The following is a 55,892-nucleotide window of genomic DNA, read 5'->3' on the forward strand; positions in this document are numbered from 1 at the left end:
GTGTACGAAGCACTCGCGGCCAGCTACTGCACTGACCTGAGCTTTCGGCATGGCGCCGCTGGTTGCACCCAGGAGGACATCAACGCCGCCTGTGTCCACCTGGCGCTTCCAGTTGGGCTCCTGCGCTTCATTTCTCAGCGTGACGGGCTGGCGCTGAATTTGCGGGATTTCCCGTTGATCGAGGTGGCAAGGAACAACGCCGGCAGCGTCGACCTCACCGCATTGATCACACTCGCCTGCAAACGCGCAGGCAAGGAGCCCGAAGACCATCCCGGGCTACTCGCCCTTTTGCAGGCAGAACTCGCACGCGTCACGGAGAGGGAGCAGTACTGCTCTGGCCACGATCTGGCCAAGGCATTCTCACTCGTCGCAAAATGGCGATGGGCAGTCAAAGCAGGACATGACGTCATCGAACGTTCCGCTAGAGCCGCGTTTAGCCGTCACGCGTTCGAGCAGACGAGCATCTACCATGATTGCATGCGCTGGGCTAGCAGTGAAGGGGTAGCCGTCTGGACGGATGCCTTCACCCTCTCCCGAAACTCGCATACCGAATAGCTGAGGGGGCCGGTCAGAATTCCACGCGGGGTCGTTCGCTGATATCCCGGGTGAGTAGGGTTCGAACATCGAGTTCCGGAAGTCCGGAACGATTGATGAAATCAGCGAATGAGACCCCGGTTGTCTCCATGAGTTCTAGTGCGCGTTGCAAGAGAACGGGAACTTCTGGATTCCCAAGAGGGCCTGGCTCGACTTTCCTCCATCCTCGGACAGACAAAGCTTTCCATGCTTGCGCATAGGTGTGTTCGCTCATAACGCCGAGCGTTTTCGCCCTAACCAGGAGAGCTGCTAGCGAAACTTGCCACTTCGCTTTCAAGCGAAGAAGTGCGGGCCAATCGAGATGTTCCGGAAGTTCGGTTTTAATGTCGTTAGCTGGCATGAGGAACGCAGCAGCGAACTCGTGGGCTTGACTCTCGGTGACTTTATCGCCGATTTTCCCGGTGAGGCCGTGCAAGACCAGGTGCCCTAGCTCATGGGCCGCATCGAAGCGGGAGCGGTCACGCAGTCCCTTGTCGGACCCGAGGGCGACAATAGGCCTGTCAGGGAAGTCGACACAGAATGCATCAACTTTTTCAATGCTGACACGGAAGCGAACGACGACAACGCCGTTGATTTCCATCAGGCGCACGACGTCTTGTACGGGGCCGCGCGGGACATTCCAGTGATCACGGATCTGCGCTGCCGCTTGTTCGATGTCGGCGGATTGAAGAGGCTGCTGTTCGTTGATTGGAATGCGCGGCAGATTAAGGTCGGGAAGCGCGACGTATTTTTCGAGCTCAAGCGTGAGTTCTCGTGCGAGGTGAACGTACGCAAGCGCTTGTTGGCGATCTCGGGGGAAGGTCGATCGAAGGCTGCGGAAGAACCCGTTTACCTGACCCTGAGCAGGAGGGCGGGCTGGGGCTGCGAAGAACGATGGCGGCACCCGCAAGGCGACCGCAAGCCGGCGAAGCGTCGATGTGGCGGGCTTGGTATGCCCGTTCTCGAACTGGCTGATCGAGGCTGCGGTGACGGAGCCCACTTCTCTGGCCAGTTGCACCTGGGTGAGCCCCCGCAATTCACGGGCCATTCGCAGCCGGGCGCGATCGAACAGGGCTGCGATGTCGCCGGGGTCCAGTTGTGGGTCGTTCACGTCGCTCGCCTCCCGGCCAGTCAACGTCCGCTGATCAGCAGACGCTTCTTGATCTTGCATGCTCCGCTCGCATCTTAGGCACACCTTGGTTACTGATCGGTCAAATCGCTGAGCTCCAGCCGGACACGTCCGAGGGAAGTGTGTGTCCAGTCACATCGCCGCCTCGACATGTATTCTACCTAGCGCGCGGAAGATGATGTCCAGATCTGAGGTGACCCGCCACTGGTGGGGGGACGGAGCTGAGGTGCTGAAAGTTCAGGAGTGCGTGCTATCGGATGAGGTGATCACCGCCGACTCGGCGGAGGTCGCCTTGTGGGACGCCATCGTGGTGCCGGAGGGGATCAAGGAGCGGTTGCGCAACCAAACCGTGTTGTCGCTGCTTGTGCGGCCTGACCTGCCATTTGCGGTGACGGCGCTGCACGGCCTGTGCACGCTCTACGGTCCTCCTGGTACCGGCAAGACGACCCTGGCGCGGGGTCTGCCGGCGCAGGTCGCCCGCTACGTCGGTGGAGGCGCGGTCCGGCGGATCGAGATCAACCCGCACGGGCTAATGAGCGCCGAGCACGGGCAGTCGCAGCAGCGGGTCAGCGAGCTGCTCGGCGAGTACGTGCCGGGCCTCGCGTCGGATGGCGTGCCGACCGTGGTGATTCTCGACGAGGTCGAGTCGATGGCGGTGGCCCGCTCGGCGGCGTCGCTGGCCGCCAACCCGGCCGACGTCCACCGCGCCACGGACGCGGTGCTCACTGCCTTGGATCTCAACGCCGCCGAGCACCCGCACCTGTTCTTCGTCGCGACCAGCAACTTCACCACCGCTCTGGACGAGGCGTTCCTCTCCCGCTCCGACGCCGCCATCCTCGTCCCGCTTCCCGAGCCGGAGGCGCTGCGGAAGATCCTGGCCTCCACGCTGCTGATGCTGGCCGACAAGTACCCCGCCTTGGGTGAGCTTGCGCGCTCCTCGGGGATAGAGCGCATCGCCGAGGCAGCTCACGGACTGGACGGCCGCCGTACACGCAAGGTGGTCTTCGAAGCCCTGGCTCAGCGACTAGATACGGTGCTGGACCCCGGCAGCCTCACGGAAGGCGACTTGGCCGCCGCGGTGCACAACGCCGTCGCAGAGACGGGCCAGCCGGAGGTGTCCCGTGCGGCGCGCTAGGCAGGTGGCGGCCTCCCCCGTGCGCAGCGCCAGCGGAACCTGGGCGGTGATTTCGGACCTCGTGGCGGACACCGTGGCGCAGTCCTCCGTGCTGTCCCGTGACGAGGCGGTGCAGGCGATGTCGGCCGCCGAGGCAGTCGGGCGGATGCTGATCGCGGCAGGGCACCTGCAGCAGCACCCGATCACCTTGGTGGCCGGCAAGGTGCATTGCGAGATCACGACGGTGTGCGGCACGGCGGCGCTGACGTTGGAGGAGAACCTCAGCCCCGTACCCGGCGCGGCGGGCGCCGACGATTTCACGATCCACCTGCCATCCCCGGCCCCACTTCAGGACCAGGTGAAGGCAGTTGCCGACAGTCACGCCCGGTTGTCCGATTCTGTCCCGCCTGCTTTGGAGGCAAAGGCTGCCGGCTCGGGTCCGCTGATCGACCGTGAAGCTCTGCGCCGGGCGCTGATCCAGCGATGACCTCTACGTACACCTACAGCTACACGCGGACCCACACCGCTACGCACCTGACGGACGTCATCCTCGGCACCATCACCGACATCCTCGCTGATCTGGGGATCAACATGGATCGGTTCCGTAGCGACTGGGTGCAGAACGAGGACGCGATCAAAGCGTGGATCGAAGAGGGCTCCCTCGACACGGTCGTCCTGGAGTGCCACCAGCCCTCGGGCGCCGTGGCACCGGTGATCGAGTTCCCGGTGTCCTACACCACCGCCGGCGACGGCAATGCCGAGTTCACCGCCTCCCGTGCCCGAGCCGCCCGGTTCCGGGCCAAGTTCGACCAAGTGCCCGCAGGAACCACCTACCGGCTGTTCTGCACCTTCAACGGGCCCCGCAGCCCGCAACCAGGGTGGGGCCCCGGCCAGCGGGCAAGCACCGACGGCCTGCGCGGCATCACCTTCGGCACCCTCGGCTCCGCCCCGCACGCCTCGACCGGCATGCGGTACTACCACAGCTGAGATCACGAGCAGGAAGACACCGCTATGGGTTACATCGATGACGCCTTCACCAAGCTCAAGGGCAACCTGGAGATCACCCAGACGGAGCAGAGCCTGGCAAAGACACGGCACGAGGCCATCCGCGTTTTCGTCCGGTCGCACTGGGACCTCGCCGACGACTTCCTCACCGGCAGCTACCGTCGCGACACCAAGACGAAGAAGCTCAAGGACATCGACATCTTCGTGGTCCTCGACGCCGACGGCTCCCAAGCCGGCTTCCGCGATCAGGCCCCCACCCAAGTGATCAACGCCCTGGAGACCTTGCTTCGTCAGAAGTGGAGCTCCGCCGCCCGCGACGGCATGGCCGTCGTCATCCCCTACGGCCCCGACGACGAGGTCATGTCGATCGACGTAGTCCCCGCCTTCAAACGAGACGAGGGCGGCTACTACATCCCCAACCCCTCGGCGGGCGACTGGATCGCGACCAACCCCAAGCGCCACCACGAGCTGAGCATCGACAAGAATGCCGACTGCGGCGGCAAGTACGTGCCCTTCGTCAAGATGGTCAAGGGCATCAACCGCGAACTCGGCGAGCCCGTGTCGCCCTCCTTCCTGCTGGAAGTTATGGCCCAGTCGCTGGTGAAGCCGCCGATCGGGCGCTACCAGGATGAGATCGTGCTGTTCCTGGCCACTGCCGCCGAACGCATCGGTGACGAGTGGCCCGACCCCGCCGGCCTTGGCGGTGACGTCAACGCCGTCATGAACGCGACCCAGAAACTCGCTGCGGCCAACGTACTCAACCGGGCTCGAACCATCGCAGAGCGGGCGGTCGACCTGGAGGACGAGGGCCAGGAGCGCGCCGCCTACGACGAGTGGAAGCAGCTGTTCGGGAACAGGATGACCAGGCCATGAACCTCTCCACCGAACCCGGCGGCGTCCGCGGGATCCCATCCCGGGCCATCCATGAGCGGCAGCTCGACGACGACATGCTGCTCCTTCAGCGCGCCGCGTCGGCAAGCCACCAACGCGGCCAGTTCCTCGAAGCCGTGCGTGTCACCGCCGCCGTTCTGCTCGCCGCCGCCGGTGTCCTGATCACGCTGGTCGGCCACGGCCGGACAGCCGTCTCGATCGTCGGGTTCTTCTGGTTCGTCGTCTCCGCGTTCCTGCTCAAGGGCCTCGCCGGGAACACTGCCCGCCAGGGCGCCCTGCTCCAAGAGATGTTCGACGTCGCCTTGTTCCACTTGCCGTGGCGCTCCACCGTTGCAGGCGATCCCATCCCCGAACCCGACGTCCGCCGTCTCGCGCGCAAGCTCCCCCGAGGTGGTGCGAAGGACAAGCGCATCACTGACGGTTGGTACGACCCCACCCACGAGGTCCATCACCCCTACGACATTTTCATCGCCCAGGAACAGAACCTTGCCTGGGACGCCCGCCTCCGCCGCCGCTACAGCCACCTCCTCGCCACCCTCGTGATGCTGTGGGCCGCTATCGGCTTCGTCGCCGGGTTGGTGATCGCGGACGCCACGCTGGGCGACACTCTCCTTAGCTTCTTCGTCCCCTCTCTGGCGGCCTACCAGATCGCTTACGAGATCTGGTCCGGCCAACGCAAGGTGGCCGACGAGCGCGACCGACTCACCAAGGTCGTCAACACCGAGCTAGACAACGGACATCCCGGCCCCGTCCCCGACGACGAATGGCACCGCCTTCGGGACGTTGCACGGGATGTGCAGGACGGCGTTCTCCGCACCCGCCTGGACATCACCCGAGTACCCGAGTGGTTCTACAAACGCTTCCGTGACGACGACGAACGCGACTTCGGCGACACCGCAGAACGCCACCGCGTCCGCCTCGCCCAAATCACACCCCCGCCCCCGTAGGGCGCTCGGCGGGATACGCCAAACCCGCCCAGCGACTGCCGCAAACGTGGCACCACCTCACCCCAGCGATCACGCATAGTGAGCGCCCACAGCCATGATTTGCCAACTATCTCTCTCAAGATCTGCCAACCAGAATTCTCCACGCACTCTTGACCTGTGCGTCCCAGACCATGATTCGCCAACTAAAGCTCTCGGTCACACGTCCGAGACTAGGGTCTTTCGTTTGGATCGGGCCGGATCAGGGAGCGGGGTCCGGTGCGTGCGATCGCAAGGCGGAGGAGGGAGTCGGATGGGGCCTCCCCTGCTCTAGCGGAGCCGAGAGCTCGGGGAAGGAGCGTCGGCGACCGACGACAACGCGGCGAGCGTGCGTGCCGGACCCCGCGAGCCCGGCATGATCCAAACGAGAGGCCCTAGACGACTGAGTCGGCCCGTGCGCGGCCGACTTGGCCCGCCAGGGTGCTGCCGGTGGCCTGGAGACCCGGAGGTCAGGGGTCCCCCTTGATCGCGGATTCGGTCGGATCGGTGGAGGTGGGGCGAGGGGTGGGACGGGCGGTGGACTGCAACGTGGAAGACGGTCCGGCCGGTGTCATCCGCCCGGTCCACGCAGTGGGCGTATCGAAGTCACGCCCCCCACGTAACCTCTTTCCTGTGCCAGCCTCCCGCCTGCATCGCGTTGCCGTCCTTGTGCTCGAGGGTGCGAAGCCGCTCGATGTCGGAATTCCCGCGCAGGTTTTCACGACCCGCGCGAGCATGCCGTACGAGGTGCGGGTGTGCGGCGCGGAATCCGGCCTCGTGACCGGCGGCGACGGCCTGTCGTACTACGTCGCCCACGGCCTCCACGCACTTGAGTGGGCCGACATCGTCTTCGTCCCCGGCTACCGGTTCCCGGACCACGACGACCCGCCGCAGGCCGTCGTTGATGCGCTGATCGGCGCCCACGATCGGGGCGCGCGGCTCGCCGCCATCTCGACGGGCGCCTTCGCGCTCGCCGCCACGGGCCTGCTCGACGGCAAGCGCGCCACAACGCACTGGCATTACACGCGGGCGCTCGCGGCGAAGCATCCGCTCGTTCAGGTCGACGAGAACGTGCTGTTCGTCGACGAGGGCAGCGTGCTGACATCGGCCGGCGCCGCCTCGGGCATCGACCTGTGCCTGCACATTCTGCGCGGCGATCTCGGGGTGGCCGCGTCGAACCACGCGGCCAGGCGCCTGGTAGCGGCCCCCTACCGCAGCGGCGGTCAGGCGCAGTACGTGCCGCGCAGCGTGCCGGAGCCGCTCGGCGAGCGGTTCGCCGCCACCCGGGAGTGGGCGCTGCACCGGCTCGGCGAGGCCCTCACCCTTGAGGCGCTCGCCCGGCATGCGGCGGTGTCGCCGCGCACGTTCTCGCGACGCTTCGTCGAGGACACGGGGTACACGCCGATGCAGTGGGTCATGCGCGCCCGCATCGACGTGGCCCGCGAACTGCTCGAGCGTTCGCAGCGGAGCGTCGAGCAGATCGCCGCCGACGTCGGTCTCGGCACCAGTACGAATCTGCGGCTGCACTTCCGTCGCATCCTCGGCACCACGCCGGGCGAGTACCGCCGCACCTTCGCCCAGGGCGAGTAGCCCGCCACCACCACGTGGCGCGATCCTTTCGGACCGTGGCGATCACGCCGCTGTCACCGGCGGACGCTGCACGCGAACCTGAGGGCGAACCCGAAGGGACACCACTCATGACTCGCATCGCCATCAACGGATTCGGCCGCATCGGACGCAATGTGCTGCGCGCGCTGCTCGAACGCGACAGCGACCTTGAGGTCGTCGCCGTCAACGACCTCACGGAGCCCGCCACCCTCGCGCGGCTGCTCGCCTACGACACGACGGCGGGCCGGCTCGGCCGCCCGGTGAATGTCGACGGGGACGCCCTCGTCGTCGACGGCCGTCGCATCACCGTGCTCGCCGAGCGTGAACCGGCGCAGCTGCCATGGGCCGAGCTCGGTGTCGACATCGTGCTTGAGGCGACCGGCCGCTTCACGTCGGCCACGGCCGCCCGCGCCCACATCGACGCGGGCGCGAAAAGGGTACTCATCAGCGCGCCGGCGGACGGCGCCGATGTCACGCTCGCGTTCGGCGTCAACAGCGACGCGTACGACCCGGCGGTGCACACGATTGTCTCGAACGCCTCGTGCACGACCAACGCGCTCGCGCCGCTGGCCGCGGTGCTCGACGATCTTGCCGGCATCGAGCACGGTTTCATGACGACGGTGCACGCCTACACACAGGAGCAGAACCTGCAGGACGGTCCGCACCGCGACGCCCGCCGCGCCCGCGCCGCCGCGGTCAACATCGTGCCGACCACAACGGGCGCCGCCAAGGCGATCGGCCTCGTGCTGCCGAACCTCGACGGCAGGCTGTCGGGCGACTCGATCCGCGTGCCGGTTCCGGTGGGTTCGATCGTCGAACTCAACACGACCGTCGCTCGCGACGTGACGCGCGAGGACGTGCTGGCGGCGTACCACGCCGCGGCGGAGGGGCCGCTCGCCGGCATCCTCGAGTACTCGGACGACCCGCTCGTGTCGTCCGACATCACGGGCAATCCGGCCTCGTCGATCTTCGACTCGGCCCTCACCCGCGTCGACGGCCGCCATGTCAAGGTGGTCGCCTGGTACGACAACGAGTGGGGCTTCTCGAACCGCGTGATCGATACGCTCGATCTCCTCGCCACCAGCTGACCGACGCCGGGGACCTGCCCCACCTCCGGCGACCGCGTCGCCCGGTAGCTCCTGTGAGCTCTCCAGTTGGCCAGTTGGGCCAACTGGAGCACACTCCACCGCGACCGAGCCGCCGAGCCGCCGAGCCGGTCCGCGAGCGCTTGAGCCGGCCCGACCGGACATCGGCAATGGCTCGCATTCGACGGCGTCGGGACGCCGAGCCCCGTGAAGAACGCCGCGTCCGTGATCGTCTCGGGCCCACCGGGCAGCGGAAAGAACACCCTGGTCCGAAGCCCGGCCAGGCGCCTTGCTCTCCCGGTGATCGGCAAGGACGCGATCCCGGAGTCCCCGTACGGCCCGCTCGGGGGCGGTGGCCGCGCCCGGCGCGACAGACCGAGCGAGCGACACCATCAGTTCGCCCGGGCAGCGAGCGCCGGCCGGGCCGTGCTCGACAACCGGTGGCATCGCGACACCGCCCCCGGCCACCCCCGGGGCCTCGCAGGGGCCTCGCGGGGGCCGCCTCCGGGACCTCGCCGGGCTCTTGACCGAGGTCCACCGGGTCCGTGACGCCGCTCTCGCGGCCGAGCGCTTCCCGGCGCGCACCCGGCACCCCGGCCACCCGGCCTTGCGGCTCACCCCCCAGCAGGTCACCGAACGCGTGGCCACCATCCGCGCCGACGGGCTCCGCACCCTGCCCGCGCGTCGGCTCCGGCGGTGTCGATGTCAGGATGGTCCCATGACGAGCAACGTTTACTTCGACATCACCATCGACGACCAGCCCGCCGGGCGGATCACTTTCAAGCTGTTCGACGACGTCGTCCCCAAGACCGCGGAGAACTTCCGCGCGCTGGCGACCGGCGAGCAGGGCTTCGGCTACAAGGGTTCGTCCTTCCACCGGATCATCCCCGACTTCATGCTCCAGGGCGGCGACTTCACCCGCGGCGACGGCACCGGCGGCAAGAGCATCTACGGGGCGAAGTTCCCGGACGAGAACTTCAAGCTCTCGCACACCAAGCCGGGCCTTCTGTCCATGGCCAACAGCGGCCCCAACTCCAACGGCTCCCAGTTCTTCGTCACGACCATCGTGACGTCGTGGCTGGACGGCAAGCACGTGGTGTTCGGCGAGGTCGCCGACCAGGAGAGCATGGACCTGGTCAAGAAGATCGAGGCCCTGGGTTCGCAGAGCGGCCGCCCCTCGGCGAAGATCACCATCGCGGACAGCGGCACCGTCTGAGCCGCAGACCGCATCGCTGCACGAGCGCGCCGCCCGACGGTCTCCGTCGGGCGGCGCGCTCCGTCGTACCGGACGGGCGGAGGGCGGACCGCGACCGGCCGGCCGGGAGCACGGATCCGCTCGATACCGTGCCGGGATGGGGAACGTGTTCAGCGGCGGCGGCCGCAGTCTGTCCATGTCCAACGGGGGCACGGCCGTCTTCGTCGACGTGCTGATGCTCGCCGTCTCGGATCTCGCCGAAAGCGCCCGGGACCACCGGTTCGCCGCACTGCTGGCCTTGCAGGACCAGAACGTCATGGGGCGCGGGGCGGTCGGGTTCGATCTGGAGGACGTCGACTGGGGCCGCACCCCGTACGAAGGGGCCGCGGCGAAGGGCTTCGTCCTGCGGGTGCTCGATCTCGCGCTGCGCAGGCACCGGTGGGACGAGCTGGATTACGGGCCGCCCTTCGCCGAGGAGTATCTGCGGCAGTACCGGGAGATGTTCGAGGCGTTCGCCCCGGCCCCCGACACCGCGCGGCGAGTCGGCGGTCCCTCCTTCCCCGGCCCGGAGGCGGCCGTGACGGCCTCGTGCGTACGGCACCGCGTCCTGTGCGTGCCGGCCCACTGGGAGGGATGCGTCTTCTGTACGGGACTCCGCTGATCCCGCGACGGCCCGACCCCCGCACATCTACTGTCAACCACGGGTTGACGACACGGCACTGTCAACCTACGGTTGACGCATGGCGAATCCTCTAGGCATGACCCATCCCGTACGCCTCGACGACCTGATCGAGGCCATCAAGAAGGTCCACACCGACGCCCTGGACCAGCTCTCCGACGCGGTCATCGCGGCGGACCACCTCGGTGATGTGGCCGATCATCTGATCGGGCACTTCGTGGACCAGGCGCGGCGCTCGGGCGCCTCCTGGTCGGAGATCGGGAAGAGCATGGGGGTGACCAGGCAGGCGGCCCAGAAGCGGTTCGTCGCCAAGAACCCCGGCGACCTCGCGGCCCTCGACCCCAGTCAGGGGTTCAGCCGCTTCACCGAGCGCGCCAGGAACGTGGTGATGGCCGCGCAGAACGAGGCCCGCGCCGCACACAACGACGAAGTACGCACCGAGCACCTGGTGCTGGGGCTGCTCAGCGAGCCGGAGGGGCTGGGCTTCGCGTTCGTCAAGGCCCAGGGCATCACGGCGGAGGCCGTGCGCCGGGCCGCGACGGACGCGCTCCCGGCCGCGGCCGACGAACTGCCGGAGCTCACCCCTTACGACGCGGGGGCGCGCAAGGCGCTGGAGCTGACGTTCCGGGAGGCCCTGCGGATGGGCCACAACTACATCGGCACCGAGCACATCCTGCTCGCCCTGCTGGAGCAGGAGGACGGCTCGGGGGTGCTGACGGACCTCGGCATCGACAAGGCGACCGCCGAGCAGGGCATCGCCGAAGCCCTCACGCTCCTGACCGCCTCTCTGGACGAGAAGGCCTGACCGACCCGGCCGGGACGGACGCGGCGGGGACCCGCGCCGGTCGCCCCCCGTCGAGGCGGGGCCGGTGCCGTTCGCGCGGGCAGGAGGGCGGTGCGAGGGGTGCTCCGCCCCCGGTCCGGCGGCGGTCGTCCGGTGCACGCGGCGGTCGTCCGGTGCACGCGGGACCGGTACCGGCCCGGTGGCCGCCGGCCCCGGACTCGACCGGTGATACTCGGGCGGTGCGCAGCGCACCGACGGCCGGGCGGGCGGCAAGACACGGCGTCCACGGAGATGCGGCGGTCAGCGGGCCCCGGCTTCGAGCCGCAGGCTCCAACGGCCCGGCCCACCGGCGAGCGTGACCGTGGACAGCGGCCGGACGTCGACGTTCCAGTACGTCGACGGCGGGGCCTTGAGCGCGTAGACGAGGGCGGCCCGGACGACCGCCGGTTCGGCGACGGCGACGATGGAACCGTCGCACGGGGGGCGGGTGTCCAGCCAGCCCCCTATCCGCGAGATGAAGGCGAGCAGCGGTTCACCTCCGTGCGGGGCGCTGCGCGGGTCCGCCAGCCAGGCGTCGACGGCCGCGGGTTCGCAGGCCGTGACATCGGCGAGGGTGCAGCCGCGCCAGCGGCCCATGTCGCAGTCGCGCAGGGCGGGCTGGACGAGCGGAGCGTAGCCGAGCGCCTCGCCGGTTGCGCGGCTGCGCGGGGTCGGTGAGCAGTAGCGCAGCTCGGCGGCGCCCAGGGGCACCAGGGTGTGCGCGGCGAGCTGCACCTCGTGCCAGCCCGCGTGGTCGAGCGGCCGGTCGTCGTCGAAGCGCTCGGCGAGCAGGGCGGAGCCGCGCGCCGCGGCGACGAGCGAGACTCGAACAGTCATGGCGGTGATCGTGGATCCGAACGCCACGCGGGTCAAGAGGGCCTCCGCAGGCACTTCCGGCCGGGCAGGACCGGGGGCGTCCGCGGATGCGGGCCCTTCGGCAGCTCGAAGTCGACCCTCTCGTAGTTCCCGCGGGATTCCTCGCTCACGGCGGGAGTTCTCCCGCGGAACCGGTCAGGGTTTCGTCGCAGGCGGTACGCAGGCGGCGGACCCCCTCGGCGATCTCGGCCGCTCCGGCCACCGCGGCGAAGCTCAACCGGATCTGCGGGGACGGGGGTTCGGCACAGAAGTACGGGCGGCCGGGCGCGACGGCCACGCCCGCGCGCAGGGCTGCCGAGACCACCGCGGACTCGTCCGTACCGGCTTCCGACTCGGGCAGGCGCAGCCACAGACTGCCGCCGCCCGTGGGAAGGTCCGGGAGTGCCAGGGCCGGGAGCTCCCGCCGCAGGGCCGTCGTCATGGCGGTGCGCCGGTTCCTCAGCTCGGTCGACACGGAACGCAGATGGTGTCCCCACGCCGGGGAGCCGACCAGTTCGAGCGCGGCCTCCTGGAGCGGCCGGGGTACGAAGAAGCTGTCGACGACCTGGATGGCGCGCAGTCGGCCGAGCACGGGACCGCGGGCGGCGAGCGCGCCCACCCGCAGGCTGGGCGAGGCGACCTTGGTGAGGGAACAGACGTGGACGACCACGCCGTCGGGGTCGTCGGCGGCCAGGGGCGCGGGCAGTGGCCCGGCGTCGTCGTGGACCAGGCGGCGGGCGAAGTCGTCCTCGATGACGAAGGCCCCCGCGGCCCGGGCGATCCGCACGACCTCGCCGCGCCGTGCGGGTGCGAGGACCGCCCCGGTCGGGTTCTGGAAGAGCGGCTGGCAGACGAAGACGCGGGCGCCACTGGCCCGGAACGCGGCGGCGAGCAGATCCGGACGTACCCCGTCGGCGTCGACGGGCACCGGCACCGGCCGCAGTCCGGCGGCCCGCGCGGCGGCCAGCATCCCCGGGTAGGTGGGCGACTCGACCAGGACCGGGGCGCCCGGAGGGGCGAGGGCGCGCAGCGCGGTGGCCAGCGCGCTCTGGCCGCCCGCGGTGATCAGTACGTCGGCGGCGGTGAGCGCGGGACCGATCTCGCGGGCGAACCAGGCCCGCAGTTCGGTCAGGCCGTCGGTGGGCGGGCGGCCCCAGGCGCCGGGGCGGCGCCCGGCCCTGGCGAGGGCGGCGGCGAGCGCCCGCTCGGGCTGGAGCGAGGGGTGGAGGTAGCCGCCGTTGAGCTCGATGACTCCGGGCGGCGGTGCGGCGAGCGTGACCAGGACACCGGAGGCGTCGACGGTGCGCGGCACCGCTTCACGGCCGCCGTCGCCGCTGAGGGTGACCTCCTGCCAGGAGGTGTCGCCCGGCGGAGGCACATCGGTACGGGGCTGCGCCCGGAAGGCGCCGGAGCCGGGCCGTGTCACGACCAGGCCCTCGGCGGCAAGCTGGGCAACGGCCCGGGAGACGGTGACGGGACTGACCCGGAAGCGCTCCACGAGGGCCCGGCTCGACGGCAGCTTCCCACCGGGTGAGTAGCGGTTCAGTTCGCCGCGGAGAGAATTGACCAGTTCAGCGACACTGCTACGCTCATGCATGAAAGCTGATGATAGCGCTACTCCCAGTGACACGATAGCGGTCGATGCGTCGACGACCGAACCGGAGGCCCGGCCGGCAGCCGGAGGAGCAGCCGGATCAACAGTCGGTACGGCGAACCGCGGCGGCGTGGTTCTCGCCGGGCTCGGTGTCGTCGCCTTCTCCCTGACCTTCCCGTCCACGGCCTGGGGCCTGGAGAGCTTCGGCCCCTGGTCGCTGGTGGCGCTGCGCACCCTGGTCGCCGCGGCCATCGCGGGCACCGTGCTGAGGGCGGGGCGGGTACCGGTGCCGGACCGCCGGCACTGGCCCGGACTCCTCGTGGTCGCCGCGGGCGTGGTGGCCGGCTTCCCGTTGCTGACCACGCTGGCCCTGCAGACCTCGACGACCTCGCACGCGGCCGTGGTGGTGGGACTGCTTCCGCTGACCACCGCGGTGTTCTCCTCGCTCCGGACCGGGGCGCGTCCGCCCCGCGCCTTCTGGGTCTCGGCGCTCGCCGGGGCGGCGGTGGTGATCGCGTTCACCGTGCAGCAGAGCGGCGGTGAGCTGTCCGGCGGTGATCTGTATCTGTTCGGTGCGCTGCTGGTGTGCGCGGCGGGCTACACCGAGGGCGGCAGGCTCGCCGGGGTCATGCCGGGCTGGCAGGTGGTCGGCTGGGCACTCATCGCCTCGCTGCCGCTGGCGGTGGCGGGGGCGGCGGTCGCGCTGCCCCTGGAGCCGGTGCGGTTGACCGCGCACGGAGTGATCGGGCTGGTCTGGGTGGCGGCCGTGTCCACCTTCCTCGGCCTGTACGTCTGGTACCGGGGGATGGCGGAGATCGGGGTGCCGAGGGCCAGCCAGCTCCAGCTCGCGCAGCCGTTGCTGACCCTGGTGTGGTCGTTCCTCCTGCTCGGCGAGGAGGTCTCCGCGGCGGCGCCGGTGGCGGCGGTCGCGGTGCTGGTCTGCATCGCGGCAACCCAGCGGGCGATGCGCGCCCGGCGCCGGGGGTGAAACGGCGCCCGGGGTGAAATGGCGTCCGGGCGAGACGGCGTCCGGGGCGAGCCCCCGCACGCTCCACCGGGCGAAGTCGCCTTTCGGACATAGACTTGTCGACATGGACCGCCACCCGTGAGGAGGTCACTCCAGATGGAGGCACACGCGGGCGACCGGCTACTGACGCACGGCAGGACCGTGGGACAGCACGACCGGGTCGCAGAGATCGTCGAAGTGCTCGGGGCCGGGGGCACTCCCCCGTACCGCGTCCGCTTCGAGGACGGACACGAACACCTGATTTCGCCCGGTCCCGACAGCGTCATCCAGCACAAGGGCCGTAAGCAGGCACCGAAGAGGCCGTAACGGCCTCCGGCGTACGGCGCTGCTCCTCACCCCGGGCCCCCGGCGGGCCGCCGGGTTTCCCGTCGGCCCGCCCGCAACAGCGGTACGCCCACACCGCCGCTTCTGTCAGCGGGGTGGGCGTGCCCTGTTGCGGTAGTGGTCGGCCACCACCCGGGCCATGGTTCCGATCCGGTCCGCGACCACGTCCTTGCCGGAGAAGTAGACGTGGCCGCGCACCTGGTCGTAGTCGGCGGCGAAGTGGAGGTGGCGGGAGAGTTCGGCCGGGTCCTGCCAGGCGGCGGGCTGCGCGGGGTCACCGGCCTTGTAGAGCGCCTCGCCCACGAACAGATCGACGCCCGTGCCCCGCACGACCTCGCTCCACCAGGGCAGCAGCTTGGCGTAGTCGGCGGCGGCGAAGCCGATGTTCCAGTAGATCTGCGGGCAGATGTAGTCGATCCAGCCCTTCTTGACCCAGCCGCGGGTGTCGGCGTGCAGATCGTCGTAGGTCTGCACGCCCGCCTTCGTGTCGGAGCCGAGCGGATCGGTCGCGGCGTTGCGCCACACCCCGAACGGGCTGATCCCGAACTGGACGTTCTTCTTGATCTTCTTGATCCGCTCGGCGGTCTCGCGCACCAGCTTGTCGGTGTTGTCGCGCCGCCAGGCGTCCTTGTCCTTGAAGCCGGCGCCGTACTTCGCGTACGTGGCGTCGTCGTCGAAGACCTTCCCGGCCACCGGGTACGGGTAGAAGTAGTCGTCCCAGTGCACGGCGTCGATGTCGTAGCGGCGGACCGCGTCCAGCATCGCGTCCTGGACGAAGCGGCGGACCTCGGGGATTCCGGGGTTGTAGTAGAGCTTCCCGCCGTACGGCAGGACCCAGTCCGGGTGCATCCTGGCGGGGTGGGTGGCAGCCAGCCGGGACGGGTCGGTGTGGTTGGCGACCCGGTACGGGTTGAACCAGGCGTGCAGTTCCAGGCCACGACGGTGCGCCTCGCGGACGGCGGTGCCCAGCGGATCCCAGCCGGGGTCCTTGCCCTGGACCCCGGTGAGGTACTGGGCCCATGGTTCGTAGGGCGAGGGCCACAGCGCGTCGGCGGTCGGCCGGACCTGGAGGATCACGGCGTTCAGCCGCCGGTCGACGGCCTCGTCGAGATACCCGATCAGCTCGGCCTGCTGCTCGGCCGGCGTCAGTCCGGGCGCGGAGGGCCAGTCGAGGTTGGCGACGGTGGCCACCCACATCCCGCGCAGCTCACGCCGGGCGACCCGGTGACCGCCCTTGCGCGGCGGTGCGCCCGCACGCCCGGAACCGGCCTGCCGGGACGGAGCCGCGAGCGCGTCACCGGCGATGGCGACGGTACTCACCACCCCCGCGACCACCCCGGCCGCACCCGCCACAAAGCCTCTTCTGGCCATTTGCCGCATTTCGTTGCACCTGCCGTCTCTCTGTCATCGTCCGTCGCCCCTGCATTCAGGCGTAACGCAGAGCATGCCCGCCCCGGCCCGCGATGACCCGTAGGCCGCGGAGTAACGTCGGGGGGTCGGGGCGGGCACCGGAATCAGACGGGAACCTGCGACACGGAGAACAGCGAAAGGCACGAGGTGACGGACTCTATGGCCGACATTGCACGCGTCGGAGTGGTGGGCTGTGGCCAGATGGGTGCGGGTATCGCAGAGGTCTGCGCCCGCAGCGGTCTTGAGGTCATGGTGGCCGAGACCACCGGCGAGGCGCTGGAGATCGGCCGCACCCGGCTGCACAACTCCCTCTCGAAGGCCGCCGAACGCGGAAAGATCACCCCGGAGGAGCGGGACGAGACACTCGCTCGTCTGAGCTACACCACCGACCTCGGGGAGTTCGCCGACCGCGATCTCGTCATCGAGGCCGTCGTGGAGAACGAGCAGGTCAAGACCGAGATCTTCCAGGTGCTCGATCAGGTGGTGACCCGGCAGGACGCGATCCTCGCCTCGAACACCTCCTCCATCCCGCTGGTGAAGCTGGCCGTGGCGACCTCTCGCCCGGACCAGGTCGTCGGCATCCACTTCTTCAACCCGGCCCCGGTGCAGAAGCTCGTCGAGCTGATCCCCGCCCTGACGACGTCCGACGAGACGGTGAAGCGCGCCGAGGCCCTGGTCCAGGACGTCCTCGGCAAGCACCCGATCCGCGCCCAGGACCGCTCGGGCTTCGTCGTCAACGCGCTGCTCATTCCGTATCTGCTCTCCGCGATCCGGATGTTCGAATCGGGAATCGCCAGCCGCGAGGACATCGACAACGGCATGGAGCTCGGCTGCGCCCACCCGATGGGCCCGCTGAAGCTCTCCGACCTGATCGGTCTGGACACCGTGGCCTCGGTCGCCGATTCGATGTACGCGGAGTTCAAGGAGCCGCTGTACGCCGCTCCCCCGCTGCTCCAGCGGATGGTGGACGCGGGGCGGCTCGGCCGCAAGACGGGCTCGGGCTTCTACCCCTACTCCTGATCCGTCCGCGTGTACCCGTACGGGGCCGACCGGGGCACCCCCCGGTCGGCCCCGTACGCGCTTCGGGCGGTGTCATTCCAGCCGCAAGCGCGGTGTCACCCCAGCCGCAAGTGATGGAGCATCATCAGCCCGGCCACCATGCCGGCGGCCGGAACCTCGCCGCGGGCGATCATGTCGGGCACCAGTTTGAGCGGTATCCACTCGCGGCGCGAGGATTCGAAGTCGTCGCCGGGGTGGCCGGTCCAGGTCGCCTCCTCGGACCAGTAGAGGTGGTGCCGGGCGTCGGTGAGACCGTTCGACGGCTCCACGGTCAGCAACGGGCGCAGCGGGCCGGGACGCCAGCCGGTCTCCTCCTCCATCTCCCGGGCTGCGGCGGCCGCGATGTCCTCGCCGTCCTCGACGACGCCCGCGGCGAGTTCCCAGCCCCAGCTGTCGGTGATGAACCGGTGCCGCCACAGCAGCAGCACCTCGTTGGCCTCGTTGACGACGGTGGCCGCCGCGACGGGGCGGAGCCGGATGAGGTAGTGGTCGAGATGGCGGCCGTCGGGGAGGACCACATCCGCCAGATTGACCCGGAACCAGCGGTTCTCATACACAGTTTGTTCGTTCAGGTTCGCCCATTGCACAGTTCTGCCACCTTCCGACAAGTAGGTGGCAACATCGCAGCAGGAGCAGGACCGGAGGGGAACGTACCGGTACCCGTGGGCCGCGCAAAAGCGCGGGGGTGCTCACAGCGGTACGCGCAACGCCCCGTCGATCAGCTCGGCGGCCCGCCCCGCCTCGGCGCAGCCGCTCGCGAGCAGATCCTCGCGCACCGCGCGCAGCCGGTCGCGCAGCCGCTGCGACTCCATGCCCCTGGCCCGCTCCGCCATCTCCACGGCGGTGGCCGCCGCCCGGTCCGCCTCGCCCTGGCGCAACTCGATGCGGGTCAGCATCGCCAGCCGGTGCACCCGGCCCCGGTCGTGCGCCGGGGCCCGTACCGCCGTCGCCGCGTGTTCCCTGGCCCCCGGGAGATCGCCGAGGCTGAGCAGCGCCTCGGCCACCTGCACGTCGACCAGGCCCGGCTGGACGTACCCCGTCTCGTCCGGTTCATGGCCCGGCCGGATGCGTTCCGCCTGCGATTCGGCGCGGCGGATGCACTCCAGGGCGCCGGCGGCGTCGCCGATGTGGGCGTACGCCTTGGCCTGCATCGCGTACAGATCGGCGGCCAGGGCGGGAGTGATGTGGTCGCCGGCGGCCCGCAGCGCCGCCTGCGCGAAGGCCACCGACTGCCGGTATTCGGCGAGGAACAGCGACTGGTTGACCAGCAGGGCGATCACATAGCCGCCGAGCCCCCGGTCCCCGCTCGCCTTGGCCAGCCGCAGCGCCTGGTGGAAGTAGCGCTGGGCGAGTCCGTGCGCGTCGGAGTCATAGGCGCAGATGCCCGCGACGGCCACCAATCCGCCTGTCGCGCGGTGCAGTTGGCGCCCCGTGGCGTCGCTGTAGCCACCGCGCAGCAGCGGGGCGGTCTCCGCGTTGAGGAAGCCGACGATGCGGGATCGGGTGGCGATTCCGCCTGCCCTGCGGTACATCAGTTCGTAGTGGGCGCGGGCCGCGCGCAAGGTCACTATGTCGGCGGTGCCGACGCGGGTGGTGCCGCTGCGGGAGACATCGAGGTCCTCGGGCGGGTTCTCCCATTCCCAGACGGGCATCACCGCCGTGGTGCCCGTGACGGCGGCCGAGGCGAGTATGTGCGGGCGCCGCTGTTCGTCGGAGCGCCACAGCGCGGTGGCCCGCTCGACGAATCCGGTGAGTGTGGAGGCGGGTACGGCCGCGGTGGTGCCGGGTGCCGCCATGCCGATGTCGTCCAGCGAAAGCGGCCTGTTCAGCCGGTTCCCGAGCACTTCGCAGACCAGGTCCGGCACCTGGCCGCGCGGGCGCTGCCCCTTCAACCAGCGGGCCACCGCGGTGTGTTCGTACCGCAGGCGCAGTCCGCGGGAGCGGCCGGCCCGGTTGATGTGCGCGGCGAGGCCGGCCCGGGAGACGCCCGCCTCCTCGATCAGGGCCGCCAGCAGAATGTTGGGCTCCGTTGCCCGCATGTGCCCCTCCGGTGGTTCGGCACGCCGAGGCGTGTCGCACCAGTGGAGCACGATTCACACGGGGTGTGAACGGAATGCCCGAAGCGTCCCGCCGCGCGCTCTGTCGCCGCGGGACGCGGATCGGTTGAATCAGTCGTCTCGCAAGAGGCGGCCGGGTCGTCTGCTCCCCCTCGTACAGTCGGCGACCCGCACCCGCGCCCTGCGTTCCGCCGACCTGCCCGGCACTCCGCGGCGGCGCGAACAGCGCGGGCAACGCCCGGGTGCGGTTCTGTACCGCCCGGCGAGCGCGGAGGGGCGTATCCGGAATCGGATACGCCCCTCCTTCACTCTGTGTCGCGCGGGGTGCTACGCGCCCCGCAGCACCGCGCCCGTCCGTTCGGCGGCCAGGGCCACCGCGGCGTCGCGGGCCGCCGACGCCTCGTCGACCGTCAGCGTGCGGTCCGCCGCGCGGAAGCGCAGCGCGTACGCCAGGGACTTGCGGCCCGCACCGATCTGGTCGCCGGTGAAGACGTCGAACAGCCGCAGCGATTCGAGGAGTTCACCCGCGCCCGCGCGCAGCGCCTGCTCCACCTCGGCGGCGGGGACGTTCTCCGCGACGATCAGCGCGACGTCCTGGGTCGCCACCGGGAAGGCGGAGATCCGGGGCGCCCGGAGCGGGCCGTCCGCGGCCTGCTCCAGGATGTCGAGCTCGACCTCCATGGCGCAGGTGCGCTCCGGCAGGTGGAGCTCCTTGATGACGCGCGGGTGCAGCTCACCGGCGTGCCCGAAGAGGGTCTCCGCGCCGTTCACCGTGACGTACAGCGCGGCGCAGCGGCCCGGGTGCCAGGGCGCGTGCCGGTCGCTGCGGACGGTCACCTCGACACCCGCCTCGTGGGCGATCGTCCGAGCGGCCTCGATGGAGTCCGCCCAGTCGGCCGGGCGGCCCTTGCCCCACCAGCCGGCCTGCTCGCGGGCGCCCGCGAGGACGACCGCGGCGCGGCGCGGCTGGCGCGGCAGCGCGGCGTCGAGCCCGGCGATCTCCTCGTCGGTGGGACGGCGGTCGACGGGCAGCCGTACGGCCTTCGTCTCGCTGCCGGTCGGCCGGAAGACCAGGCCGGTCTCGAAGAGCGCGAGGTCGTGGCTGCCGCGGCCGTCGTTGCGCCGCAGTGCGCCGAGCAGGCCCGGCAGCAGCGTGGTGCGCAGCGCCGGCTCCTCGTCGGAGAGCGGGTTGACGAGGTCGACCGTGCGGCGGCGGGCGTCGTCGGTGTCGAGCCCGAGCTGGTCGAGCACGGCGTCGCCGATGAACGGGTAGTTCAGCGCCTCGACGTAGCCGGACCCGGCGAGCGCCCGGCCGACCCTGCGGTGCAGCCGCTGGCGGTCGGTGAGCCCGCGGCCGGACGGCGGGGTCGGGAGGGTGGACGGGAGGTTCTCGTAACCCTCCAGCCGGATGACCTCTTCGGCGAGGTCGTTCGGCTCGCTGAGGTCGGGGCGCCAGGACGGCACGGTGACGATCAGTTCGTCCTGCCCGTAGACGTCGCAGCCGACCTCCTGGAGGCGGCGTACGACGGTCTCGCGGCCGTAGGCGACACCGGCCACCCGGTCGGGGTGGTCGGCGGGCATCGCGATGGTGCGGGGCGCGGACGGGGCGCTGATCTCGGTGACGCCGGCCTCGGCGGTGCCGCCGGCGAGCAGGACCAGCAGGTCGACGGTGCGCTGCGCGGCGGCGGCCGCGGCCTGCGGGTCGGAGCCGCGCTCGAAGCGCTTGGACGCCTCGGAGGACAGCTTGTGGCGGCGCGCGGTCCGGGCGATCGAGATCGCGTCGAAGTGCGCGGCCTCGATGACGACCTCGGTGGTGCCGTGCGCGCCTTCCTGGACGTCCGCGATCTCGGTGTTGGCCCCGCCCATGACGCCCGCCAGGCCGATCGGCCCGCGGTTGTCGGTGATGACCAGGTCCTCGGCGTCCAGGACGCGGGCCGTGCCGTCGAGGGTGGTGAGCTTTTCGCCCTGCTCGGCGCGGCGCACCCCGATCGGCCCGTCGAGGCGGGAGCGGTCGTAGGCGTGCAGCGGCTGGCCGAGCTCCAGCATCACGTAGTTGGTGACGTCGACGGCGAGCGAGATCGGGCGCATCCCGGCCTTCTGCAGCCTGCGCTGCAGCCAGATCGGGGAGCGCGCCTCGGGCTGGAGACCGACGACGGTGCGCGCGGTGAACCGGTCGCAGCCGATCGGGTCGGCGACCTTGACCGGGTAGCCGTACGCGTTCGGCGCGGGCACGTCGAGGAGCGCCGGGTCGCGCAGCGGCAGCCCGTACGCGATGGCGGTCTCGCGGGCGACGCCGCGCATGGACAGGCAGTAGCCGCGGTCCGGCGTGACGGCGATGTCGAGGACCTCGTCGACGAGCTGGAGCAGCTCGATCGCGTCGGTGCCGGCCTCGTGCTCCGGCGGCAGCACGATGATGCCGTGCGTGCCGTCGTCGCCCATGCCGAGCTCGTCGGTGGAGCAGATCATGCCGTGCGAGGTCTTGCCGTACGTCTTGCGCGCGGCGATCGCGAAGTCGCCGGGCAGGACGGCACCCGGGAGGACCACGACGACCTTGTCGCCGACGGAGAAGTTGCGCGCTCCGCAGACGATCTCCTGCGGCTCGCCGGTGCCGTTGGCACGGCCGACGTCGACGGTGCAGAAGCGGATGGGCTTCTTGAAGCCCTCCAGTTCCTCGATGGTCAGTACCTGTCCGACGACCAGCGGGCCCTTGAGGCCGGCGCCGATCTGCTCGACGGTCTCGACCTCCAGACCCACGGCGACGAGCTTGGCCTGTACGTCACGGCCGGTCTCCGTCGCCGGCAGGTCGACGTACTCCCGCAGCCAGGAAAGCGGGACGCGCATCAGATCTCCATCCCGAACGGCCGGGTGAACCGGACGTCACCCTCGACCATGTCTCGCATGTCTTCGACGTTGTGGCGGAACATAAGCATCCGTTCGATGCCGAACCCGAAGGCGAATCCGCTGTACTTCTGGGGGTCGACGCCGCAGGCGACGAGGACCTTGGGGTTGACCATGCCGCAGCCGCCGAGCTCGATCCAGCCCTCGCTGCCGCAGGTGCGGCAGGGGCGGTCCGGGTTGCCGACGGAGGCGCCGCGGCAGACGTAGCAGACCATGTCCATCTCGGCGGACGGCTCGGTGAACGGGAAGAAGTTCGGCCGGAGCCGGGTCTTCATGTCCGGGCCGAAGAGCGCCTGGACCATGTGGTCGAGGGTGCCCTTGAGGTCGGCCATGGTGAGGCCCTCGTCGACGGCGAGCAGCTCGATCTGGTGGAAGACCGGGGTGTGCGTCGCGTCGAGCTCGTCGGTGCGGTAGACGCGGCCGGGGCAGACGACGTAGACGGGGGGCTCGCGGTCGAGCAGGGTGCGGGCCTGGACCGGCGAGGTGTGCGTACGCAGCACGACACCCGACTCGTCGTTCCCGGCGCCGTCGGCGCCCCGGACGAAGAAGGTGTCCTGCATCTGCCGGGCCGGGTGGTCGGGCACGAAGTTCAGGGCGTCGAAGTTGAACCACTCCGCCTCGGCCTCGGGGCCCTCCGCGACCTCGTAGCCCATGGCCACGAAGACGTCCGCGACGCGCTCCATGAAGGTCGTCAGCGGGTGGCGGGCGCCGGCCGGGGTGCGGTCGTAGGGCAGCGTGACGTCCACCGCCTCCTCGACCAGCACGCGGGCGTCCCGCTCGGCCTCCAGCTCCGCCTGGCGGGCGGCGAGGGCCTTGCCCACGGCGCCGCGGGCCTGGCCCACGCGCTTGCCGGCCTCGGCCTTGGCCTGCGGCGGCAGTGCGCCGATCTCCCGGTTGGCGAGGGACAGGGGCGAGGTACCACCGGTGTGCGCGGTCTTCGCCTGGGCGAGCGCGTCGAGGTCTCCCGCGGCGGCGAAGGCGGCGAACGCCTCGTCCCGCATGCGCTCGATCTCTTCCGGTTTCAGTGCCTCGACCTCGACTGGGTCGTACGACTTGTTCGGTGCCGACATCTCTTCCCGTGCTTCCGATTGGCTGATTACTGCTCTGAACCGGGGACACCCCGGACCCCGCGGCCCCGCTCGACGGCTGGAGGACGCAAAGGTGCCAAAGGTCGAGTCTAAGGGTCGCCGGATGTGTGGGAGGCCCGTGGGCCGCTCAGACCAGGTAGGCCGGCGCGCTCACGGGCAGGATAAATCGGAATTCCGCGCCGCCGCCGGGGCCGCGTCCGACCGTGATCGTACCGCCGTGCGCCTCGACGATGCCCTTGACGATGTAGAGGCCCAGGCCCGTGCCGCCGCGCTTGCTCCCCCGCCAGAAGCGGGTGAAGACACGGCCCATCGACTCCTCGGGGATACCGGGGCCTTCGTCGCTCACGGTGACGGCCGTTCCCTTCTCGTCGCTCTTCGCGGGTACGGATGCGGATGCGACTTCAATGGTGACGGTTCCCTCGCCGTGGCGCACCGCGTTTTCCAGCAGGTTGCCGAGCACCTGGTCGACCTTGTCCGGGTCGGCCCAGACCGCGGGCAGCGGCTGGCAGGTGCGGACGAGGAAGCGGTCGGGGGTCTGGCCGTTCGCGGTGAGGGCCTGGATGTGGCGTTCGACCGCGGCGGAGAGGTCCACGGGCTGCCGTCGCAGCTCCAGCCGGTCCGAGTCGATCCGGGAGATGTCGAGCAGTTCGGCGATGAGCCGGGTGACGCGGCCCGCGTCGGCGTCCACGGTCTCCAGCATCAGGCGCTTCTGGTCGTCGGTGAACCGCTCCCACTTGGCGAGGAGGGTCGCGGTGAAGCCCTTGACGGACGTCAGCGGGGAGCGCAGCTCGTGGGCGACGGTGGCGATCAGCTCGGCATGGCTGCGTTCGGTGCGGCGGCGGGCCTCGGTACCGCGCAGCGAGACCACCACCCGGCGTACGGGACCGGTCGGGTGCTCGCGTACGTACCGTGCGGAGACCAGGACCTCGCGGCCGCCGGGCAGCAGCAGATTGCGCTCGGGCTGGCCGACCCGGGTGGCGAGGCCGCCGTACGGATCGGTCAGCGCCCACCAGCGGCGGCCCTTGAGGTCCTCCAGCGGCAGGGCGTGCTCCAGGGGGCGGCCGAGAGCGGCGGCGCGGGGCACGGCGGTGATCCGGGCCGCGGCGGAGTTGAAGCAGATGACCCGGCCGGTCTCGTCGGCGACGACCAGGCCGTCGGGGAGGTCGTCGGGATCGACGGCCGCGTCGACGGCTCCGCTGTCCCGGCCGTCGTCCGGTTCGCCCGCCGTGCCGGGGCCCTCACAGGCGCGCACGACGGCCGTGTGCGTACCGCGCGGCCTGCTCATGCCGACAGCCATATCCCGTACCCCACCTCTCGAACCGGTGCAGTGGGCCCCCGAGTTCGTCACCCTACTAGTCGTCGGTGACGGAGCGACACCCTGCGGGGGCGCACTGCCGCGGTGCGCCGTCCGGCGGGGTACGGGCACGGCGTCGGTCAGGCGGCGGCCTCGACGCGGTCCCCGGCGGGCCGGGCCGCCCGCTCACGCCGCACGAGCGATCCGGAGGCGAACCATCCGGCGGCCGTACAGGCCGCGATCGCCATCAGGAGCAGGGCCGCGCCGATGCCGACGATCGTGCGGCCCCAGGTGCGGCGGAACGCCTCGATGAGCGGTGCGGGCTTCGGACCGTTCTGCTCGGCGTCGGCCGGCATCGCGTGGAAGACCGGGGACTCCTCGATCCGCAGCCGCGTGTGGAGCACGAAGCCGAGCAGCGGGAAGGCGGCGAGGAACGGCAGGCGCGAGCCCCAGGAGTAGAACGAGTCGTCGGGCAGCATCCCGGCGAGGGCGAACGCGCCGGACGAGATCAGCGTGCCGAGCTGCGGGATCGAGGAGTAGCTGCCGTGCTTCTCCTTCGGGGTGTGCTCCAGCGTGAGCAGCATGGCACCGCTCCACTCGCCGCCGACCGGGATGCCCTGCAGGAAGCGGAGCAGCGCGAGGAGGGCGGGGGCCCAGATGCCGATGGTGGCGTAGCCGGGCAGCAGGCCGATGCAGCCGATGGTGACGCCCGTCATCACGACGGTGATGCCTGTCCCGCGACGCCTGGCACGCCCGCCAGGGACTACGGGACAGCCCTCAGGGGCGAGTGCGCTGGGCGCGGGCGGAGGCGTACAGGCACACGGCCGCCGCCGTCGCCAGGTTGAGGCTCTCCGCCTTGCCGTGGATCGGCACCCGCACGACGGCGTCGGCCAGCGCGCGGGTCTCCTCCGGCAGGCCCCAGGCCTCGTTGCCGAAGACCCAGGCGGTAGGCCCGCCCATGGTTCCGGCGTCGAGCTCGTCGTCGAGGTCGTCCTCGCCCGCGCCGTCGGCGGCGAGGATCCGTACGCCCGCGTCCCTCAGTCCCTGGACGGCCTGCTCGACCGGGACACCGACGGCGACCGGCAGGTGGAAGAGCGAGCCGACGGAGGCCCGGACGGACTTGGGGTTGTAGAGGTCCACCGAGGCATCGGTGAGCACGACGGCGTCGGCGCCCGCCGCGTCGGCGCAGCGCAGCACCGTACCGGCGTTCCCGGGGTCGCGTACATGGGCGAGGACGGCGACCAGTTTCGGCTTCGCGGCAAGGATCGCGTCGAACGGCGAGTCGAGGAAGCGGCAGACACCGATCAGTCCCTGCGGGGTGACGGTCTGCGACACATCGGCGAGCACACCGCTGTCCGCGAGATGCACCCGTGCGCCCGCCGCGTGGGCGGCGTCGACGATGCCGGCGTAGCGCTCGGCCGCCTCGACGGTGGCGAACAGTTCGATCAGCGTCGGCTCTCCGTCGCTGCCGCGGTGTTCGGCGGCCTCGCGCACGGCCTGCGGCCCCTCGGCGATGAACCTGCGCTCCTTGCCGCGGAAGTTGCGCTTGGCCAGCCGCCGGGCGGCGGTGACGCGCGGCGATCGCGGGGAGATCAGTTCGGGGGTGCCCATGGTCGGCGGCGAGCCTCTCTGCGTACGGAGGTGGCGGACGTACGGAACATGTCGTGCAACGCACCGGACCCGCAGACGGCGAGCGCCTGCGGGTCCGGCTCACAAGACACGAAGTGCGACCTGGATCAGGCGGCCTTCGGGGCGTTGACGTCGCTCGGGAGGGCCTTCTGGGCAACCTCGACGAGGGCGGCGAACGCGTTGGCGTCGTTGACCGCGAGCTCGGCCAGGATCTTGCGGTCCACCTCGATGTTGGCGGCCTTCAGACCCTGGATGAGGCGGTTGTACGTCATGCCGTTCTGGCGGGCAGCGGCGTTGATGCGCTGGATCCACAGCTGACGGAAGTCGCCCTTGCGCTTCTTGCGGTCGTTGTAGTTGTAGACGAGGGAGTGGGTGACCTGCTCCTTCGCCTTGCGGTACAGGCGGGAGCGCTGGCCCCGGTAACCGCTGGCCTGCTCGAGGATTGCCCGGCGCTTCTTGTGAGCGTTTACTGCCCGCTTGACGCGTGCCACTTTTTAACTCCTTGTAGCGGGGCCGTGGTTGGACTCACACGGCCCGGAAACGAATTGGTCCCGGTCTGAGTCGAGGTCGCCGCCCACGGGTTCACCGCGGGCCGCTGCCTCACTTGCCGAGAAGCTTCTTGATCTTCTTGGCGTCGGACGGAGCCACTACGACCGTGCCGGTCAGCGAGCGGGTCTTCTTGGACGACTTGTGCTCAAGAAGGTGGCGCTTGCCTGCGCGCTCACGGAGCACCTTGCCGGAGCCGGTGATCTTGAAGCGCTTGCTGGCACCGCTGTGCGTCTTGTTCTTCGGCATCGCGCCGTTCTCTCCTCGTCAGTGGCGCCCCTCTCGGTGTGGGCACCGGGCAGCAGGGGCGTCAGATCTTGGTGGGAATTCCGTGCAGACCCGGGGCCGCCTGGATGGCGGCCCCCTGAGGTCACGCCTCGGAAGGTGTGTCTCCCGGAGCCTCGGGCTGCGCTTCGGCAGCCTCGCCCGCGGCTTCGGCGTCGGGGGTGGAACCCTGGCGCCCCGCCTTGCGGGCGGCCTGGGCCTCGCGGGCCTCGGCCATGGCTTCGGTCTTCTTCTTGTGCGGGCCCAGAACCATGATCATGTTCCGGCCGTCCTGCTTCGGGTTGGACTCGATGAAGCCGAGTTCCTCCACGTCCGAAGCGAGACGCTGGAGCAGTCGGAATCCCAGCTCGGGGCGGGACTGCTCACGACCACGGAACATGATCGTGATCTTGACCTTGTCGCCCTGCTTGAGGAACCGGACGACGTGACCCTTCTTGGTGTCATAGTCGTGCGGGTCGATCTTCGGCCGGAGCTTCATCTCCTTGATGACCGTGTGCGCCTGGTTCTTGCGCGCCTCACGGGCCTTCATGGCCGACTCGTACTTGAACTTCCCGTAGTCCATGAGCTTGCACACGGGCGGACGGGCGGTCGCCGCCACCTCGACCAGGTCGAGGTCGTACTCCTGTGCGAGTTCCAGGGCCTTGGCAAGCGGAACAATCCCGACCTGCTCGCCGCTGGGACCGACAAGTCGCACCTCGGGAACGCGAATCCGGTCGTTGATGCGGGGCTCGGCGCTGATGGATCCTCCTCGGTAGCACCACGCGGCCGCCTGGCGGACAGCCACGTAACGTCTGTTTTCGTCAGACCAACCGCACCGAGTCAAGAAAAATGCCCCGGACGGGACACAGGCGGGGCTCCTGGAACAACCGGAACACCGCCGCGGTCAACCGCGGGGCGCATCGGGCGGCTCCATCGTCCGTACGGAACGATGGTCGCCACCTGACCGGTGACCCGCTGTCCGTATGGACAGCCAGGTGGGAGATCGGAGCCTCCACTTGTGGGCTGAGCACATAGCTGCCCAGCCGGTCGTTACACAAGGTTAGCAGCTCCCCCGGGCGTGCGCTAACCAGGTGTCGCCCGGCCGCTCCCGCAGACGGACCCGCGCGGGCGTGGGCCTATCGTATGGCGCATGAGTGACGCGACCCCCACCAGTGATTCCCCCGGCTTCGACGACATGGCCCGCGACATCGCGGAGGTGCCCGCGGTCGAGGTGATCGTGACGGTCGCGGTCAATCTGATGAGCGCGGCCGCCGTGAAGCTCGGGCTGACCGAGGACGGCGACGAGCACAAGGACCTCGACGAGGCCCGCAAACTGGTCCACGCGCTGGCCGGCCTGCTGGACGCCAGCACGACCGAGATCAGCTCCTTCCACGCGGCACCGCTGCGTGACGGCCTGAAGTCGCTGCAGCTGGCGTTCCGCGAGGCGTCGCTCGTACCGGACGAGCCCGGCCAGGGCCCCGGCGAGAAGTACACCGGCCCCGTCTTCGGCTGACCCGCCCTCCTTTCCTCCCATCCTGTTCTTCCTGCGGCCGTGAGCCCCCGCCCGTCTTGGGCGGGGGCTCACGTCGTCGCACCGGAGTCAGACGGTGCCGAGCCGGACCTGTCCCTGGGCCGGGAGCGTCAGCCGGTGCACCAGTGCCGCGACCACTCCACCGACCAGCGGGGCGACCAGGAACAGCCAGAGCCGGGAGAGCGCCTCGCCGCCCGCGAACGGCGCCGGTCCGAGGCTGCGCGCCGGGCGACGGAGGTGCCGGTGAGCACGATGCCCACGGTCCCGATGCACTCGGCGCCCGGTACCGCCGATCCGACGGCGAAGAAGACCAGGAGCAGCGTGCCCAGGAATTCCGACGCGACTGTCCGCGTCCGCATACAACCACCCTGCGAAGATCATCTGATTTCTTCGCGGTTCTCCGGCCCAACGGGTGATCGCGCGCGTTGGACCGGCCGAGTGATCAGCGAGCGAACAGAGCGTCACCGGGCGTGGTCGCATCGGCCGGGAGCAGGGCGAGGTCCAGGCCCCGCACCAGGCGGGCGCGCAGGACGTCGTCGGCCGCCAGCCGTTCGGCGACCCGGCGGGCCGCGTCGCCGGGGTCCGCGCCGGGTACCAGGACGAGGGCGAGAGTGCCGTCGGCCCGGCCGGGGCCGAGGTGGGCGCGGAGCACCGCGGGCTCGGCGGCGACCGCGTCCCGCACCGCCGAGGTGACCGCGGGGTCGTCGAGCGGGTCGGCGCTGGTACGGCCCTCGGCGAGGGCCAGGAGCGCGGAGCCGGTCAGTTCGAACGCGACCGGCCCGGCGAGATCCAGGACGACCGTGTCCGCCTTCTCGTGCGCGGCGGCCTGCAGCGCCTGGTGCAGGGGTACGGCGACGGGACGGGCCTGCGGATCCCAGAGCGCCAGCGCGTCGGTCGAGGTGAAGGCGGGCAGCGCCCGGCGGTCCCCGGCCTGGAGGGTGGGGACGGCCATGTCGCTGGTCTTCTCGCGACGCAGCCCGTTCTCGTCCTCCTCCACCTCCCCGAGCACGGCGACGACGGGGACCAGGAGCCGGGTGCCCCGGAGGGCTTCGAGGACCGGGCCGACGGCCGACCGGTCCGCCGACCAGGCGGCGAGTGCCGCGGCCAGGGCCGGATCGGCCGTGCCGTCGTCGTCGGAGTAACCGGGGTCCGGAATGTTCTTCTGCGCCACACGGCGAGCGTAGTACCTCGGGTTTCCTACCTTGCGGACAGGTCGGCCCCGGTTGGTTGCCAGGTGCTGTTCCTACCGTCCGGGCCATGTCCCGAAGAAGATTCCGCGATGCCGTCCAGTCCGCGTCCGTGGCGGCCGCGGTCCTGGTGGCGGGTTCGGCCGCGGACGGCGGCGGCCCGGCCGGCCGGACGGCGGATCACGCTCCTCGCACCGCGGCCTCCGTATCGTCCGTACCGGCCGCCGGGGCCGCCCCGGCCCCGGCATCGACGAGTGAGGAGCCGACGGTGGATCTCGACGCGGCGCTGGCCACGGCGGTGGAGCCGCTGCTGGCCGGCGCGGGTGAGGCGGAGGTGTCGGTCGCGGTGCTGGACACCGGGAGCAGGGCGCGGGCGGTCTACGGCGACGGGGCGTACGACACGGCCAGCATCGTCAAGGTCGGCATACTCGCAGCGCTGCTGCTCGGGGCCCAGGACGAGAAGCGCGCGCTCACCGCCGACGAGCGCGCCCGCGCGGCCGCCATGATCGAGCGGAGCGACAACGCCTCCGCCACCGCGCTGCTGCGGGCGATCGGCGGGGCGGAAGCGCTCGACGCGGCCCATGGGCGCCTGGGCCTGACCGCGACGGCGGCGGCGCACGCGTGGGGCCTGACCCGGACCACGGCGGCGGATCAACTGGCCCTGCTGGAGGCGGTGTTCGGAACGGAATCGGAGCTGAGCGAGGAATCCCGTACGTATCTGCGCGGGCTGATGGGGCGGGTCGTGGCCGACCAGCAGTGGGGCGTCTCGGCGGCGGGCAGCAGTTGGGCCCTGAAGAACGGCTGGATGCCCCGGACGACGACGGGGCTGTGGGACATCAACAGCATCGGCCAGGTGACGGCGGACGGCCGCAGCTATCTGGTGGCGGTGCTCTCGGGCGGGCAGCCGACGAAGGAAGCGGGGATCGCGCTCGTCGAGTCGGTGGCCCGAGCGGCGGTGGGCGTGCTCGACGCCGCGCGTTGAGTTGAGCACGCGGCGAGCGGGTGGCCGCGGTCAGCGCCGCACGCCGTCGGGCCGGCCGCTCCGGCCCCGCCACAGCACCACGGCCAGCGCGAGCAGGACCGCTCCGAGGCCGCCCGCGGCAGGGGCGAGCCGGCCCGCGGCGCTGCTCCCGCGGTGCTCGGGGGTGGGGCCGGGCCCGAAGTACCGCTTCCGGTATCCGGCCTCGTCGGACTCGGCGCGCAGACCGGCGGGACGGAGCGCGGCCCCGGCCCTGATCGCCGCGGCGGGGTCGACGATGCCGTACCCCCGGGCGTCGTCGCGGCCGGGCGCCGGGGCGCTGCGGGCGGTGTCCATGAGCAGTTGCTTGATCTGTGCGGGCGCCAGTCCCGGATGTGCGGCGCGGACCAGCGCGACCGCGCCCGAGACGAACGCGGCAGCGGCGGAGGTGCCCCACTCCACGTAGTACTGGTGGTCGGGGGCGGCGACGACGATGTCGACCCCGGGGGCGCTGACGGCGGCGTACCAGCGGCGGGTGGAGAACGCGGCGTGGGTGCCGTACCGGTCGACGGCCGCGACCGCGATCACGCCCGGGTAGGCGGCGGGGTACGAGATGTGGTCGCCCTTCTCGCCCCCGTTGCCCGACGAGGCGACGACGACGGCGCCCTTCTTCAGCGCGTACTGGATGGCGGCGTCCTCACCCGGTTCGGGGTGTGCCGACTTGCTGTCGTCGCCGAGGGAGAGGTTGATGACGTCGGCGCCGTGGTCGGCGGCCCAGCGGATGCCGTCGGCGAGGGCGGTGCCGCGGGACTCCCGGGCTTTGGCGCGGGCCGGGTCGGAGGCTTCGAGGATCACCCGGACCGGGAGGATCTTCGCCTCGGGCGCGATGCCCAGGACTCCGTCGTCGTGGCCGTCACCATGGCCGTGGCCTGCGATGATCCCTGCCATCGCGGTGCCGTGCCGCGCCCAGGACCGGTCACCGCGGCCGGCGCCGAAGCCGATCATGTCCTTGCCCGGCAGCACCTGGCCGGCCAGGTCGGGGAGACTGCCGTCGACCCCGGTGTCGACGACGGCGACGGTGATTCCCCTGCCCTTGGTGGTCCGCCATGCCTGATCGGTGTGGAGCGCCTGGAGGCCCCACTGCTGGTCCCGGATGGCGTCGGCCCTGGCCGGCGCCGCGGGCAGGAGGGCGAACGCGGTGGCGGCGCAGACCGCGCCCAGGGCTCGGCGGCGGGCGCGGGCGCGGCGGATCATTCCGGCTTCTCCGTGAGGTCGGTGACGGTCCGGCGCAGGCCGCGCTCGATCCGGTCCGCGATTCCCGTGGCCTCGTGGCCGAGTCCGGCCTGGGCCGCGGCCGTCGTGGCGTTCGCGGCCATGGCCTTTTCGGCGGGTTGCGGATCGGTGACCGCACGGCCGTCGGCGAACCCGGAGACGGCGAACACGACGACGGGGGCCTCGGTCAGCACGTGGACGGTCCAGCTGGCGCGCTGCCGGTCGCCGAACCCGGCGGCGACCGTGCCCTTGGCGGGGTATGTACGGGGCATCAGGTCGGCGCGCAGGCCGAGGTGCTGGTCGGTGAAGCGGGTGCTCAGGGCCCTCATGGCCTCGGTGTCGCCCTCGGTGAAGATCAGCCCGACCGTGGTGACGCTGCTGCTGGTGGCGTCCGTGTAGGTGGCGCGGAGCATGCGCTCGCAGCCGACCGGGCCGAGTGTCCTGGCCAGCAGCGGGTCCAGCCCGGCCGCGCAGCCGCCGTCCGGGGCGACGGCGACCCGGGTCCAGACCCGGTCGGCACCGCCGGGACCCGCTCCGTCGCCGCTGAGCGTGCGGGGAAAGAGGGTGTCCACGGGGACGCTGTGCCAGGCGGAGCGGCCCACGGTGTAGGCGCTGTGGGCGGCAGGATCGGCGGAGGAATCGCTGGTGAGCCAGGCGCCGGTGGCCGCGCCGCCGATCAGCCCGAGCCCGAGCACGACGCAGGCCGCGGCGGTCGCGGTCCGGACGCGGTGGCGGGGCCGGATGGGGCGCAGCCGGGTGGTGGTCTCGACGGGCGTCTCGGGAAGCGGATGGCGGTGCGGGTAGGGGTACGGGTGCGGGTACGGCTGCTGGTACGCGGGCGGGGCGGGCGCCCGGCCGGGTGGTGCCGGGGTCGCGCCCGGACGCGGGGTGAGGTCCACGGCACCGACGGGCCGTCGCCGGGTCGCGGCGGGCGGCTGCTCGGGGCGGGGCGGCACGACGGCCGGTGCGGGCGCGGGAGCAGGCACGGGGGCGGGAGCGGGTGCCGCGGGCACGGGTCGGAGCCGGGCCGTGGTCTCCACGGGCGGGAGCGCCGACGGGACTTCGGGCGGAACCACGGGCGGGACTTCGGCCGGAACTTCGGGTGCGGGCGCCGGCCGGGGTGCCGCCACCGGCTTCGGCCCGGTCTCCGTTTGGTGCTTCGGCTCGCGCTTCGGCCCGGTCTCCAGTTGGTGCTTCGGCTCGTGCCGCTGAGCGGCGGGAGCGGGCGCGGCGGCCGCAGGCGGCGGGGTCTGCGGACACGGCGGGGCGGACGCGCCCGTGGAGGGTTCGGCGGGGTCCTGCACCGGATCTGCGGACACCGGTCCTGGCGGGGCCGTGGGGCGGGGCGGGACAGGGGCCCGCTGCGCCTCGGTACTCATCCGCCCCCCTGGTCCTCTTCCGTACCGTGCGCGGATCGACGTCACAGGCAGGCCCGTTGGTTGCCGCGTGCCTGTCACTCTACGGGGTGGAGCGGTCCCGGCGGGAGCGGGCGGCCCGCCCCTGGACGATCTGCGCGGATCATCCCCCTACCCAGCGGTACGGACGTCTGGCAAGCTGCGGCCATGACTGCCCGCGCCGCTGACCGGACCCGCTACGACCGGGCCACCGCCCATCTGGACGCCCCGATCGCCGTCGTCGATCTGGACGCGTTCGATGCCAACGCCGACGATCTGGTGCGCCGGGCCGCCGGGAAGCCGATCCGGGTGGCGAGCAAGTCGGTGCGCTGCCGGGCCCTGTTGGAGCGGGTGCTCGCGCGGCCCGGGTTCGCCGGGATCATGTCGTTCACGCTGGCCGAGTCGCTGTGGCTGGCCCGGGCCGGATTCGAGGACGTACTGCTGGCCTATCCGTCGGCCGACCGGTCCGCCTTCGCGGAGCTGGCCGCCGATCCGAAGCTGGCCGCGGCTGTGACGGTGATGGTGGACGACCACGCGCAGCTGGAGCTGATCGACGCGGCGCGGGCCGGCGGCCGCGAGGAGATCCGGGTCTGTCTGGAGCTGGACACCTCGCTGCGGCTGCTCGGCGGCCGGGTCAGGATCGGCGCCCTGCGTTCACCGTTGCGCTCCCCCGCCCAACTGGCCGAACTGGCACGCTCGGTGGCGCGCAGGCCCGGCTTCCGCCTGGTGGGGCTGATGGCGTACGAGGGGCATATCGCCGGGGTGGGGGATTCGGTCGCGGGGCGGCCGCTGCGCTCCCGGGCGATCCGGCTGATGCAGGCGGCGGGCCGCAAGGAGCTGGCGGCCCGGCGGGCCGAGGTGGTGCGGGCGGTCCGGGCGGTGGCGCCGGACCTGGAGTTCGTGAACGGCGGCGGCACCGGCAGTGTGCAGCACACGGCGGCGGAGCGCGCGGTGACCGAGATCGCCGCCGGGTCGGGGCTCTATGTGCCGCGGCTGTTCGACAACTACACATCGTTCACGGCGCGTCCGGCGGCGCTGTTCGCCCAGCCGGTGGTGCGCCGGCCGGGGGTGGGTGTGGTGACGGTCCTCGGTGGCGGCTATCCGGCGTCCGGGCCCGCGGGTGCGGACCGGCTGCCCGTCCCGTATCTGCCGGAGGGACTGCGCTACGACCCGCAGGAGGGGCCCGGCGAGGTGCAGACCCCGCTGCTCGGCGCCCCGGCCGACGATCTGCTGATCGGCGACAAGGTGTGGTTCCGGCACGCGAAGGCCGGCGAACTGTGCGAGCGCTTCGACGAGTTGCAGCTGATCGAGGGCGACCGGATCACAGCGACCGTGCCGACGTACCGGGGCGAGGGCCGCACGTTCCTCTGAACGCGGGTCACCGCGAGGAGCTCGGGGCGCCGCGGAGCCGCCCACGCCACCGCTCGTCCCGCTGTCGTCGATCGGCCGGGTCCCCCCTCGGTGACGGTGTCCATGAGGGGGAGCGGCGGTCCGTCGGGCCCCGCGTCGAAGGCGTGGCGGACGACGACCGGCCCGGCCACGGCGAGCGCGACGCCCCGGGGGCCGCCGGGGGTGTCGCGCCGCCCATCCCCCACTCCGGGGTTCCGCCGCCGACGGAGGCCCGGTCAGGCCCCGTTGGCGTGCGTACGCGACGTCCCGAAAGGTCCTAGAGGGGTGTGACGTACGCCCCGGAGATCCCTCCGTCGACGAGGAAGTCGGTGGCGTTGACGAACGAGGAGTCGTCGCTCGCGAGGAAGGCGACGGCCGCCGCGATCTCCGTGGCCTCGGCGAACCTGCCGACCGGGATGTGCACGAGCCTGCGGGCCGCGCGTTCCGGGTCCTTGGCGAACAGTTCCTGGAGCAGCGGGGTGTTGACCGGTCCGGGGCACAGTGCGTTGACCCGGATGCCTTCGCGGGCGAACTGCACGCCCAGTTCGCGGGACATGGCGAGGACACCGCCCTTGGAGGCGGTGTACGAGATCTGGCTGGTGGCCGCTCCCATGATCGCGACGAAGGACGCGGTGTTGATGATCGAGCCGCGGCCCTGGCGGCGCATGTAGGGCAGGGCGGCCTTGCAGCAGAGGTAGACGGAGGTGAGGTTGACGTCCTGGACGCGCTTCCACGCCTCCAGGCCGGTGGTGAGGATGGAGTCGTCGTCGGGCGGGGAGATGCCCGCGTTGTTGAAGGCGATGTCGACGGAGCCGTAGGTGTCGAAGGCGGTCCGGAACAGCGCCTCGACCTGTTCGGGGTCGGTGACGTCGACGCGTACGAAGGTGCCGCCGACCTCCCCGGCCGCGGCCCTGCCCGCCTTCTCGTCGATGTCGCCGCAGACGACGTGGGCACCCTCCGACGCCAGGCGGCGTGCGGTCGCCAGGCCGATGCCGCTGGCGGCCCCGGTGATGACGGCGGTGCGGCCGACGAGGCGGCGGCAGATGTTCTCACTGTCGGTGGTGGTCATGACGGCTCAGGCCTCCGTGCTGATGAAGACGTTCTTGGTCTCGGTGAATGCGGCGAGCGCGTCGGGGCCGAGTTCGCGGCCCAGTCCGGACTGCTTGTAGCCGCCGAAAGGCGTCCAGTAGCGGACGCTGGAGTGGGAGTTGACGGAGAGGTTCCCGGCCCGGACCGCCTGTGAGACGCGCAGCGCGCGGCCCACGTCACGAGTCCAGATCGATCCGGCGAGGCCGTACTCCGTCGCGTTGGCGAGCCGGACGGCGTCGGCCTCGTCCTCGAAGGGAAGGACGACGGCGACCGGCCCGAAGACCTCTTCGGTGGCGACGGGCGCGTCCGGGCGGACGTCGGTGAGGACGGTCGGCGGGAACCAGAAGCCGGGCCCTTCGGGCGCCTTGCCCCGGAGGGCGGTCGCGCCCTCCGGGACGTAACCGCGCACCCGTTCCCGCTGCTCCCGGGAGATCAGCGGGCCCATCAGGGTGTTCTCGTCGGACGGGTCGCCCACGACGACCGACTCGATCGCGGGGGCGAGGAGTTCCAGGAAGCGGTCGTACGCGGACCGCTGGACCAGGATGCGGGTGCGGGCGCAGCAGTCCTGGCCCGCGTTGTCCAGGAACGCCATGGGCGCGGCGGCCGCGGCGGCCTCGATGTCGGCGTCGGCGAAGACGATGTTGGGGCTCTTGCCGCCGAGTTCGAGGGTGAGCCGCTTCACCCGGTCGGCGCACTTGGCCATGATCCGCTTGCCGACCCGGGTGGAGCCGGTGAAGACGATCTTGGCTACGCCGGGGTGTGCGACCAGGGCGTCGCCGGTCACGTCACCGGCGCCCGGCAGCACCTGGAGGAGATGTTCGGGAAGGCCCGCGTCCAGGGCGATCCGGGCCAGCCGCAGGGCGGTGAGCGGGGTGGTCTCGGCGGGCTTGAGGAGTACGGCGTTGCCGGCGGCGAGCGCGGGCGCGAGGCCCCATGCGGCGATCGGCAGGGGAAAGTTCCACGGGGCGATCACGCCGATGACGCCGAGGGGTTCGAGGAGGGTGACGTCGAGCCCGCCGGGAACCGGGATCTGGCGGCCGGCGAGTCGTTCCACTCCGCCGGCGGCGTAGTCGAGCAGATCGCGGACGTTGGCCGCTTCCCAGCGGGCGTTGCCGAGGGTGTGGCCGGCCTCCTGGACCTCCAGTCGGGCCAGTTGTTCGACCTCGCCGTCGACGGCGGCGGCGAAGCGGCGCAGCAGCCGGGCGCGGTCGGCGGGGGCGAGGGCGGCCCAGGTGCGCTGGGCCGCCGCGGCCCGGACGACCGCCGTGTCGACCTCGGCGGCGGGGGTGGACGGGACGGTGGCGAGGAGTTCTTCCGTCGCCGGGTTGAGTACGCGGTGTTCCACCGGGTGGTCGGGTGTGGTCACTCAGTGCCTCACAGGCGTTCGAAGGAGCGGCGGAGCTCCCAGTCGGTCACTGCGGCGTCGAAGGCTTCGAGTTCGACGCGGGCCATGTTGCGGTAGTGGGCCACGACGTCGTCGCCGAAGGCCACCCGGGCGATCTCGCTCCGCTCCCAGAGTTCGGCGGCTTCGCGCAGCGTGGTGGGGACGTGGTCGTAGTCGGCGGTGTAGGCGTTGCTCGCGCAGGGCTCGGGGAGTTCGAGGCCCTTCTCGATGCCGTGGATGCCCGCCGCGACCATTCCGGCGACGGCGAGGTACGGGTTGACGTCGCCGCCGGGCAGCCGGTTCTCGAAGCGCATCGAGCGGCCGTGACCGACGACGCGGAGCGAGCAGGTCCGGTTGTCGTGGCCCCAGGCGACGGCGGTCGGGGCGAAGGAACCCGGCTGAAAACGTTTGTAGGAGTTGATGTTCGGCGCGTAGAGGAGGGAGAAGTCCCGCAGGGCGGCCAGTTGCCCGGCGAGGAAGTGGCGCATCACCGGGGACATGCCGCCGTCCTCGCCCGCCATGACACCGCGCCCGGATCCGTCGGTGGTCCGGAGCGAGAGGTGGATGTGGCAGGAGTTGCCCTCGCGCTCGTTGAACTTGGCCATGAAGGTGAGTGCGACCCCCTCCTGGGCGGCGATCTCCTTGGCGCCGGTCTTGTAGACGGCGTGCTGGTCGCAGGTGACCAGGGCCTCGTCGTAGCGGAACACGATCTCGTGCTGGCCGGGGTTGCACTCGCCCTTCGCCGACTCGACGGTGAGGCCCGCGGCGGCCATCTCGTTGCGGATGCGGCGCAGCAGCGGCTCGACGCGGCCGGTGCCGAGGACGGAGTAGTCGATGTTGTACTGGTTGGCCGGGGTCAGATCGCGGTAGTTGCGGTCCCAGGCCTGCTCGTAGGTGTCCTTGAAGACGATGAATTCGAGTTCGGTGCCGACGTGGGCGGTGCAGCCGAGCTCGGCCAGGCGTTCCAGCTGGCGGGTCAGGATCCGGCGGGGCGCGGCGGCGACGGGCGAGCCGTCCTCCTGGGCGAGGTCGGCCATGACCATGGCCGTGCCCTCGTTCCAGGGCACCCGGCGCAGGGTGGAGAGGTCGGCGTGCATGGCGAAGTCGCCGTAGCCGCGCTCCCAGGAGGACATCTCGAATCCGTCGACGGTGTTCATGTCGGTGTCGACGGCGAGGAGGTAGTTGCATCCCTCGGTGCCGTGCTCCAGGACCTCGTCGAGGAAGAATCCGGCGGCGAACCGCTTGCCCTGCAACCGTCCCTGCATGTCGGGGAAGGCGAGGACGACGGTGTCGATCTCACCGCTCGCGACGAGGGCGCGCAGCTCCTCGATCCCCAGCGGTGGTGTTCGGTCTGCCACGGGATACTCCTCCTTCGGTCAGCCGGAAGGCTTAAGGTATGCGAAAGAACCATTAATTGTGAAGGGAAAACGGGCCATGGCCGAGGAAAGCGGGTCCACCGACCGCCTGATGCCCGTACTGCGGCCCGTCCGGGCGGGAAACGGCTTCGAGGAGGCGCTGGAGCAGATCCTCCAGGTGGTCCGGCTCGGGCTGGTGCCCGGCGGCGGGCGGCTGCCGGCCGAGCGCGAGCTGGCCGAGCTGCTGGGGATCAGCCGGGTCACCCTGCGCGAGGTGCTGAAGGTCCTCCAGGACCAGGGCCTGGTGGAGAGCAGGCGCGGGCGGTACGGCGGCACGTTCGTGCTGCCCCGCACCGGCAGCACCGGCGAGGACGAGCTGCGCCGGAAGGTGGAGTCCGTCGACATCGAGGACGTGCTGCGCTTCCGCGAGGTGCTGGAGGCCGGGGCGGCCGGACTGTGCGCGGCACAGGGACTGACGGACGAGGGCGCGGACCGGCTGCGTACGGCTCTGACGGCGACTCACGAAGCACCTCTGCCCGAGTACCGCAGGCGCGACACCCTGTTCCACCTGACCCTGGCCGAACTCTCCGGCTCCGCGTCGCTGACCGCGCAGTACGCCGCCGTCCGGGCCACCGTGAACGATCTCCTGGACTGCATACCGCTGCTCGTGCGGAACCTGGAGCATTCGCAGCATCAGCACACGAGTCTCGTCGAGGCGGTTCTCGACGGGGACGCGGAGGCCGCGCGTGCGGTGATGCGCGAGCACTGCGCCGGCACTGCCGCGCTGCTGCGCGGGTTCCTGACCTGACCGGGGCCACTGGTTCCGCTTCGGTGCGCAACTCCCGGAAATGCAAAGGTAATCTCTGCCACCATTGAAGCCATGGAACCGAGTCCGCCCGAGCGGGCGGCCGACCGGAGGGACCACCCCGTGTCCGAACCTCTCATCGGCGTCTCCACCTACCTGGAGCCCGTGGCCCGCTGGGGTGTCTGGGAGCTGCCCGCGGCTCTTCTCCCGGCCGCCTATCCGCGGATGATCCAGCGCTCCGGCGGCCTGGCCGCGCTGCTCCCGCCGGACGACTCCGCCCGTGCCGCGGCCGCGGTGGCCCGGCTGGACGGTCTCGTGATCGCGGGCGGCGCCGATGTGGAACCCGGGCGGTACGGCGCGGAGCGCGACTTCCGGACCGGCCCGCCCGCGCGGGAGCGCGACGCCTGGGAGCTGGCCCTGATCGAGGCCGCGCTGGAGTCGGACACACCGGTGCTCGGCGTCTGCCGGGGCATGCAGCTGCTCAATGTCGCGCTCGGCGGCACTCTGACCCAGCATCTCGACGGTCACGCCGGCCCGCTGGGCGCGACCGGAGTCCTCGGCGTGCACCCCGTGACGCCCGTGCGGGACACGCTCTACGCGTCGATCGTGCCCGAGGAGTCCGCCGTCCCCACCTACCACCACCAGTGCGTGGAGCGGCTCGCGCCGGGCCTCGTGGCGTCCGCGCACGCGGCGGACGGCACGGTCGAGGCGATCGAACTACCCGGGCCGCGGTGGGTGCTCGGGGTGCAGTGGCACCCGGAGATGGGCGACGACACCCGGCTGGCGCGGGCACTGGTCGCGGCCTCGACGGCCCGGCTGGTCCCGGCCCGTACGCCGTTCGAGGACCTCGCGCCGGCGCGGAGGACGGCGGCCGGCGAACGCTCGCGGCCCTGAGGGGTACCCGCGGCTTCGGGAAGCGCACCCGGCTTCGGGGAGCGCACGCGGAACGAATCGGCGCGCGGCCCGCCACGCGTCCCGTCGGCCACCCGTCCGTCCCGTCGGCTACCTGCCCTGTCCCGTCGGCCACCGGCCCCGTCCCGGCTACCTGTCCTGTCCCGTCAGCGACAGCAGATCGCGCGCCGGCCCCGTCGGGCGGTGGCCGGACGGCCAGACCGCCCGCAGCTGCCGCCTCAGCCGCACCCCGGCGACCGGAATCTTGACCAGGCGCCTGGAGGACAGCTCCTCCCCCAGGGCCAGCTCGCTCAGGACGCACGGCCCGGCGCCGCTCTCCGCCGCTCCCTTCACCGCGGTCGTCGAGGAGAGTTCGAGCAGGGGCTGGGCGAGGCCGCCGTGCACGGCCAGCGCCGCGTCCAGGACCTGGCGGGTGCCGGAGCCGTGCTCCCGCAGGATCAGCGGGGTCGCGGCCAGCTCCTGCGGGGTCAGGGGCGTACGGCGGCGGGCCCAGGCGTGGGACGGGGCGACCACGACGACCAGCCGGTCGTGGGCGATGACCGTGCCGTCGAGGCCCTCCGGCACGGACAGGCCCTCCACGAAGCCGAGGTCGGCCTCGCCGACGAGCAGCCGCCCCGCGACCGCCGCCGAGTTCCCGGCGAGCAGCGAGACGGCGGTGTCCGGCCGTTCGGCCCGCAGGGCTATCAGCCAGCCCGGCAGCAGGTATTCGGCGATGGTCATGGAGGCGGCGACCCGGAGCCGGGAGTCCCGCCGGTCGCGCAGCGCCTGCGCGCCGGCGTCGAACGCCTCGGCCGCCTCGACGATCCGGCGCGCCCAGTCGGTGACCAGCGCGCCCGCGTCGGTGAGGCGGGAGCCGCGCGGCGAACGGTCCAGCAGGGCCAGGCCGAGCTGGCGCTCCATCGACCGGATACGGCTGCTGGCCGCGGGCTGGGTGACGCCGACGTCCCGTGCCGCACGCCCCAGGCTGCCGTGCCGGGCGACCGCGAGCAGCAGCTCCAGGGCACCGAGGTCGGGAACCCGATGGAAGAGAGGGACATGTTCTTCGCCGGTCATAAAGCCAGCTTATGACCTCATAGACACAGCGTCCCTGGTGGGACTCCGCCTGCGCCGCGAAAATCGTGGCATGGCCATCTTTCCGCAGACGCAGCAGTCCCCAGCCCCGTATCCGGCCGCCCTGCGGCTCCCTCAGCTGCGGCACCTCGGCCCCAACTGGTACGCGAGCGTCATGGGCACCGCGATCGTCGCGAGCGCGGGCGCCACGCTGCCCGTGCACGTCCCGGGACTGCGCGGCGCCTGCACGGTGGTGTGGGCACTCGCGGCAATCATGCTCGCCGTGGTGCTCACGGCCCGCACCGGGCACTGGATCGCCCATCGCGACCAGGCACGCACCCATCTGCTCGACCCCGCCGTCGCCCCGTTCTACGGCTGTCTCTCGATGGCCCTGCTGGCGGTCGGCGGCTCGTCGATGGTGGTCGGCCGGGACGTCGTCGGACACGGGGCTGCCCTGGCCCTGGACGTGGTGCTGTACACGGCGGGCACGGTGATCGGGCTGGCCGCCGCGGTCGCGATCCCGTATCTGATGGTCGTACGCCACCGGATCGAGCCCGGCACCGCGTCGCCGGTGTGGCTGCTTCCGGTGGTGGCGCCGATGGTCTCCGCGGCGCTCGGTCCGCTGCTGGTGCCGGAGCTCCCGGCCGGCCAGTGGCGGGAGGCGATGCTGCTGGCCTGCTACGCGATGTTCGGTCTGAGCCTGCTCGCCACGCTGGTGATGCTGCCGCTGATCTTCGCCCGGCTCGTCCATCAGGGCCCGCTGCCGCTCGCGCTGACCCCCACGCTGTTCCTGGTCCTGGGCCCGCTGGGCCAGTCGACGACCGCGGTCAATCAGCTCGCCGATGTGGCTCCGGGAGCGATCGGGGAGCCGTACGCCTCGGGCCTGGGAGTGTTCGCCGTGCTGTACGGGGTGCCCGTGATGGGCTTCGCGCTGATGTGGCTGGCACTGGCCGTCGCGCTGGTGGTGCGGGCCGTGCGGAACGGCATGACCTTCAGCATGACGTGGTGGGGCTTCACCTTCCCGGTCGGCACGTGTGTCACGGGCGCCGCCGGCCTGGCCCGGCACACCGGCCTCACGGCGTACACCTGGCTGGCCGTCGCGCTGTACGTGCTGCTGGTGACGGCGTGGGCGGTGGCCGGGTTCCGGACGCTGCGCGGACTGCTCAGCGGAGCGCTGCTCGCAGCGCCGCAGGCGCCTGCGCCAGTGACGGCCCGTACCACGTGAGAAACCGCCCGTCGACGAGTGCGGCGGGCAGTCCGGGAAAGGACTCCGGCCCGTCGTCCGCGGTGAAGCGGTACGGCTCGTCGGGCAGGACGACGAGGTCGGCGCCGGCCGCGTTGAGCACGTCGAGCGGGATACGGGGATAGCGCTCGGCGTGGTCCGCGTAGACGTTCTCGACGCCGAGCCGGGCCAGCAGGTCCCCGGCGAAGGTGTCGCGGCCCAGCACCATCCAGGGCCTGCGCCAGATCGGCACGACCGCACGACGCGGGGCGCGGGGCGGCGGGAGCGCGGCCCAGGCGGCCTCGGCCTCGTCCAGCCAGCGGGGCCTGGCCTGCCCGCAGACGACGGCAAGGAGCCGTTCCAGCTCCTCGAAGGCCTGGTCGAGGGTGCGGATCGTGGTGACGAGCACCTCGATCCCGGCGGCCCCGATCGCCGCGAGGTCCGGAGCCCGGTTCTCCTCCTCGTTGGCGACGACGAGATCGGGCCGGAGCGCGGCGATCGCCGCCACATCGGGATTCTTGGTGCCGCCGATACGCGCGGCGGTCAGGCCGGGCGGGTGGGTGCACCAGTCGGTGACGCCGGCCAGCGTGCCCGGGGCGGTGACGGCGATGGCCTCGGTGAGCGAGGGCACCAGGGAGACGACTCGCACGGCGGACAGCCCCTCTCAGCGACGCGGGTCGAAGGTGGCGTCGATGTGCTCGGCGACCGCGACGACCAGCAGCCGCGTACCGGGCACCGTGGCCCGCCAACGGTGCCGCACCCCGCCGGACAGGAACAGCGTGTCGCCCTGTTCCAGCCGGTACGCCTGCCCTTCGGCCTCCACTTCCGCGGCCCCCTGCGCCACATACATCACCTCGTCGTTGCGGTGCTGGAACTCGCGCCCGAGGTCGAGCTCACCGGTGAACTCCAGCGCGCTGAGCTGATGGCGGCCGCGCACCACCCTGCGCACCCCGTCGCCCTCGCCCGCCCGCACGACTTCGACGGCGCGTGCCGAGTCCGCCGCGGCGCGCAGCCGTGCCGTGGTGGTCTCCAGGGCTTCGGCGACCCGGTCCAGCGAGCGGGCGCTGGGCCGGGCCCGCTCGTTCTCGATCTGGCTGAGGAACGGCACGGACAGGCCGCTGCGCGTGGCGACCGCGGCCAGTGTGAGCCCCAGGGATCTGCGCTGTCGGCGGACCGCGGCGCCCACGCGGAGTGCTTCCTTCTCGTCCATGTCCGGCTCCCTCCCGACTCGTCATCCTTCCGGCTGCCAGCACATTACGCACACGGTTGCGCAAGGTCGGCCGGTGGATGAGCGTCTTCCGGACAGCCGGAAGGGGCGGGCCCGCCACCGGCGGTGCCCACCCCTTCCCGTGTTCCGGGCCCTGTCGAGGCCCTACTGCGGAGCCATCGTGTCCGCGATGCCCGGGTTCTTCTGCATCCAGGCCTTCACGGCCTCTTCCTCATGGCCCGCACCGAGCTTCTGGATCTGGTTCTCCAGACCGGCGAGCTGGTCCTCGCTCAGCTTGAAGTCCTTGAACCACTTCGTCAGCTGCGGGTAGTTCCGCGGAAAGTCCTTGCCGGCGATGGTGTGCAGCCGGTCGCCGTCGCCGAAGGCCTTCTCCGGGTCCTTCAGCTTGGTCATGCCGAACTCGTTGTACGCCCAGTGCGGCGTCCAGAGCAGCACCGCGACGGGCTCCTTCTTGGCGTACGCCCGCTTCAGCTCGGCCAGCATGCCGGGCGTCGAGGAGTCGACGACCTTGTACTCCTTGTCCAGGCCGTACGTCGGCAGCACGTTCTTCTTGAGGTTCTCCATCGTGGCGGTGCCCGGCTCGATGCCGACGATCCGGCCCTTGAACTGAGACGACTTGCCCTTGAGGTCGGCGAGGGACGTGACGTCCTTCACGTACGAGGGCACCGCGACCTCGATGGACGTCGGGCCGTACCACGAACCGATGTCGGTCAGCCGGGAGCCGTACTTGTCCCAGTAGTTCTTCTGGGTGTACGGCAGCCACCCGTCGAACTGCACATCGATCTGGCCGCGGGACATCGCGGTGTACATCGGGCCGACCTCGAACTGCTTGAGGTTGACCTTGTAGCCGCGCTCCTCCAGGACCGCCTTCCACAGGTACGTGGCGGCGATGTCCTCCTCCCACGGGAACCAGGCCATCTCGACGGCGCGGTCCCGCTCGTCCTTGCCGCCCGCGCTCTTGGCCGCGGGGGCCCCGGCGACGGGGGTCCACTTGTCGGCGACGCCCGGGTTGGCCTTCAGCCAGGTACGGACGGCCTTCTGCTCGTTGCCGGAGCCGGACTTCTGGATCTCTGCCTCAAGGCTGGTGAGCTGGTCCTCGCTCATCTTGAAGTTCTTGAGCCAGCTGCCGACCTCGGGGTTGTCGGCGGCGAAGCCCTTGCGGGCCAGGGTGTGGATGCCGTCGCCCTTGCCCCAGAGGTCCTTCGGGTCCTTGAGCTTGGTCAGTTCGAACTGGTTGTACGCCCAGTGCGGCGACCAGAGCGGGACGACGATCGGTTCCTTCTTGGCGTACGCCCGCTTCAGCTCCGCCAGCATCGACGGCGTGGATCCGTCGACGACCTTGTACTCCTTGTCCAGGCCGTAGCCCGGCAGGATCTTGTCCTTGAGCAGGCCCATCTCGCCGGCGCTCGGCTCGATGCCGACGATCCGGCCCTTGAACTGCGAGGACCTGCCCTTGAGGTCGTCCAGGGTCCGGACGTCCTTCACGTAGGAGGGGACGGCCAGTTCCAGCGAGGTGGGGCCGTACCAGGAGCCCATGTCCTCCAGGCGGTCCCGGTACTTCTTCCAGTAGCTGGCGTGGGTGACCGGGAGCCAGGAGTCGGTCTCGAAGTCGATCTGGCCGTTGGCCATACCGGTGTAGAGCGCACCGGCCTCGTACTGCTTGACGTCGACCTCGAAGCCGCGCCGCTCCAGCATCTCCTTCCAGAGGAAGGTGGAGGCGATGCCCTCGTCCCACGGGATGTACCCCATGCTGATCTTCTTGCCCGCGCCGACGTCCGAGGCACCAGCAGTGGTGGCCTTGTCCGCGTCGGAGGAGCCGAAGAGGCCCATGCCGCCCGCGACGAGCGCGAGGACGACGACGCCGACGACCGCGACGACGGGCTGCGGGCGGTGGCTCCAGATCTTCAGCCCGCCGGACATCGACTGCGCCCTGGCGAGCGCGCGGCGGGCGAGCGGGGAGACCTCGCGGCCGAGCGCGCCGGTCATGCGGTCCAGGTACATCGCCACGATGACGATGGAGATGCCCGCCTCGAAGCCGAGGCCGACGTCGACGTTGCCGATGGCGCGGTAGACGGCGCCGCCGAGGCCGCCGCCGCCGACCATGCCGGCGATGACCACCATGGACAGGCCCAGCATGATGACCTGGTTGATGCCCGCCATGATCGTGGGCAGGGCGAGCGGCAGCTGCACCCGCAGCAGGGTGTTGCGCCGGGTGGTGCCGAAGGCCTCGGCCGCCTCCACGAGCTCGCCGTCGACCTGGCGGATGCCGAGCTCGGTCATCCGGACGCCCGGGGGCAGCGAGAAGATGATGGTGGCGATGATGCCGGGCACCACGCCGACGCCGAAGAAGATGACGCCGGGGATCAGATAGACCATGGCGGGCATGGTCTGCATGAAGTCCAGGACCGGCCGGGTCACCGCGCTGACAGTCTTGGAACGGGACGCCCAGATGCCCAGCGGTACGGCCAGCACCAGCGCGATGATGGTGGCGACGAGCACCAGCGTGAGGGTGTCCATCGCTTCGTCCCACAGCTCGACGGAGTCGACGACCGCGAAGCCGACGAAGGCGAGCACCCCCGCGAGCAGACCCCGCAGCCACCAGGCGATGACGGCGACGATGCCCGCGAAGAGCAGCGGTGCGGGGGCGGAGAGCACGGCGGCTATGCCGTCGAACATGCCGCTGACGATCGAGCTGATCGCGTCGAACAGCCAGGACAGGTGGGTCTGCAGCCAGTCGACCGCGGAGTCGACCCAGTCACCGAGAGGCAGCCTAAACACTGGCCACCTTCTTCGTGCCGGCCGCTCCGGGCCTGACGCCCTGCGGGGCCTCGGTGGGAGTCATCGGCTCACCGAGGACGGCGAGCAGCCGGGCGCGCGGCACGACGCCGACCAGCTTCCCCTTGGCGTCGGCCACGGCGACCGCGACTCCGCTCCGCGAACAGGGCGTGAAGAGCTCGATGATCGGCGTGGATTCGGTGACGGTGGCCGGAGCCGCCCTGAGGACGTCGGCGGCGTTGCGCAGTTCCTCGCCGTCGTCCGTGGTGGTGCCCATGACGGTGTGCGGCTCGGCCATGATGGCGCCCGCGGTCAGCACCCGGGTGCGGTCGACGTCCTGGGTGAACGAGGCGACGTAGTCGTTGGCCGGGGTGACGAGGATGTCCTCGGCGGTACCGAGCTGGACGATTCTCCCGTCGCGCATCACGGCGATGCGGTCGCCGAGGCGCATGGCCTCGTTGAGGTCGTGGGTGATGAAGACGATGGTCTTCTTCAGACGCTTCTGCAGTTCGAGCAGCTGGTCCTGCATGTCGCGGCGGATCAGCGGGTCGAGCGCGCTGAAGGACTCGTCCATCAGCAGCAGGTCGGCGTCGGTGGCCAGGGCGCGGGCCAGGCCGACGCGCTGCTGCATGCCGCCGGAGAGCTCGTCTGGCCAGGACTTCTCCCAGCCGGCGAGGCCGGTCAGCTCCAGCGCCTCGGCGGCGCGCTTCTCGCGCTCGGCGCGCGGCACACCCTGCACCTCCAGGCCGTACGCGGCGTTCTCCAGCACGCTCCGGTGGGGGAAGAGCGCGAAGTGCTGGAACACCATGCTGATCTTGGAGGACCGGACGTGGCGCAGCTCGGCGGGGCTCAGGGCGGTCAGGTCCTGGCCGTCGAACAGCACGCGTCCGGCTGTGGGCTCCAGAAGTCCGTTGAGCATGCGCAGCAGCGTGGACTTTCCGGACCCGGACAGACCCATCACGACGAAGATCTGTCCCGGTTCCACGGTGAACGAGGCGTCGATCACCGCTGCGGTCGTTCCGTCGGCGCGCAGCTCGTCGCGGTCGGCGCCGCTTTCGAGCTTCTGCACGGCTTGATCGGGTCGTCTGCCGAACACTTTGTACAAGTGCTCGGCTTGCAGCCTTGACACATACACCTCGCGCGTTGAACCGAAAACGGTCTGCCACCCCCTCCGGCAGACCGTGGAGCGACGCGGGTTCGGCCCGCATGGCACGTGCACTAGTTGAAATTGCTACGTGATCCGCTCCGGCTGCGCGCCTGCCCTCGCTTACACGAGCCAAACGCAAGAGTGATCCAGGTCACATTTGAGCGGAGCCCTCGGCTCCGGCCGTTCGGCGCGGGCGTCCGCCACGACCGGCGTCGGCGAGGTGTCCCGGCGGGCGTCGGCAGAGCCCCGCGGCCGGCGCCGGTGAGGTCGGGCCCAGCGGGCGTCGCTGCGGTGCGACGACCGGTGTCGGTGGGGTGCGGCATCATCGGGGTGTGACGCGACGCCTGATGCTCCTCGACACCGCCTCCCTCTACTACCGCGCCTACTTCGGGGTTCCCGATTCGGTGCGCGCCCCGGACGGGACACCGGTCAACGCCGTACGCGGGCTGCTCGACTTCATCGGGCGCCTGGTGCAGGACCACCGTCCGGACGACCTGGTCGCCTGCATGGACGCGGACTGGCGCCCGCACTGGCGGGTGGAGCTGATCCCTTCGTACAAGGCGCACCGGGTCGCGGTGGAGACCGGCGAGGGGCTGCCCGACGAGGAGGAGACGCCCGACACCCTGGCCCCGCAGGTACCGGTCATCGAGGACGTGCTCGACGCGCTCGGCATCGCCCGGGTCGGCGTCGCGGGCTACGAGGCGGACGACGTGATCGGCACGCTCACCGGCCTGGCCACCGGCCCCGTGGACATCGTCACCGGCGACCGGGATCTCTACCAGCTGGTCGACGACGCCCGCGGGGTCCGGGTGCTCTACCCACTGAAGGGGGTCGGCTCGCTCCAGCTGACCGACGAGGCGTGGCTGCGGGAGAAGTACGGGGTGGACGGCTCCGGCTACGCCGATCTGGCCCTGCTGCGCGGCGATCCGAGCGACGGGCTGCCCGGCGTCCCGGGCATCGGCGAGAAGACGGCCGCGAAGCTGCTGGACGCCTTCGGCGATCTGGCCGGAATCATGGCCGCCGTCGACGATCCGGCCGCCGCACTGACGCCCTCGCAGCGCAAGCGGCTCGACGGGGCGCGGGACTACATGGCCGTCGCGCCGAAGGTGGTCCGCGTCGCCGGTGACGTACCCCTGCCGGGGTTCGACCCCGCGCTGCCCTCCGAGCCACGCGACCCCGTCGCACTCGAAGCCCTCGCGAAGCAGTGGGGACTGGGCGGTGCGCTGCAACGGCTGCTCTCCGCGCTGCGCGCTTGACTCCGGCCCTCCACAGCGCCCGGCCGAGATGCTAACTTAGGTAAGCCTAAGCAATCGGAGCAGGGAGAACCTCGTGGCAGAACGACCGGCACGGCAGGCACCGAAGGCGCAGGGAGCCCACGTCCTGCGCACCGAGCAGATCACTCCGCACATGGTCCGCGTGGTGCTCGGCGGTGACGGTCTCGCCGACTTCGGGCTCGCCGGGTTCACCGACCATTACGTCAAGCTCTGCTTCGCCCCCGAGGGCGCCGACTACGCGCACCCGTTCGACATGGCACGCATCCGCGAGGAGCAGCCCCGGGAGCTGTGGCCCACCACCCGGACGTACACGGTGCGCTCCTGGGATCCGGTCGCCCGGGAGCTGGCCATCGACTTCGTGGTCCACGGCGACGAGGGCCTCGCCGGCCCCTGGGCCCTGCGGGCGGCCCCGGGCGATCAGGTGACGTTCCTCGGTCCGGGTGGGGGCTACAGCCCGGACGCCTCGGCGGACTGGCACCTGCTGGCCGGCGACGAGAGCGCCCTCCCCGCCATCGCGGCGGCCCTGGAACAGATGCCGGAGGGCGCGGTGGTGCACGCGTTCGTCGAGGTGGCGGACGCGGCGGAGGAGCAGAAGATCGTGGCGCCCGACGGCGTCGAGGTGACCTGGCTGCACCGCGGGGAGCGCCCGGTCGGCGAGGCGCTGACCGCCGCGGTGAAGGAACTGGAGTTCCCGGCGGGCGAGGTCCGGGCGTTCGTCCACGGCGAGGCGGGCTTCGTGAAGGAGATCCGCCGCCACCTGCGCCTGGACCGCGCGATCCCGCTCCCCCAGCTGTCGATCTCGGGCTACTGGCGGCTCGGCCAGAACGACGACGCCTGGCGCTCGGTCAAGCGCGAGTGGAACGCCCAGGTGGAGCGCGAGCAGGAGAAGGCCGCGTAGCACCGGCCCGCTTCCGTACACCGGCTCACTTCCGTGCCGATCCGCGTGAAGAGCGCCGGGCTATCCTGGGTGTGCCGCACCTCGATCGCCCGGCTCGCCTTCACGGCATGGCCGGTCCGGGGTTCGAGACCCCGGCGGTCGCTGCTCCAACAGCTCCCGCCGGGGTCCTGCTCTCTCTTCGGTCCTGTGCTACGCCTTCCGCTCCGGGTTCAGGACGATTTCCTGCTCGTCCAAGTCCTGCCAGTCCTGCGGGACTTCACCGGTTTCATGGAAGGACCTCCACTCCTCGATGCCGCCGATCGTGGCGTCGACGAGTTCCTTGTGGAAGCTCTTGATCCACTCCAGCTGTGCGTCGATCATGTGGAGCTGGTATTCGGTCTCGACGACGAAGATGCGGGGGAGCTTCCCCCCCAGCTGGCCGAGGACCCCCCGGAGCGCCGCGGCCCGGACCTCCAGGGCCGCCTTCCGGGTCTCCATCAGCTCCGCCACTTCCTCCGGCGGCAGCACCGGCAGAAGCGAGAGCGCCGTCTCGAAGACCGGGTACTCGGCGGCCGGAACGGCGAGCAGATCGGAGAGCCAGTCGACCGTCTCCGCCCGCCCGGCCTCCGTGATGCCGTAGAGCGTGCGCTCGGGGCGGTTGCCCTGCCGCTGCACGCCCGCGACCTCGACGTAACCGTGCTTCTCCAGGTTCTGGACGACGGTGTACAGCGAACCGAAATTGATCTTGACGCTGTATTCCTTGCCGCGTCGGCGAAGCGTCTGGGCGATCTCGTACGGATGCATGGAGCGCTCGGCGAGCAGCACCATGACCGTCAGCGCCAGCGGATTGGTGAGCTTGCGCCGCTTCGCCATCGCCTTTGCCGCCCTTCGACCTCGTCACCGAATACTCGCGGGCGAGTATATCGCGTTCACCCGGACGCGTCAACCGCGATGTATCGCGTAATTCGTGAGGCGTGGAAATATCGGGCGCACCGACCAATCCGTACCGCCGTCGAGTCCGGATCACTTCGGAGGACCGACGCGCGATCAGGAAGGAAACCCGCGTGAAGGAAGCCGTGCACATCAGCCGAGCACCCTCGGCGGGGCCCGATCTCCAGGAGCTTCTGGGGATGGTCGCCCGGGGCGACCAGGACGCCTTCACCAAGGTGTACGACACGGTCAGCGGGCCTGTCCTCGGGCTGGTGCGGAGCGTGCTGCGCGATCCCGCCCAGTCGGAGGAGGTCGCGCAGGAGGTACTGGTCGAGGTGTGGCGAACCGCCCCCCGCTTCCGGGCGGACCGCGGCAGCGCGATGAACTGGGTGCTGACACTGGCCCATCGCCGCGCCGTGGACCGGGTGCGCTCGGCCGAGGCGTCCGCGGCGCGTGAGTACAGCGCTGCGCTGCTGGACCGTACGCCCGCGTTCGACGAGGTCACCGAGCAGGTCGAGAGCCGGCTGGAACGCGAACAGGTCCGCCGCTGCATGCGGACGCTCTCCGAGCTGCAACGGCAGTCCGTCGACCTCGCCTACTACCGGGGTCTGACGTATCGCGAGGTGTCGGAGCTGCTCTCCGTACCGCTCGGGACGGTCAAGACACGGCTGCGCGACGGACTGATCCGGCTGCGCGACTGCCTCGGGGTGGGCTCGTGAGCAGCGCCGGACTGCACACGCTGACCGGGGCCTATGCCCTGCACGCCCTGCCGGAGGCCGAGCGGCGGAACTTCGAACGGCATCTCGGCGACTGCGCGGCCTGCGCCGTGGAGGTGCGCGAGCTGTCGGAGACCGCCACCCGGCTCGGGCTCGCGGTGGCCGGGGCCCCGCCGCGCGCGCTGCGCGACCGGGTGCTGCGGGAGATCACGACCGTGCGTCAGGAGTCCCCGGCGCACGGCCGGCCGTCTCGCGCCGGGAGGGGTGCGGGACGGACCGGCCGGTGGCCGGGATTCGCCCTCGCCGCATGTCTGGCGGCCGCGGCGGGCTTGGGCGGAATCGCCGTGTGGCAGAACCAGGAGGCCCGGACCGCCCGGCAGGACGCCCGTGCCGCACAGCGGCAGAACACGGAGCTGGCCCAGGTCCTGGCGGCACCCGACGCCCGTGCCGGATCGCGCACGCTCGGGAACGGGGCGAAGGGCACCGTGGTCGTTTCGAAGCAGGAGGACCGCGCCGTCTTCCTGGCGTCGGGGATGCGGGAACCACCCGGCGGCAAGGTGTACCAGCTGTGGTTCGACGACGGCGGCACCATGCGTTCCGCGGGCCTCATAGCGGCGGCGGACACCTCGCCGGCGCCGCACGCGACGCTGCTGGACGGTCCCGTCGGCAGCGCCACCGGCGTAGGCATCACCATGGAACCGGCCGGCGGATCCGCGCAGCCGACGTCCGCCCCGATGGCCCTGCTGGACTTCCCGAGCGCCTGACCCGACCCCGTCCCGGCCCGAGCGCCCGGCCCCCGGCCTCCGCGCCCGACCCGACCTCCCGTCCCCGGCCCGGCCACCGCCCCGCGCGGCCCGAAAGGTGCTCGACCATGACCGTTTCGGTGGCACTGTTCACCTCCGACCTACGGCTGCACGACAGCCCCGTGCTGCATTCCGCGGTGCGCGACGCCGACCACGTCGTCCCCCTGTTCGTACGGGACACCGGCATCCGTCGAACCGGGTTCGAGGCGCCCAACCGGCAGGCGTTCCTCGCCGACTGCCTGGCCGATCTGGACGCGCAGCTGCGACGGCGCGGCGGCCGGCTGGTGGTCCGCGACGAGGAGGTCGTGGCCGGTGCCCTCGCCGTGGTCGCGGAGACCGGCGCGCACAGCCTGCACATCGCGGGCGGAGTGAGCGGGTACGCGCTGCGCCGTGAGGAGCGCCTGCGCTCGGCCCTGGCAGCCGCCGGCTGCATCCTGCACGTCCATGACGCCGTTGTCACCGCGCTCGCGCCGGGCACGGTCGTCCCGTCCGGCCGTGATCACTACGCGGTGTTCACCCCCTACTTCCGCCGTTGGGAGGCGACGGGCGTGAGGGGCACGCTCGCCGCTCCGCGCGCGGTGCGGCTGCCGCCGGGCGTGGCGTCCGAGCCGCTGCCGCGACGGGAGGAGGTGGCCGGGACCTCCCCCGGACTCGCCGGGGGCGGCGAGAGCGCCGGACGCCGGCTGCTGTCGGCGTGGCTGGACGGTCCCCTGGCCGACTACGGGAACTCCCACGACGACCTGGCCGGTGACGCGACGTCCAGACTCTCCCCGTACCTCCACTTCGGCTGCCTCTCGGCGGCCGAAGTGGTCCACCGGGCGCGGCGCAAGGGGACGCCCGGCGCCGACGCGTTCGTCCGGCAGCTGGCGTGGCGGGACTTCCATCACCAGGTGCTCGCCGCCAGGCCGGACGCCGCCTGGGACGACTACCGTCCGCGCCGGGACCGCTGGCGGACCGACGAGGACGAGGCCGAGGCGTGGCGCGCGGGGCGCACCGGCTATCCGCTGGTCGACGCGGCGATGCGGCAGCTGGCGCACGAGGGCTGGATGCACAACCGGGGCCGGATGGTGGTGGCGAGCTTCCTCACCAAGACGCTGTACGTGGACTGGCGGGTGGGCGCCCGGCACTTCCTGAATCTGCTGGTGGACGGCGACCTGGCGAACAACCAGCTCAACTGGCAGTGGATGGCGGGTACCGGGACCGACACCCGGCCCAACCGGGTCCTGAATCCGGTGGTCCAGGGCAGGAGATTCGATCCGCGGGGCGACTACGTGCGCCGCTGGGTTCCCGAACTGGCCGGCCTGGAGGGCCGCGCCGTCCACGAGCCGTGGACGCTTCCCGGACCGGAACGGGCCGGGCTGGACTACCCGGAGCCGCTCGTGGATCTCACCGAGGCCCGTGCCCGTTTCGAGCGGGCCAGGAGTCTCGGCCGACCGGAGGCTGCATGGGTCCGATCGGGTGACGGACCCATCCTCGGGCCGCCCGGCAACGAATCCCCCGTGTGACGAAAGACCGGAACAACTCGCACCGGCCCGGAGCCTCCCCGGCCCGGCGGTCCCGCCGGACACGCGCCGCTCTCGCCGCGCTCGGCGGTCTGATCGCCGGATTCTGCGCCCTCGCCGTGGCCGAACTGGCGGCGGCGGTCGTACGTCCCGAGGCGGGCCCGGTCGCGGCGGTGGGGAGCGCGGTCATCGACCGCACTCCCCCGGCCGTGCGGGACTTCGCCGTACGGAACTTCGGCACGGACGACAAATTGGTGCTCCAGCTCGGGATCCTGGTTCTCCTGGCACTCTTCGCCCTGGGGATCGGAATGCTGGCGCTGCGGCACCGGCGGCTCGGTTCCGCCGCCGTCCTGGTCTTCGGTCTGGTCGGGGCGGTGTCGGCGGTGGGGCGTCCGGAAGGCGCACCGGCCGACGCGCTGCCTTCCGTGGTGGGTGCCGCGGTGGCCGCCGGCGCGCTGTACCTCCTGGTCGGACGGCTCACACCGGCTCACCTCCCCTCTCCCGCGGCCGGGGAGGGGGACGGCGAGCCGTACGGCACCCTCGACCGCCGCGGCTTCGTGGTCGCGGCGACGGCGACGGCAGCGGTCTCGGCGGGCGCGGGATTCCTGGGACGGCGGCTCACGTCCTCCGTCCAGGCCGGGGCCACCGCCTCGCGGCACGACCTGGTCCTCCCGGCGCCCCGGTCCGCCGCACCGGCCGTCCCGGCGGGCGCCGATCTGAGGATCCGGGGCCTGAGCCCCTTCATCACCCCGAACAAGGACTTCTACCGGGTGGACACGGCTCTGGTCGTGCCGCGCGTCGATGCCGGCGCGTGGCGGCTGAGGATCCACGGCAAGGGAGTGGAGCGGCCCGTCACCGTCGGCTTCCACGACCTGCTGCGAAGGGAGGTCATCGAGCGCGACATCACGCTGGCCTGCGTGTCCAACGAGGTCGGCGGTCCTTACGTCGGCAACGCCAGATGGCTCGGTGTGCGGCTGGCGGATCTGTTGCGCGAGGCCGGAGTGCGCCCTCCGTCGAAGGGCGGCCCCGCCGACCAGATCGTGGCGCGTTCCGTCGACGGCATGACGATCGGCACCCCGGTCGAGACAGTCATGGACGGGCGCGACGCGATGCTCGCTTTCGGCATGAACGGCGAGCCGCTGCCCTTCGAGCACGGCTTCCCGGTCCGGATGGTCGTTCCCGGCCTGTACGGATATGTGTCGGCCTGCAAGTGGATCAAGGACATCGAGCTCACCACGTTCGATGCGTACGACGCCTACTGGGTCGTGCGGTCCTGGTCCCAACAGGCGCCGGTCAAGACCGAGTCACGGATCGACACGCCCCGTCCGTTCGCCTCGCCGAAGGCCGGCACCGTGCCGGTGGCCGGGGTGGCCTGGGCCCAGCACCGCGGCATCTCCCGCGTCGAGGTCCGGGTGGACGGCGGGGAGTGGCACACGGCCCGGCTGGCCGCCGCTGACACCCGGGACACCTGGCGCCAGTGGGTGTGGGAGTGGCCCGCCACGTCCGGCGACCACACCCTGGAGGTCCGCGCCACCGACGGAACCGGCGCCACCCAGACCGGCGTTCGCGTCGGCACCGTGCCCGACGGCGCGACCGGCTGGCACTCGGTGACGGTCCACGTGCCCTGAGCCGGGGCCTCCCCGACCGCACCACCCGCTCCACGGACTGCTCCACGGACTGCTCCACGGACTGCTCCACGGAGCGCGCATCACCCTACCTCCATGCCATCACTCCGAGTCATCAATTCAGCACCCTCCAGATGCGGGAGAACACCATGAAGACGGTGAATCGCGCGTACGGAAGGCGGGGCACCCTCCGTACACTGCCCGGATGAAGCATCCGGGCAGCGCGGACCGGCGGGACCGGGTAACGGGGGCCGTCGTCGGATCAGCGGTCGGTGACGCGCTGGGGGCGCCGTTCGAGTTCGGCCCCGCCGGTGTGTACACGGCCCGCTTCCCGGACGGCGTCGGCACCATGTGCGGG

At 71.3% G+C, this 55,892-nt stretch carries 53 protein-coding genes and 1 pseudogene (2 of these 54 cut by a window edge); 27 read left to right on the plus strand and 27 right to left on the minus strand.

The window, feature by feature from the left end:
* Positions 1-555: the 3' portion of a hypothetical protein gene (locus ACIOMQ_RS15515; RefSeq protein ID WP_366108932.1), read on the plus strand. The gene continues 333 nt to the left of window position 1, outside the view; 555 of the gene's 888 nt are visible here — the last part of the coding sequence; its start codon lies beyond the left edge, outside the window; the stop codon is at positions 553-555.
* 13 nt (positions 556-568) lie between these two features.
* On the opposite strand, the gene ACIOMQ_RS15520 is transcribed toward ACIOMQ_RS15515, so the two are convergent.
* Positions 569-1,744 carry an XRE family transcriptional regulator gene (locus ACIOMQ_RS15520; protein ID WP_366108931.1) on the minus strand — a complete coding sequence of 392 codons (1,176 nt, stop codon included), beginning with the start codon at positions 1,742-1,744 and terminating at the stop codon, positions 569-571.
* A gap of 184 nt (positions 1,745-1,928) precedes the next feature.
* On the opposite strand from ACIOMQ_RS15520, the gene ACIOMQ_RS15525 reads away from it, so the two are divergent.
* The 10 genes from ACIOMQ_RS15525 to ACIOMQ_RS15570 all read left to right on the plus strand — a co-directional run bounded on the left by ACIOMQ_RS15525 (position 1,929) and on the right by ACIOMQ_RS15570 (position 11,046).
* Complete coding sequence (locus ACIOMQ_RS15525) at positions 1,929-2,837, plus strand: AAA family ATPase (RefSeq protein WP_256074579.1); 909 nt, start codon at positions 1,929-1,931, stop codon at positions 2,835-2,837.
* Positions 2,838-2,856: 19 nt separating this feature from the next.
* Positions 2,857-3,303, plus strand: a complete 447-nt coding sequence (locus ACIOMQ_RS15530; RefSeq protein WP_366108930.1) for a hypothetical protein — start codon at positions 2,857-2,859, stop codon at positions 3,301-3,303.
* The gene (locus ACIOMQ_RS15535) at positions 3,300-3,803 is read left to right on the plus strand and encodes a hypothetical protein (protein ID WP_093821339.1); all 504 of its coding nucleotides are present in this window, start codon (positions 3,300-3,302) and stop codon (positions 3,801-3,803) included. The genes ACIOMQ_RS15530 and ACIOMQ_RS15535 overlap by 4 nt, the downstream gene beginning before the upstream one ends.
* Positions 3,804-3,827: 24 nt before the next feature.
* Entirely contained in the window at positions 3,828-4,694 is an 867-nt protein-coding gene (locus ACIOMQ_RS15540; RefSeq protein ID WP_366108929.1) for a CBASS oligonucleotide cyclase, read from the plus strand.
* The gene (locus tag ACIOMQ_RS15545; RefSeq protein ID WP_366108928.1) at positions 4,691-5,659 is read left to right on the plus strand and encodes an S-4TM family putative pore-forming effector; all 969 of its coding nucleotides are present in this window, start codon (positions 4,691-4,693) and stop codon (positions 5,657-5,659) included. The genes ACIOMQ_RS15540 and ACIOMQ_RS15545 overlap by 4 nt, the downstream gene beginning before the upstream one ends.
* Positions 5,660-6,307: 648 nt before the next feature.
* A complete protein-coding gene (locus tag ACIOMQ_RS15550) occupies positions 6,308-7,264 on the plus strand; it encodes a GlxA family transcriptional regulator (RefSeq protein WP_402189188.1) in 957 nt (318 codons plus the stop codon).
* A 107-nt stretch (positions 7,265-7,371) separates the two neighbouring features.
* On the plus strand, positions 7,372-8,370 hold the full coding sequence (gap, locus tag ACIOMQ_RS15555; protein WP_362205785.1) for a type I glyceraldehyde-3-phosphate dehydrogenase: 999 nt from the start codon (positions 7,372-7,374) through the stop codon (positions 8,368-8,370).
* A gap of 715 nt (positions 8,371-9,085) precedes the next feature.
* Positions 9,086-9,583, plus strand: coding sequence for a peptidylprolyl isomerase (locus ACIOMQ_RS15560; protein ID WP_362205443.1), 498 nt, complete (start codon positions 9,086-9,088; stop codon positions 9,581-9,583).
* A 136-nt stretch (positions 9,584-9,719) separates the two neighbouring features.
* Positions 9,720-10,223 (plus strand): hypothetical protein, encoded by a 504-nt coding sequence (locus ACIOMQ_RS15565; protein ID WP_402189191.1) that lies wholly within the window; start codon positions 9,720-9,722, stop codon positions 10,221-10,223.
* A 79-nt stretch (positions 10,224-10,302) separates the two neighbouring features.
* A complete protein-coding gene (locus ACIOMQ_RS15570; RefSeq protein ID WP_402189193.1) occupies positions 10,303-11,046 on the plus strand; it encodes a Clp protease N-terminal domain-containing protein in 744 nt (247 codons plus the stop codon).
* Positions 11,047-11,325: 279 nt separating this feature from the next.
* Here ACIOMQ_RS15570 and ACIOMQ_RS15575 read toward each other — a convergent pair whose 3' ends face one another.
* Entirely contained in the window at positions 11,326-11,901 is a 576-nt protein-coding gene (locus ACIOMQ_RS15575; RefSeq protein ID WP_401755427.1) for a histidine phosphatase family protein, read from the minus strand.
* A gap of 145 nt (positions 11,902-12,046) precedes the next feature.
* Positions 12,047-13,516, minus strand: coding sequence for a PLP-dependent aminotransferase family protein (locus ACIOMQ_RS15580; RefSeq protein WP_402189195.1), 1,470 nt, complete (start codon positions 13,514-13,516; stop codon positions 12,047-12,049).
* Here ACIOMQ_RS15580 and ACIOMQ_RS15585 point away from each other — a divergent pair.
* Together ACIOMQ_RS15585 and ACIOMQ_RS15590 are read left to right on the plus strand one after the other, a co-directional pair.
* The gene (locus ACIOMQ_RS15585) at positions 13,515-14,501 is read left to right on the plus strand and encodes a DMT family transporter (RefSeq protein ID WP_362210102.1); all 987 of its coding nucleotides are present in this window, start codon (positions 13,515-13,517) and stop codon (positions 14,499-14,501) included. The genes ACIOMQ_RS15580 and ACIOMQ_RS15585 overlap by 2 nt on opposite strands.
* Before the next feature lie 135 nt (positions 14,502-14,636).
* Complete coding sequence (locus ACIOMQ_RS15590) at positions 14,637-14,846, plus strand: DUF1918 domain-containing protein (protein ID WP_362210105.1); 210 nt, start codon at positions 14,637-14,639, stop codon at positions 14,844-14,846.
* Between the two features lie 105 nt (positions 14,847-14,951).
* Here the strand turns inward: ACIOMQ_RS15590 and ACIOMQ_RS15595 are convergent, their stop codons facing one another.
* Entirely contained in the window at positions 14,952-16,244 is a 1,293-nt protein-coding gene (locus ACIOMQ_RS15595) for a glycoside hydrolase family 10 protein (protein WP_401267339.1), read from the minus strand.
* 189 nt (positions 16,245-16,433) lie between these two features.
* On the opposite strand from ACIOMQ_RS15595, the gene ACIOMQ_RS15600 reads away from it, so the two are divergent.
* Entirely contained in the window at positions 16,434-17,294 is an 861-nt protein-coding gene (locus ACIOMQ_RS15600) for a 3-hydroxybutyryl-CoA dehydrogenase (RefSeq protein ID WP_362210111.1), read from the plus strand.
* 95 nt (positions 17,295-17,389) lie between these two features.
* On the opposite strand, the gene ACIOMQ_RS15605 is transcribed toward ACIOMQ_RS15600, so the two are convergent.
* From ACIOMQ_RS15605 to infC, 10 genes are all read right to left on the minus strand, one after another.
* On the minus strand, positions 17,390-17,920 hold the full coding sequence (locus tag ACIOMQ_RS15605) for an NUDIX domain-containing protein (RefSeq protein WP_362210114.1): 531 nt from the start codon (positions 17,918-17,920) through the stop codon (positions 17,390-17,392).
* Between the two features lie 102 nt (positions 17,921-18,022).
* On the minus strand, positions 18,023-19,372 hold the full coding sequence (locus ACIOMQ_RS15610; RefSeq protein WP_401267342.1) for a transcriptional regulator: 1,350 nt from the start codon (positions 19,370-19,372) through the stop codon (positions 18,023-18,025).
* Between the two features lie 345 nt (positions 19,373-19,717).
* Positions 19,718-22,231: a phenylalanine--tRNA ligase subunit beta gene (gene pheT, locus ACIOMQ_RS15615; RefSeq protein ID WP_402189199.1), complete on the minus strand. Its 2,514-nt coding sequence runs from the start codon at positions 22,229-22,231 to the stop codon at positions 19,718-19,720.
* Entirely contained in the window at positions 22,231-23,358 is a 1,128-nt protein-coding gene (gene pheS, locus ACIOMQ_RS15620) for a phenylalanine--tRNA ligase subunit alpha (RefSeq protein ID WP_362210123.1), read from the minus strand. Before pheS ends, pheT begins: the two co-directional genes overlap by 1 nt.
* Before the next feature lie 145 nt (positions 23,359-23,503).
* Positions 23,504-24,673 (minus strand): PAS domain-containing sensor histidine kinase, encoded by a 1,170-nt coding sequence (locus tag ACIOMQ_RS15625; protein ID WP_362210126.1) that lies wholly within the window; start codon positions 24,671-24,673, stop codon positions 23,504-23,506.
* A gap of 137 nt (positions 24,674-24,810) precedes the next feature.
* Positions 24,811-25,398 carry an MFS transporter gene (locus ACIOMQ_RS15630; protein WP_402189308.1) on the minus strand — a complete coding sequence of 196 codons (588 nt, stop codon included), beginning with the start codon at positions 25,396-25,398 and terminating at the stop codon, positions 24,811-24,813.
* Positions 25,399-25,447: 49 nt separating this feature from the next.
* Positions 25,448-26,281, minus strand: a complete 834-nt coding sequence (locus ACIOMQ_RS15635) for an RNA methyltransferase (RefSeq protein ID WP_362210129.1) — start codon at positions 26,279-26,281, stop codon at positions 25,448-25,450.
* A 125-nt stretch (positions 26,282-26,406) separates the two neighbouring features.
* Positions 26,407-26,790 carry a 50S ribosomal protein L20 gene (rplT, locus tag ACIOMQ_RS15640; protein ID WP_018103794.1) on the minus strand — a complete coding sequence of 128 codons (384 nt, stop codon included), beginning with the start codon at positions 26,788-26,790 and terminating at the stop codon, positions 26,407-26,409.
* 109 nt (positions 26,791-26,899) lie between these two features.
* On the minus strand, positions 26,900-27,094 hold the full coding sequence (gene rpmI, locus ACIOMQ_RS15645) for a 50S ribosomal protein L35 (protein WP_072484441.1): 195 nt from the start codon (positions 27,092-27,094) through the stop codon (positions 26,900-26,902).
* Between the two features lie 121 nt (positions 27,095-27,215).
* Complete coding sequence (gene infC / locus ACIOMQ_RS15650; RefSeq protein WP_362210133.1) at positions 27,216-27,914, minus strand: translation initiation factor IF-3; 699 nt, start codon at positions 27,912-27,914, stop codon at positions 27,216-27,218.
* A 345-nt stretch (positions 27,915-28,259) separates the two neighbouring features.
* Here infC and ACIOMQ_RS15655 point away from each other — a divergent pair, with 345 nt between their 5' ends.
* Positions 28,260-28,622 carry a DUF1844 domain-containing protein gene (locus tag ACIOMQ_RS15655; RefSeq protein WP_362210136.1) on the plus strand — a complete coding sequence of 121 codons (363 nt, stop codon included), beginning with the start codon at positions 28,260-28,262 and terminating at the stop codon, positions 28,620-28,622.
* Positions 28,623-28,709: 87 nt separating this feature from the next.
* Here the strand turns inward: ACIOMQ_RS15655 and ACIOMQ_RS15660 are convergent.
* Together ACIOMQ_RS15660 and ACIOMQ_RS15665 are read right to left on the minus strand one after the other, a co-directional pair.
* Positions 28,710-28,909: pseudogene (locus tag ACIOMQ_RS15660) on the minus strand (aquaporin); the annotation flags it as partial.
* A gap of 173 nt (positions 28,910-29,082) precedes the next feature.
* Positions 29,083-29,811 carry an SseB family protein gene (locus tag ACIOMQ_RS15665; RefSeq protein WP_362210139.1) on the minus strand — a complete coding sequence of 243 codons (729 nt, stop codon included), beginning with the start codon at positions 29,809-29,811 and terminating at the stop codon, positions 29,083-29,085.
* A gap of 86 nt (positions 29,812-29,897) precedes the next feature.
* On the opposite strand from ACIOMQ_RS15665, the gene ACIOMQ_RS15670 reads away from it, so the two are divergent.
* Positions 29,898-30,809, plus strand: a complete 912-nt coding sequence (locus ACIOMQ_RS15670) for a serine hydrolase (RefSeq protein WP_401267351.1) — start codon at positions 29,898-29,900, stop codon at positions 30,807-30,809.
* Positions 30,810-30,839: 30 nt separating this feature from the next.
* On the opposite strand, the gene mycP is transcribed toward ACIOMQ_RS15670, so the two are convergent.
* Both mycP and ACIOMQ_RS15680 read right to left on the minus strand, forming a co-directional pair.
* Positions 30,840-32,039, minus strand: a complete 1,200-nt coding sequence (mycP, locus tag ACIOMQ_RS15675; protein ID WP_362210145.1) for a type VII secretion-associated serine protease mycosin — start codon at positions 32,037-32,039, stop codon at positions 30,840-30,842.
* Positions 32,036-32,956: a hypothetical protein gene (locus ACIOMQ_RS15680; RefSeq protein ID WP_401755576.1), complete on the minus strand. Its 921-nt coding sequence runs from the start codon at positions 32,954-32,956 to the stop codon at positions 32,036-32,038. Before ACIOMQ_RS15680 ends, mycP begins: the two co-directional genes overlap by 4 nt.
* A gap of 663 nt (positions 32,957-33,619) precedes the next feature.
* On the opposite strand from ACIOMQ_RS15680, the gene ACIOMQ_RS15685 reads away from it, so the two are divergent.
* Positions 33,620-34,822, plus strand: a complete 1,203-nt coding sequence (locus ACIOMQ_RS15685; protein ID WP_401267354.1) for an amino acid deaminase/aldolase — start codon at positions 33,620-33,622, stop codon at positions 34,820-34,822.
* Positions 34,823-35,117: 295 nt separating this feature from the next.
* Here the strand turns inward: ACIOMQ_RS15685 and ACIOMQ_RS15690 are convergent, their stop codons facing one another.
* Genes ACIOMQ_RS15690 through ACIOMQ_RS15700 form a run of 3 tightly spaced genes read right to left on the minus strand, consistent with a single transcriptional unit; the run spans position 35,118 to position 38,671 of the window.
* The gene (locus ACIOMQ_RS15690) at positions 35,118-35,909 is read right to left on the minus strand and encodes a 3-oxoacyl-ACP reductase (protein ID WP_401755412.1); all 792 of its coding nucleotides are present in this window, start codon (positions 35,907-35,909) and stop codon (positions 35,118-35,120) included.
* A gap of 6 nt (positions 35,910-35,915) precedes the next feature.
* The gene (locus ACIOMQ_RS15695) at positions 35,916-37,295 is read right to left on the minus strand and encodes an aldehyde dehydrogenase family protein (protein WP_401267356.1); all 1,380 of its coding nucleotides are present in this window, start codon (positions 37,293-37,295) and stop codon (positions 35,916-35,918) included.
* An 8-nt stretch (positions 37,296-37,303) separates the two neighbouring features.
* Positions 37,304-38,671, minus strand: a complete 1,368-nt coding sequence (locus ACIOMQ_RS15700; protein WP_362210157.1) for a glutamine synthetase family protein — start codon at positions 38,669-38,671, stop codon at positions 37,304-37,306.
* Positions 38,672-38,747: 76 nt separating this feature from the next.
* Between ACIOMQ_RS15700 and ACIOMQ_RS15705 the strand changes: the two genes are divergently transcribed.
* A complete protein-coding gene (locus ACIOMQ_RS15705) occupies positions 38,748-39,476 on the plus strand; it encodes a FadR/GntR family transcriptional regulator (protein ID WP_401938735.1) in 729 nt (242 codons plus the stop codon).
* Positions 39,477-39,596: 120 nt separating this feature from the next.
* Complete coding sequence (locus ACIOMQ_RS15710; RefSeq protein ID WP_401938738.1) at positions 39,597-40,367, plus strand: gamma-glutamyl-gamma-aminobutyrate hydrolase family protein; 771 nt, start codon at positions 39,597-39,599, stop codon at positions 40,365-40,367.
* A gap of 147 nt (positions 40,368-40,514) precedes the next feature.
* On the opposite strand, the gene ACIOMQ_RS15715 is transcribed toward ACIOMQ_RS15710, so the two are convergent.
* Positions 40,515-41,438, minus strand: coding sequence for a LysR family transcriptional regulator (locus ACIOMQ_RS15715; protein WP_362210163.1), 924 nt, complete (start codon positions 41,436-41,438; stop codon positions 40,515-40,517).
* Between the two features lie 70 nt (positions 41,439-41,508).
* On the opposite strand from ACIOMQ_RS15715, the gene ACIOMQ_RS15720 reads away from it, so the two are divergent.
* Positions 41,509-42,660: a TDT family transporter gene (locus ACIOMQ_RS15720; RefSeq protein ID WP_401938741.1), complete on the plus strand. Its 1,152-nt coding sequence runs from the start codon at positions 41,509-41,511 to the stop codon at positions 42,658-42,660.
* On the opposite strand, the gene ACIOMQ_RS15725 is transcribed toward ACIOMQ_RS15720, so the two are convergent.
* From ACIOMQ_RS15725 to ACIOMQ_RS15740, 4 genes are all read right to left on the minus strand, one after another.
* Complete coding sequence (locus ACIOMQ_RS15725; RefSeq protein ID WP_362210169.1) at positions 42,599-43,306, minus strand: helical backbone metal receptor; 708 nt, start codon at positions 43,304-43,306, stop codon at positions 42,599-42,601. The two genes, ACIOMQ_RS15720 and ACIOMQ_RS15725, sit on opposite strands and share 62 nt — an antisense overlap.
* A gap of 15 nt (positions 43,307-43,321) precedes the next feature.
* Positions 43,322-43,867 carry a helix-turn-helix domain-containing protein gene (locus ACIOMQ_RS15730; RefSeq protein ID WP_362210172.1) on the minus strand — a complete coding sequence of 182 codons (546 nt, stop codon included), beginning with the start codon at positions 43,865-43,867 and terminating at the stop codon, positions 43,322-43,324.
* 162 nt (positions 43,868-44,029) lie between these two features.
* The gene (locus ACIOMQ_RS15735) at positions 44,030-46,663 is read right to left on the minus strand and encodes an ABC transporter permease/substrate binding protein (protein WP_402189202.1); all 2,634 of its coding nucleotides are present in this window, start codon (positions 46,661-46,663) and stop codon (positions 44,030-44,032) included.
* A complete protein-coding gene (locus ACIOMQ_RS15740) occupies positions 46,656-47,729 on the minus strand; it encodes a glycine betaine/L-proline ABC transporter ATP-binding protein (RefSeq protein WP_402127715.1) in 1,074 nt (357 codons plus the stop codon). Before ACIOMQ_RS15740 ends, ACIOMQ_RS15735 begins: the two co-directional genes overlap by 8 nt.
* A gap of 425 nt (positions 47,730-48,154) precedes the next feature.
* Between ACIOMQ_RS15740 and ACIOMQ_RS15745 the strand changes: the two genes are divergently transcribed.
* Positions 48,155-49,063 carry a 5'-3' exonuclease H3TH domain-containing protein gene (locus tag ACIOMQ_RS15745; RefSeq protein ID WP_401267577.1) on the plus strand — a complete coding sequence of 303 codons (909 nt, stop codon included), beginning with the start codon at positions 48,155-48,157 and terminating at the stop codon, positions 49,061-49,063.
* 73 nt (positions 49,064-49,136) lie between these two features.
* Positions 49,137-49,979 carry a siderophore-interacting protein gene (locus tag ACIOMQ_RS15750; RefSeq protein WP_401755400.1) on the plus strand — a complete coding sequence of 281 codons (843 nt, stop codon included), beginning with the start codon at positions 49,137-49,139 and terminating at the stop codon, positions 49,977-49,979.
* Between the two features lie 189 nt (positions 49,980-50,168).
* Here ACIOMQ_RS15750 and ACIOMQ_RS15755 read toward each other — a convergent pair whose 3' ends face one another.
* Positions 50,169-50,831 (minus strand): PadR family transcriptional regulator, encoded by a 663-nt coding sequence (locus tag ACIOMQ_RS15755; RefSeq protein ID WP_402189204.1) that lies wholly within the window; start codon positions 50,829-50,831, stop codon positions 50,169-50,171.
* A 191-nt stretch (positions 50,832-51,022) separates the two neighbouring features.
* Here ACIOMQ_RS15755 and ACIOMQ_RS15760 point away from each other — a divergent pair, with 191 nt between their 5' ends.
* The 5 genes from ACIOMQ_RS15760 to ACIOMQ_RS15780 all read left to right on the plus strand — a co-directional run.
* On the plus strand, positions 51,023-51,607 hold the full coding sequence (locus ACIOMQ_RS15760) for a sigma-70 family RNA polymerase sigma factor (RefSeq protein WP_362210187.1): 585 nt from the start codon (positions 51,023-51,025) through the stop codon (positions 51,605-51,607).
* Positions 51,604-52,368, plus strand: coding sequence for an anti-sigma factor domain-containing protein (locus ACIOMQ_RS15765; protein WP_401755387.1), 765 nt, complete (start codon positions 51,604-51,606; stop codon positions 52,366-52,368). The genes ACIOMQ_RS15760 and ACIOMQ_RS15765 overlap by 4 nt, the downstream gene beginning before the upstream one ends.
* Positions 52,369-52,475: 107 nt before the next feature.
* Positions 52,476-53,912, plus strand: coding sequence for a deoxyribodipyrimidine photo-lyase (locus ACIOMQ_RS15770; protein WP_362210191.1), 1,437 nt, complete (start codon positions 52,476-52,478; stop codon positions 53,910-53,912).
* Between the two features lie 89 nt (positions 53,913-54,001).
* On the plus strand, positions 54,002-55,537 hold the full coding sequence (locus ACIOMQ_RS15775) for a molybdopterin-dependent oxidoreductase (protein ID WP_401755573.1): 1,536 nt from the start codon (positions 54,002-54,004) through the stop codon (positions 55,535-55,537).
* Positions 55,538-55,739: 202 nt separating this feature from the next.
* A protein-coding gene (locus ACIOMQ_RS15780) for an ADP-ribosylglycohydrolase family protein (RefSeq protein WP_401755382.1) crosses the window boundary here: on the plus strand, positions 55,740-55,892 show its beginning. 795 nt of this gene lie beyond the right edge of the window; 153 of the gene's 948 nt are visible here — the first part of the coding sequence; the start codon lies at positions 55,740-55,742; the stop codon falls past the right edge of the window.

The sequence above is a fragment of the Streptomyces sp. NPDC087845 genome, from assembly GCF_044742755.1.
In the GTDB taxonomy this organism is placed as follows: Bacteria; Actinomycetota; Actinomycetes; order Streptomycetales; family Streptomycetaceae; genus Streptomyces.

What these genes read in the sequence shown, in the direction of transcription:
- ACIOMQ_RS15520 (WP_366108931.1), bottom strand. Translation starts at nt 1,744, where the DNA reads ATGCAAGATCAAGAAGCGTCTGCTGATCAGCGGACGTTGACTGGCCGG.
- ACIOMQ_RS15535 (WP_093821339.1), top strand. Translation starts at nt 3,300, where the DNA reads ATGACCTCTACGTACACCTACAGCTACACGCGGACCCACACCGCTACG.
- ACIOMQ_RS15540 (WP_366108929.1), top strand. Translation starts at nt 3,828, where the DNA reads ATGGGTTACATCGATGACGCCTTCACCAAGCTCAAGGGCAACCTGGAG.
- ACIOMQ_RS15545 (WP_366108928.1), top strand. Translation starts at nt 4,691, where the DNA reads ATGAACCTCTCCACCGAACCCGGCGGCGTCCGCGGGATCCCATCCCGG.
- gap (WP_362205785.1), top strand. Translation starts at nt 7,372, where the DNA reads ATGACTCGCATCGCCATCAACGGATTCGGCCGCATCGGACGCAATGTG.
- ACIOMQ_RS15560 (WP_362205443.1), top strand. Translation starts at nt 9,086, where the DNA reads ATGACGAGCAACGTTTACTTCGACATCACCATCGACGACCAGCCCGCC.
- ACIOMQ_RS15565 (WP_402189191.1), top strand. Translation starts at nt 9,720, where the DNA reads ATGGGGAACGTGTTCAGCGGCGGCGGCCGCAGTCTGTCCATGTCCAAC.
- ACIOMQ_RS15570 (WP_402189193.1), top strand. Translation starts at nt 10,303, where the DNA reads ATGGCGAATCCTCTAGGCATGACCCATCCCGTACGCCTCGACGACCTG.
- ACIOMQ_RS15575 (WP_401755427.1), bottom strand. Translation starts at nt 11,901, where the DNA reads ATGACTGTTCGAGTCTCGCTCGTCGCCGCGGCGCGCGGCTCCGCCCTG.
- ACIOMQ_RS15585 (WP_362210102.1), top strand. Translation starts at nt 13,515, where the DNA reads ATGAAAGCTGATGATAGCGCTACTCCCAGTGACACGATAGCGGTCGAT.
- ACIOMQ_RS15580 (WP_402189195.1), bottom strand. Translation starts at nt 13,516, where the DNA reads ATGCATGAGCGTAGCAGTGTCGCTGAACTGGTCAATTCTCTCCGCGGC.
- ACIOMQ_RS15590 (WP_362210105.1), top strand. Translation starts at nt 14,637, where the DNA reads ATGGAGGCACACGCGGGCGACCGGCTACTGACGCACGGCAGGACCGTG.
- ACIOMQ_RS15595 (WP_401267339.1), bottom strand. Translation starts at nt 16,244, where the DNA reads ATGCGGCAAATGGCCAGAAGAGGCTTTGTGGCGGGTGCGGCCGGGGTG.
- ACIOMQ_RS15600 (WP_362210111.1), top strand. Translation starts at nt 16,434, where the DNA reads ATGGCCGACATTGCACGCGTCGGAGTGGTGGGCTGTGGCCAGATGGGT.
- ACIOMQ_RS15610 (WP_401267342.1), bottom strand. Translation starts at nt 19,372, where the DNA reads ATGCGGGCAACGGAGCCCAACATTCTGCTGGCGGCCCTGATCGAGGAG.
- pheT (WP_402189199.1), bottom strand. Translation starts at nt 22,231, where the DNA reads ATGCGCGTCCCGCTTTCCTGGCTGCGGGAGTACGTCGACCTGCCGGCG.
- pheS (WP_362210123.1), bottom strand. Translation starts at nt 23,358, where the DNA reads ATGTCGGCACCGAACAAGTCGTACGACCCAGTCGAGGTCGAGGCACTG.
- ACIOMQ_RS15625 (WP_362210126.1), bottom strand. Translation starts at nt 24,673, where the DNA reads ATGGCTGTCGGCATGAGCAGGCCGCGCGGTACGCACACGGCCGTCGTG.
- ACIOMQ_RS15635 (WP_362210129.1), bottom strand. Translation starts at nt 26,281, where the DNA reads ATGGGCACCCCCGAACTGATCTCCCCGCGATCGCCGCGCGTCACCGCC.
- rpmI (WP_072484441.1), bottom strand. Translation starts at nt 27,094, where the DNA reads ATGCCGAAGAACAAGACGCACAGCGGTGCCAGCAAGCGCTTCAAGATC.
- ACIOMQ_RS15655 (WP_362210136.1), top strand. Translation starts at nt 28,260, where the DNA reads ATGAGTGACGCGACCCCCACCAGTGATTCCCCCGGCTTCGACGACATG.
- ACIOMQ_RS15670 (WP_401267351.1), top strand. Translation starts at nt 29,898, where the DNA reads ATGTCCCGAAGAAGATTCCGCGATGCCGTCCAGTCCGCGTCCGTGGCG.
- mycP (WP_362210145.1), bottom strand. Translation starts at nt 32,039, where the DNA reads ATGATCCGCCGCGCCCGCGCCCGCCGCCGAGCCCTGGGCGCGGTCTGC.
- ACIOMQ_RS15685 (WP_401267354.1), top strand. Translation starts at nt 33,620, where the DNA reads ATGACTGCCCGCGCCGCTGACCGGACCCGCTACGACCGGGCCACCGCC.
- ACIOMQ_RS15690 (WP_401755412.1), bottom strand. Translation starts at nt 35,909, where the DNA reads ATGACCACCACCGACAGTGAGAACATCTGCCGCCGCCTCGTCGGCCGC.
- ACIOMQ_RS15705 (WP_401938735.1), top strand. Translation starts at nt 38,748, where the DNA reads ATGGCCGAGGAAAGCGGGTCCACCGACCGCCTGATGCCCGTACTGCGG.
- ACIOMQ_RS15715 (WP_362210163.1), bottom strand. Translation starts at nt 41,438, where the DNA reads ATGACCGGCGAAGAACATGTCCCTCTCTTCCATCGGGTTCCCGACCTC.
- ACIOMQ_RS15720 (WP_401938741.1), top strand. Translation starts at nt 41,509, where the DNA reads ATGGCCATCTTTCCGCAGACGCAGCAGTCCCCAGCCCCGTATCCGGCC.
- ACIOMQ_RS15730 (WP_362210172.1), bottom strand. Translation starts at nt 43,867, where the DNA reads ATGGACGAGAAGGAAGCACTCCGCGTGGGCGCCGCGGTCCGCCGACAG.
- ACIOMQ_RS15745 (WP_401267577.1), top strand. Translation starts at nt 48,155, where the DNA reads ATGCTCCTCGACACCGCCTCCCTCTACTACCGCGCCTACTTCGGGGTT.
- ACIOMQ_RS15755 (WP_402189204.1), bottom strand. Translation starts at nt 50,831, where the DNA reads ATGGCGAAGCGGCGCAAGCTCACCAATCCGCTGGCGCTGACGGTCATG.
- ACIOMQ_RS15770 (WP_362210191.1), top strand. Translation starts at nt 52,476, where the DNA reads ATGACCGTTTCGGTGGCACTGTTCACCTCCGACCTACGGCTGCACGAC.